Annotated in this window: 37 protein-coding genes, 1 other RNA gene and 1 pseudogene; 28 read left to right on the top strand and 11 right to left on the bottom strand. The window is 53.2% G+C overall.

Features of this window, described 5'->3' with window-relative positions:
• Positions 1 to 92, top strand: a transfer-messenger RNA (tmRNA) gene (ssrA, locus tag ABDW13_RS17575); the annotation flags it as partial.
• 167 nt (positions 93 to 259) lie between these two features.
• Positions 260 to 1,114 carry a PA4780 family RIO1-like protein kinase gene (locus ABDW13_RS17580; RefSeq protein ID WP_343553853.1) on the top strand — a complete coding sequence of 285 codons (855 nt, stop codon included), beginning with the start codon at positions 260 to 262 and terminating at the stop codon, positions 1,112 to 1,114.
• Here the strand turns inward: ABDW13_RS17580 and ABDW13_RS17585 are convergent.
• A complete protein-coding gene (locus tag ABDW13_RS17585) occupies positions 1,081 to 1,998 on the bottom strand; it encodes a LysR family transcriptional regulator (protein WP_343553854.1) in 918 nt (305 codons plus the stop codon). The genes ABDW13_RS17580 and ABDW13_RS17585 overlap by 34 nt on opposite strands.
• Before the next feature lie 108 nt (positions 1,999 to 2,106).
• On the opposite strand from ABDW13_RS17585, the gene ABDW13_RS17590 reads away from it, so the two are divergent.
• Together ABDW13_RS17590 and ABDW13_RS17595 are read left to right on the top strand one after the other, a co-directional pair.
• Positions 2,107 to 3,420: a serine hydrolase gene (locus tag ABDW13_RS17590; RefSeq protein ID WP_343553855.1), complete on the top strand. Its 1,314-nt coding sequence runs from the start codon at positions 2,107 to 2,109 to the stop codon at positions 3,418 to 3,420.
• A 180-nt stretch (positions 3,421 to 3,600) separates the two neighbouring features.
• Positions 3,601 to 3,957: a hypothetical protein gene (locus ABDW13_RS17595; protein ID WP_343553856.1), complete on the top strand. Its 357-nt coding sequence runs from the start codon at positions 3,601 to 3,603 to the stop codon at positions 3,955 to 3,957.
• A gap of 167 nt (positions 3,958 to 4,124) precedes the next feature.
• Here ABDW13_RS17595 and mgtA read toward each other — a convergent pair whose 3' ends face one another.
• The gene (gene mgtA / locus ABDW13_RS17600; RefSeq protein WP_343553857.1) at positions 4,125 to 6,848 is read right to left on the bottom strand and encodes a magnesium-translocating P-type ATPase; all 2,724 of its coding nucleotides are present in this window, start codon (positions 6,846 to 6,848) and stop codon (positions 4,125 to 4,127) included.
• A 735-nt stretch (positions 6,849 to 7,583) separates the two neighbouring features.
• Here mgtA and ABDW13_RS17605 point away from each other — a divergent pair.
• Genes ABDW13_RS17605 through ABDW13_RS17625 form a run of 5 tightly spaced genes read left to right on the top strand, consistent with a single transcriptional unit; the run spans position 7,584 to position 12,539 of the window.
• Entirely contained in the window at positions 7,584 to 9,152 is a 1,569-nt protein-coding gene (locus tag ABDW13_RS17605; RefSeq protein ID WP_343553858.1) for an ABC transporter substrate-binding protein, read from the top strand.
• A complete protein-coding gene (locus ABDW13_RS17610; RefSeq protein WP_343553859.1) occupies positions 9,152 to 10,204 on the top strand; it encodes an ABC transporter permease in 1,053 nt (350 codons plus the stop codon). Before ABDW13_RS17605 ends, ABDW13_RS17610 begins: the two co-directional genes overlap by 1 nt.
• Positions 10,201 to 11,058: an ABC transporter permease gene (locus ABDW13_RS17615; RefSeq protein ID WP_343553860.1), complete on the top strand. Its 858-nt coding sequence runs from the start codon at positions 10,201 to 10,203 to the stop codon at positions 11,056 to 11,058. Before ABDW13_RS17610 ends, ABDW13_RS17615 begins: the two co-directional genes overlap by 4 nt.
• Positions 11,048 to 11,881, top strand: a complete 834-nt coding sequence (locus ABDW13_RS17620; RefSeq protein WP_343553861.1) for an ABC transporter ATP-binding protein — start codon at positions 11,048 to 11,050, stop codon at positions 11,879 to 11,881. The genes ABDW13_RS17615 and ABDW13_RS17620 overlap by 11 nt, the downstream gene beginning before the upstream one ends.
• Complete coding sequence (locus ABDW13_RS17625) at positions 11,874 to 12,539, top strand: ABC transporter ATP-binding protein (protein WP_343553862.1); 666 nt, start codon at positions 11,874 to 11,876, stop codon at positions 12,537 to 12,539. The genes ABDW13_RS17620 and ABDW13_RS17625 overlap by 8 nt, the downstream gene beginning before the upstream one ends.
• Before the next feature lie 35 nt (positions 12,540 to 12,574).
• On the opposite strand, the gene ABDW13_RS17630 is transcribed toward ABDW13_RS17625, so the two are convergent.
• The 3 genes from ABDW13_RS17630 to ABDW13_RS17640 are packed head-to-tail and all read right to left on the bottom strand — an operon-like array spanning position 12,575 to position 15,173.
• Positions 12,575 to 13,360, bottom strand: a complete 786-nt coding sequence (locus ABDW13_RS17630) for an ABC transporter ATP-binding protein (protein ID WP_343553863.1) — start codon at positions 13,358 to 13,360, stop codon at positions 12,575 to 12,577.
• Positions 13,360 to 14,205 (bottom strand): ABC transporter permease, encoded by an 846-nt coding sequence (locus ABDW13_RS17635; protein ID WP_343553864.1) that lies wholly within the window; start codon positions 14,203 to 14,205, stop codon positions 13,360 to 13,362. Before ABDW13_RS17635 ends, ABDW13_RS17630 begins: the two co-directional genes overlap by 1 nt.
• Before the next feature lie 20 nt (positions 14,206 to 14,225).
• Positions 14,226 to 15,173 (bottom strand): ABC transporter substrate-binding protein, encoded by a 948-nt coding sequence (locus ABDW13_RS17640; protein ID WP_343553889.1) that lies wholly within the window; start codon positions 15,171 to 15,173, stop codon positions 14,226 to 14,228.
• A 242-nt stretch (positions 15,174 to 15,415) separates the two neighbouring features.
• Here ABDW13_RS17640 and speG point away from each other — a divergent pair, with 242 nt between their 5' ends.
• On the top strand, positions 15,416 to 15,961 hold the full coding sequence (speG, locus tag ABDW13_RS17645) for a spermidine N1-acetyltransferase (RefSeq protein WP_343553865.1): 546 nt from the start codon (positions 15,416 to 15,418) through the stop codon (positions 15,959 to 15,961).
• A 36-nt stretch (positions 15,962 to 15,997) separates the two neighbouring features.
• On the opposite strand, the gene ABDW13_RS17650 is transcribed toward speG, so the two are convergent.
• The 4 genes from ABDW13_RS17650 to ABDW13_RS17665 form a co-directional block, all read right to left on the bottom strand.
• On the bottom strand, positions 15,998 to 16,417 hold the full coding sequence (locus tag ABDW13_RS17650; RefSeq protein WP_343553866.1) for a hypothetical protein: 420 nt from the start codon (positions 16,415 to 16,417) through the stop codon (positions 15,998 to 16,000).
• A gap of 85 nt (positions 16,418 to 16,502) precedes the next feature.
• The gene (gene mmuM / locus ABDW13_RS17655) at positions 16,503 to 17,438 is read right to left on the bottom strand and encodes a homocysteine S-methyltransferase (RefSeq protein WP_343553867.1); all 936 of its coding nucleotides are present in this window, start codon (positions 17,436 to 17,438) and stop codon (positions 16,503 to 16,505) included.
• A complete protein-coding gene (gene mmuP, locus ABDW13_RS17660) occupies positions 17,428 to 18,843 on the bottom strand; it encodes an S-methylmethionine permease (RefSeq protein WP_343553868.1) in 1,416 nt (471 codons plus the stop codon). The genes mmuM and mmuP overlap by 11 nt, the downstream gene beginning before the upstream one ends.
• A gap of 133 nt (positions 18,844 to 18,976) precedes the next feature.
• The gene (locus ABDW13_RS17665) at positions 18,977 to 19,315 is read right to left on the bottom strand and encodes a DUF2002 family protein (protein ID WP_343553869.1); all 339 of its coding nucleotides are present in this window, start codon (positions 19,313 to 19,315) and stop codon (positions 18,977 to 18,979) included.
• Positions 19,316 to 19,465: 150 nt separating this feature from the next.
• Here ABDW13_RS17665 and ABDW13_RS17670 point away from each other — a divergent pair, with 150 nt between their 5' ends.
• The 11 genes from ABDW13_RS17670 to emrB all read left to right on the top strand — a co-directional run bounded on the left by ABDW13_RS17670 (position 19,466) and on the right by emrB (position 32,046).
• Positions 19,466 to 19,786, top strand: coding sequence for a DUF883 family protein (locus ABDW13_RS17670; protein ID WP_343553870.1), 321 nt, complete (start codon positions 19,466 to 19,468; stop codon positions 19,784 to 19,786).
• Between the two features lie 459 nt (positions 19,787 to 20,245).
• A complete protein-coding gene (gene nrdH / locus ABDW13_RS17675) occupies positions 20,246 to 20,488 on the top strand; it encodes a glutaredoxin-like protein NrdH (protein WP_343553871.1) in 243 nt (80 codons plus the stop codon).
• 4 nt (positions 20,489 to 20,492) lie between these two features.
• Entirely contained in the window at positions 20,493 to 20,897 is a 405-nt protein-coding gene (nrdI, locus tag ABDW13_RS17680; RefSeq protein WP_343553872.1) for a class Ib ribonucleoside-diphosphate reductase assembly flavoprotein NrdI, read from the top strand.
• Positions 20,876 to 23,014 carry a class 1b ribonucleoside-diphosphate reductase subunit alpha gene (nrdE, locus tag ABDW13_RS17685; protein ID WP_343553873.1) on the top strand — a complete coding sequence of 713 codons (2,139 nt, stop codon included), beginning with the start codon at positions 20,876 to 20,878 and terminating at the stop codon, positions 23,012 to 23,014. The genes nrdI and nrdE overlap by 22 nt, the downstream gene beginning before the upstream one ends.
• Positions 23,015 to 23,022: 8 nt before the next feature.
• Positions 23,023 to 23,982, top strand: coding sequence for a class 1b ribonucleoside-diphosphate reductase subunit beta (nrdF, locus tag ABDW13_RS17690; RefSeq protein WP_343553874.1), 960 nt, complete (start codon positions 23,023 to 23,025; stop codon positions 23,980 to 23,982).
• Positions 23,983 to 24,475: 493 nt separating this feature from the next.
• A complete protein-coding gene (proV, locus tag ABDW13_RS17695) occupies positions 24,476 to 25,666 on the top strand; it encodes a glycine betaine/L-proline ABC transporter ATP-binding protein ProV (RefSeq protein WP_343553875.1) in 1,191 nt (396 codons plus the stop codon).
• A gap of 2 nt (positions 25,667 to 25,668) precedes the next feature.
• Positions 25,669 to 26,853, top strand: coding sequence for a glycine betaine/L-proline ABC transporter permease ProW (gene proW, locus ABDW13_RS17700; RefSeq protein WP_343553876.1), 1,185 nt, complete (start codon positions 25,669 to 25,671; stop codon positions 26,851 to 26,853).
• 62 nt (positions 26,854 to 26,915) lie between these two features.
• Complete coding sequence (gene proX, locus ABDW13_RS17705; RefSeq protein WP_343553877.1) at positions 26,916 to 27,911, top strand: glycine betaine/L-proline ABC transporter substrate-binding protein ProX; 996 nt, start codon at positions 26,916 to 26,918, stop codon at positions 27,909 to 27,911.
• A 729-nt stretch (positions 27,912 to 28,640) separates the two neighbouring features.
• Positions 28,641 to 29,171, top strand: coding sequence for a transcriptional repressor MprA (gene mprA / locus ABDW13_RS17710; protein ID WP_343553878.1), 531 nt, complete (start codon positions 28,641 to 28,643; stop codon positions 29,169 to 29,171).
• Positions 29,172 to 29,320: 149 nt separating this feature from the next.
• Positions 29,321 to 30,493, top strand: a complete 1,173-nt coding sequence (gene emrA / locus ABDW13_RS17715) for a multidrug efflux MFS transporter periplasmic adaptor subunit EmrA (RefSeq protein WP_343553879.1) — start codon at positions 29,321 to 29,323, stop codon at positions 30,491 to 30,493.
• Between the two features lie 14 nt (positions 30,494 to 30,507).
• Complete coding sequence (emrB, locus tag ABDW13_RS17720) at positions 30,508 to 32,046, top strand: multidrug efflux MFS transporter permease subunit EmrB (RefSeq protein WP_343553880.1); 1,539 nt, start codon at positions 30,508 to 30,510, stop codon at positions 32,044 to 32,046.
• A 37-nt stretch (positions 32,047 to 32,083) separates the two neighbouring features.
• Here emrB and ABDW13_RS17725 read toward each other — a convergent pair whose 3' ends face one another.
• Positions 32,084 to 33,229 (bottom strand): tRNA/rRNA methyltransferase, encoded by a 1,146-nt coding sequence (locus tag ABDW13_RS17725; RefSeq protein ID WP_343553881.1) that lies wholly within the window; start codon positions 33,227 to 33,229, stop codon positions 32,084 to 32,086.
• A 156-nt stretch (positions 33,230 to 33,385) separates the two neighbouring features.
• Here ABDW13_RS17725 and trxC point away from each other — a divergent pair, with 156 nt between their 5' ends.
• The 7 genes and pseudogenes from trxC to ABDW13_RS17760 all read left to right on the top strand — a co-directional run bounded on the left by trxC (position 33,386) and on the right by ABDW13_RS17760 (position 39,938).
• Positions 33,386 to 33,805 carry a thioredoxin TrxC gene (gene trxC, locus ABDW13_RS17730; RefSeq protein WP_343553882.1) on the top strand — a complete coding sequence of 140 codons (420 nt, stop codon included), beginning with the start codon at positions 33,386 to 33,388 and terminating at the stop codon, positions 33,803 to 33,805.
• Positions 33,806 to 33,893: 88 nt separating this feature from the next.
• Positions 33,894 to 34,586 (top strand): tRNA-uridine aminocarboxypropyltransferase, encoded by a 693-nt coding sequence (locus tag ABDW13_RS17735; protein ID WP_343553883.1) that lies wholly within the window; start codon positions 33,894 to 33,896, stop codon positions 34,584 to 34,586.
• 83 nt (positions 34,587 to 34,669) lie between these two features.
• Positions 34,670 to 35,440: a YaeF family permuted papain-like enzyme gene (locus ABDW13_RS17740; RefSeq protein WP_343553884.1), complete on the top strand. Its 771-nt coding sequence runs from the start codon at positions 34,670 to 34,672 to the stop codon at positions 35,438 to 35,440.
• A gap of 43 nt (positions 35,441 to 35,483) precedes the next feature.
• Complete coding sequence (locus ABDW13_RS17745) at positions 35,484 to 38,141, top strand: bifunctional acetate--CoA ligase family protein/GNAT family N-acetyltransferase (RefSeq protein WP_343553885.1); 2,658 nt, start codon at positions 35,484 to 35,486, stop codon at positions 38,139 to 38,141.
• A 91-nt stretch (positions 38,142 to 38,232) separates the two neighbouring features.
• Positions 38,233 to 38,268, top strand: a pseudogene (locus ABDW13_RS17750) (hypothetical protein).
• Entirely contained in the window at positions 38,258 to 39,613 is a 1,356-nt protein-coding gene (gene pssA, locus ABDW13_RS17755) for a CDP-diacylglycerol--serine O-phosphatidyltransferase (protein ID WP_343553886.1), read from the top strand. Before ABDW13_RS17750 ends, pssA begins: the two are co-directional and overlap by 11 nt.
• Before the next feature lie 4 nt (positions 39,614 to 39,617).
• A complete protein-coding gene (locus ABDW13_RS17760) occupies positions 39,618 to 39,938 on the top strand; it encodes a YfiM family lipoprotein (protein WP_343553887.1) in 321 nt (106 codons plus the stop codon).
• Here the strand turns inward: ABDW13_RS17760 and ABDW13_RS17765 are convergent, their stop codons facing one another.
• Positions 39,939 to 41,243 carry an MFS family transporter gene (locus ABDW13_RS17765; protein ID WP_343553888.1) on the bottom strand — a complete coding sequence of 435 codons (1,305 nt, stop codon included), beginning with the start codon at positions 41,241 to 41,243 and terminating at the stop codon, positions 39,939 to 39,941.
• Positions 41,244 to 41,498: the final 255 nt, after the last annotated feature.

A 41,498-nucleotide genomic window follows, 5' to 3' on the forward strand; every position in this document is an offset into this window, starting at 1 on the left:
CAGCTGGCCGGCGAATGTAAAGACTGACTAAGCATGTAGTGCCGACGGTGTAGTAATTTCGGACGCGGGTTCAACTCCCGCCAGCTCCACCAAAATTCTTGACCGGTGATTACCAGAGTCATCATGTTAAGTCCTGAAAGCCCGCACGGTGAAAGCCTTGCGGGTTTTTTTGTATATGTCACTCTTTGAGGCGAACCGCGTGAATCCAGCGATAGAAAAGTTTGGCGGCTCCTCTGGCTGAAATAAGGTATAAAGCCGCATGAAGATTCCAAACAGAATTCAACCGCTGGTCGATGATGGCCTGATCGACGAAGTGCTGCAGCGCCTGAAAAGCGGCAAAGAAGCTGACGTTTACACCGTACTGAGCGGTGGCAATGTGCAGTGCGCCAAAGTGTATAAAGCAGCTTCGCAACGCAGCTTCAAGCAGGCGGTGCAGTATCAGGAAGGCCGTAAGGTGCGCAATTCGCGTAACTCGCGCGCCATGCAAAAAGGCTCGAAATTCGGCCGTAAACAGCAAGAAGAATCGTGGCACACCGCCGAAGTGGATGCGTTGTTCCGCCTGGCTAACGCAGGTGTTCGCGTTCCACAACCCTATCTTTGCATTGATGGCGTGCTGTTGATGGAGTTGGTCACCGATGGCGCAGGCGCTGTTGCCCCGCGACTCAGCGATGTGACCTTGACTGAAGAGAACGCCGTTACCGATTTCCACACCATGATCCGCAACATCGTGCGCATGCTATGTGCTGGGATTGTGCATGGCGATTTGTCGGAGTTTAACGTGCTGCTGGATGCGCAAGGACCGGTAATTATCGACTTGCCACAAGCCGTTGATGCCGCAGCGAACAATCACGCTGAATCGATGTTTGAACGCGACGTGAATAACATCACCGAGTATTACGGCCAGTTCGCGCCGCAACTACTGCAAACACGTTACGCCAAAGAGATTTGGGCGCTCTACGAAGACGGGAAATTAACCCCAGAAACGCCGTTAACCGGTTTGTTTGTTGAAGTGTTGCACGATGTCGATATGGACTCGCTGCTGGATGAAATCATCACCGCTGAGGATGAGTATTACGAACGTCAGCGCGCGGCGAAAGAGCGCGATGACGAGTAAGTACTGCGCCAAATCTCCAGCAAGCTGGCAATGAAAGCTTCGGCAAGCGCCTGTTTATTGCGGCCCGGATTCCACAACGTCACCAACGTGATGTTTAATCCTTGATTGCCCACTTCCGTATCCAGCGCTTGCACATTACGCCAGCGCTGAGCCTGAAAATGCGTGGGGAGAAATCCCCAACCCACACCACTTTCTAACTGATGTTGCAAAATGGCGCGATCGTTCACAAACAGCGATTTCCCCGATATTTGCAGACGCCGACTCACCTGCTCATCGTTAACGTGGTGCATCACCAGTTGCGGCACCAAAGACAGATTCAGCAACGTTACCGGCTGAGGATGATCGCGAAACAGTGATTTGGCGGCATAAAAATTGAGTTCGACATTACCCAGCGCCTGCCACTCCATCTCATTGCCTAGTGTACGATGCTGCGCCTGACAAATCGCGATATCGGCCAATCCATTTTTTAAAGCGGCTTCAGCTTGGTCGCGCGTCGCACTCCAGGCACTAAAACGAATGTTTTTCTGCGCCATTTCACTGATCACTGCCTGTAGGAATGCGAGCGGTACGAACGGATCGTAAACCAGTACCAACTCCTCTTCGATAGCCACGGGCAATCCACGCGCGTAGGACTCAAACGCCTGCGCCTGCCGCATGAAAAGATGCGCCTGACGATGCAATTGCTGGCCTTGTTGGGTGAGCAATAATTTGCGTCCTTCGCGTACGAAAAGCGTGTAGCCGAGCGCATCTTCAAGGTAATCCAGCAGATCGCGAATCGTGGTGCGATCTTTCCCCAGTAGCACAGCGGCTTTGGCGATGGTGCCGGTTTCCACAATAGTGGTAAAGGCTTCAATTTGCGAGAATGAGTAACGTAAAGCAGGCACAATCCACTCCAAAATAATCAGGGGATTTTCCCCTATTGAGTGATTTTATCAGGGGAAGTAACGTTCTTATACTGCTGCGCATTCACTCCTGAAGATGCAGAGACAATAATGAACCAACATCTGTTAAAACCACTGCTGATTGCCGCGACACTGAGCACCATCGCCTTCACCACATCAACTTTCGCGGCAGACCTGATCGATTGTGGCGGCGTTAAACTGGAATCTTGCCCGCAGCCTTTTGATAAAAAACTGCCGGATACACACAAAATGCTGAGCTGGAATCAAGCCGATCGCGTGGTGGGATTCCGCAATGATTACCGTAACTATGCTGGCGATGTGTTCCGCCATGGCAAAGCCGCACCTTTGCCTAAAGCCAGCAAAACGCTCACCTCAGCCTCTTACACGTTCAATGGCAACAACTATTCATTGCCTGATTATCTCAAACGAGAAAATGTCAGCGGTATGTTGGTGCTGAAAAACGGCCAAATCGCCTATAAATATTTAGCCGCAGGTAATACGGATAAGACGTTGTGGACGTCTCGCTCGGTAGGGAAATCCGTGGTCTCAACGCTGGTTGGCATCGCCATCAAACAAGGCAAGATTCATTCTCTCAACGACCTCGTCACCGATTACGAACCCGATCTCAAAGGCAGCGCCTGGGATGGCGTGACCTTGAAGCAGTTGATCCAGCACACTTCTGGCGTGGCCTGGAACGAAGATTACGCCAATCCTAACTCTGACTTTGCGCATCTTACGCAGTGTGAAGCGCGTGCTGGCACCTACGATTGTGTGCGCGACATCATCAAGCACTTACATCGCGCACATCCGGCAGGCACAACCTGGTCATACTCATCAGGCGGCGCCTGGCTACTCGGCGATGTGTTAGAAAAAGCCACCGGCATGCCGCTTGCCACTTACCTGGAAAAAACCATTTGGCAACCTTACGGCATGGCCAGTGATGGCGTCTGGCATGCCTATGAAAAAGGACAGCACGACGTAGGCGCGCACGGCTTTAACGCTACGCTGGAAGATTGGGGACGCTTCGGCTTATTCATTATGAACAACGGCCGCTTAGCGAATGGTGAACAAACGTTGCCCGATCACTGGCTGGACGATGCCGCCAATTGGACGCAGGCGAAAAATTCAGTATCCGCCGCACATCCAGAAGGCACTTATGGTTATCAGTGGTGGAACAACGCGGTGGCCGCCAATGCGCAACACGTTTCTCCTGTTGCCGATAAATCTCTGAAAAATTCACTGTGGGCGTTAGGCATTTATGGCCAGGTGATTATGGTGAATCGTGCAGAAAATCTGGTGATTGTGCAGTGGTCTACCTGGCCGCAGGCTGAACCGAAGATGAATGCTCAGCCATTAGAAGCAGCGCTGATGTATAGTGCGATTGCGCAGCAACTGGCTGATTAACCTACTAAAGCCGCCGCAAGGTGGCTTTTTTTAAAGCAATTTCGGCTTAAAATGCTTTCTGCGGGTTAATTCCCCGGCAAAACTAGAGCTTTTTCATTCCTGGTTTATTCTTAAATCTTTCCATTCCGGCTTATGCCAGGATGATTACCTGAAACGACATATTTCATGAAAGAGGGAATTATGAAAAAGACCATTATTGCACTGTCAGCCATTCTGATGGCTTCTTCGGCTTTTGCTGCCACTACACATGCAACTGATGACACTGTCGCTAACGCGCAAGCAGGCGCGAACACCGCCAAGGAAAAACTGCATCAGGCGCAGAACGAAGGCAAAGAGCAGCAGCTCAAAGCCAAACATGCCGCTGAAGGTAAAAGCGACAGCATGACCAGCAAAGCCAGCGAAGGCACGCAAAAAGCCTGGAACAAAACCAAAGAAGGTTCTGAGAAAGGTTGGGATGCCACCAAAGAAGGCACCCAGAAAGGCTGGAATAAAACCAAAGAAGGTGCCAGCGATCTGAAAAAGAAAGTGACTGAATAACTTTCTCTGCAAAATGAAAAGGCCGCAATTGCGGCCTTTTTTAATGCTTCAAAACATCCTTTAACTCAGCGAAACACCAGCGTTAGCACCACGATCACCACTATCATCAAAATCAGGTGAAACACCACTTTGTTGAGATTCGGGTTCCGCATATCGCCTCCTTGTGTTTAAAACCACTGACCAAAGCGCTTGATGTAGAGTGTTTTCATGCCCTGCGCCACCACGCAGTAACCGAACAGCGTCGCCACCAGCCATGGGAAATAAGCCCATGGTAGCGGCACCAAGCCCACCATGCTTCCCAGCGGTGAGAACGGCAACAAAATGCCCGCGATCATCACACCCGCGGTAGTCAGCAATACTGGCAGCGCCGCGCGACTCTGAATGAACGGAATCTTTTGCGTACGCAGCATATGCACCACCAACGTTTGAGACAGTAACCCTTCAACAAACCAGCCCGACTGGAACAGCGACTGCATTTCTGGCGTATTGGCCGCAAACACATACCACATCACGGCAAAGGTGGTGATGTCGAAAATTGATGAGGTTGGCCCAATCCACAGCATGAAACGTTTGATATTCCGCGCATCCCATTTGCGTGGTTTGCGCAGGAATTCGCGATCCATTTTGTCCCACGGCAATGCGAGTTGGGACAGATCGTACATCAGGTTCTGAATCAGCAGATGAATCGCCAGCATTGGCAGGAACGGAATAAAGGCGCTCGCCACCAATACCGAAAACACGTTGCCAAAGTTAGAACTGGCGGTCATGTTGAGGTACTTGATGATATTGCCGAAGGTTTCACGGCCCTTCATCACGCCCTCTTCCAGCACCATCAAATCTTTTTCCAGCAAGATGATATCGGACGACTCTTTGGCGATATCCGCCGCGCTATCCACTGAGATCCCCACATCCGCATCACGCAGCGCTGGCGCATCATTGATGCCGTCACCGAGGAAACCGACGGTGTGGCCTTGCTGCTGCAACGCACGCAAAATGCGCGATTTCTGCAACGGTGTCAGTTTCGCAAATACCGCACTACGCGCCGCTGCCTCCGCCAGTTGCTCGTCACTCATCGCCGCGATCTGATCGCCGGTCAGAATGTGGCCGCTATCAATGCCAACCTGCTGGCAAATACGCGCCGTGACCACCGGATTGTCGCCGGTCAGCACTTTGACACTCACGCCATTGTCGCGCAGTGCGCTAATGGCTTTCGCGGCGCTCTCTTTTGGCGGATCGAGGAACGTCAGCAGTCCTTCAATGGTTAATCCCTGTTCATCCGCCACGCTCAAGGCTCGCTGTAAACCCGGTTCCGCCAGTACGCGACTCGCCACCAGCAGCACGCGGAATCCTTGTTGATTGTATTGATGTGCCAGCGCCAATAGTTCCGCACGACGCGTTTCATTCAGTGGCTGGATCAGTTTGCCTTCACGCTCGGCGGTGGCGATGCTCAACATCTCTTCCACAGCACCTTTGCAAATCAGCATTTGTTGATTCAGGCGGCGATCGCGTACCACCACAGAAACGCGGCGACGAATGAAATCAAACGGCAGCTCATCCACTTTGGCGTAGTAATCGCCCATATCGTGACTAACGCGATCTTTGCCGTAACGCAGAATCGCCCGATCCATCAGGTTCAGCGTGCCGCTCTGATAATGGCTGTTGAGCCAGCTGAGCATCAGCACACGTGAATTTTCCACACCGGCGCAATCCAGATGGTGCTCTAGAATAATGTTGTCTTGCGTCAGCGTGCCGGTTTTGTCGGTGCACAGAATATCCATCGCGCCAAGGTTTTGAATCGCATTCAGGCGTTTGACGATCACTTTACGCCGCGACATGGCAATCGCGCCCTTCGCCAGATTCGAGCTCACAATCATCGGCAGCATTTCCGGGGTTAAACCCACCGCTACCGCCAGCGCAAACAGTGTGGCATCCAGCCAATCACCTTTGGTTAAACCATTAATCAGCAGCACTACTGGCACCATGACCAGCATGAAGCGGATCAGCAGCCAGCTCACGCTATTTACGCCGCGATCAAAAGCAGTTTGTGAGCGGTTACCCACAATCGATTTGGCCAGGCTACCAAAATAGGTTTCGCCGCCTGTCGCCACCACCACCGCTTTGGCGCTGCCGCTGGAAACGTTGGTGCCCATCAGGCACACGCTACCTAATTCCAGCAGCGATGTGCCCTGCTCGCTGGCCCCGCTGCTTTTGCTGGTGACATTGCCGGTGACGTCATATTTCTCCACCGGCAAAGATTCACCGGTTAAAATCGCCTGGCTGATAAACAGATCGCGTGAATCCAGCAGACGCACATCCGCCGGCACCAAATCGCCCGCAGAAAGGTAAATGATGTCGCCCGGTACCAGCGTGGCGATATCGACTTCCATTTTCATCGGTGCAGATTGCGCTGATTCCCGGCGCAGCACAGTCGCAGTAGTGCGCACCATCGATTTCAGCGCCTGCGCCGCTTTGTTAGTGCGGAACTCCTGCCAGAAGCGCAGCAAACCGCTGAGCGTTACCATCGTCACAATGATGATGACACCGGTCAGATCGGTCTCCTCGCCATGACGCAGCGGCAGCCAGAAATCGGTGAAAAAGCTCACCAATGCCAGCGCCATCAACACATAGATGAAAGGATTGTTGAAAGCTTGCAGCAGTTGCAGCAGCGCCGGTGGCGCTTTGTCGTGCTCCACCTGATTGCGGCCATACACCGCTAAACGCGCTTCCGCTTCACGCTCATGCAAGCCCAGCGCATCGCTGCGCAGACGCACTAGGGTTTCGTCAGCAGTAAAACCGGCTTCATCTTCAATCAGATAGCGCGGCGTTTTTTGGCGTGGCTGGCGAGTGGTATTCCAGGCTTTTTTTTCCTGGTTGAGTTTCATGTCAGTCATGGTGACATTCCTCTATTTTACGGCAATAAAAATCCCTGCATGCTGAGCACACAAATTAAATAAACGGCAAAACGTAGTTAAATTAAAAATAACCTGTCGGGAATTTCCATATCACCTCCCGGAAATTAAAGACGAAAGAAGTCGCTCGTAAAATAACGAGAAATAAATAATAACGATGGAAAACACCGCGCCGTCAGAAGGCGGAAAGCGATCTAACGCGCAGAGCAAATCAGCACGCTGAAGTTCAGCGCGCGCATCGAGGCGGAGGGAAAAGTGTGTTAAAAATCATGTGCATGATGAAATTCCCACGAGCATCAGCCCGTTACAATAGGTTTGTGAGGGAACAATCATCAGAAAGAGGAGGATTGCTGCCCGCCGTATTGGCAAGCAGCGACAAAAAAGTTCGCGCGTCAGCTTGCCTTGTGTTGCCAACTAAAAGGGTGACTGTCCAACTGAACTCTCCTGCTTTGAAATTGCCGCCATTATATTCCTGGCAAAAGCGAAGTAAAGTTAATTATCCGTTACTAACTACTTATTTAATTTTCGTTGGGATTGAGTTTAATTAACCGTCTAATCCAGCAATCAGGTCACCCTAAATGGCGCCCCCGCGATGTAAGGCCTTATAACCTAAGCACACCACTTAGATCATTAATGCATATGCATAGCCTGAAATTGACTATTCTTCACCGCAGCGCTCTCGTAAACTCGCGTAACTTTTTAAGGCAAGGGAACACCATGAAAAAAATTATTCCAACTATGCTGGCACTTTCGCTGGCAGCCGCCTTCTCTGTGCAGGCCGCAACGCCGAAAGACACGCTGGTGATTGCTCAATCAACGGATGATGCGGATAGCTTCGATCCCGCGCAGGGCTTTGAACTGACCACGGTGCAAGCGTTCACTAACATTTACCAACGTCTGGTGCAGTCCGATCCCACCAACCCGATTGACCTCAAGCCAACGCTGGCGACTTCATGGCAAGCTGGCAGCGATAATCGCAGCCTGACGTTTGAACTGCGCAAAGGGGCGCAATTCGCCAGCGGCAATCCGCTGCGTCCAGAAGATGTGATCTTCTCGCTGGGTCGCGTGGTGAAGCTGAACCTCGATCCTTCCTTTATTCTGACGCAGCTTGGCTGGAATAAAGACAACGTCGATAGCTTCCTGAAGAAAGTCGATGACAATCACGTACAGATTAGCTGGAGCGCCAACGTTAGCCCGGCGTATGTGCTGAGCCTACTGTCTGCGCCGGTCTCGTCGATTATTGATGAGAAAACCGCGCAGGCGAATGCTAAAAACAACGATTTCGGCCACGCGTGGCTGGCCACTAACTCAGCGGGTAGCGGCCCGTATCAGATTCGCAAAGTGGTACTGCATGAAGCCGTGCTGCTGACGGCAAACCCAACGTCGCCTGCTGGCGCGCCGAAGCTGAAAAATATCCTGATTAAAAACGTTCCGGAACCGGCGGCGCGTCGTCTGCTGCTGGAACAAGGCGATGTGGATATCGCGCGTAACCTCGGTGCAGATCAGATTGCCTCACTGAAAGGCAAAGCGGGCGTGAAGACGGAAGCGATTCCGATGGCTTCGCTCTATTACATCCAGTTCAACATTGGTGAAAATCCAGTGCTGAAAAATCCGGCCTTGTGGGAAGCCGCACGTTACCTGTTCGATTACAAAGGCATCGCCAACGATCTGCTGAAAGGCCAGTTCGATGTGCATCAAACCTTCCTGCCGAAAGGTTTCCTCGGTGCCATCAACGACACGCCATACAGTTACGATCCAGAAAAAGCCAAAGCGATTCTGAAGAAAGCCGGTTTGACCAACGTCAGCTTCAAACTCTCCACCAGCAATCAGCCGCCTTATCTCGATATCGCTCAGGCGCTGCAAGGCAGCTTCGCCAAAGGTGGCGTGAAAGTGGAAGTGCAACCGGGCTTAAGCTCAGAAGTCTCTACCCGCGTGAAAGCCCACAAATACGAAGCGACACTCAACGCCTGGGGCGCGGACTATTTCGATCCCAACACCAACGCCGCTTCGTTCGCTTACAACCCGGAAGATGGCAGCAAAACCGTGGCGTACCGTTCTGACTGGCATATTCCTGAGTTGAACAAACAAACGCTGGCGGCGACGGCTGAAAGCGATCCTAAAAAACGCGTTGAGCTGTATCAGGCGATGCAACAAGAAGTGTTAAAAAACTCGCCATATGTGATTGGTTTGCAGGCGAAAAACCTGATTGCGCTGCGCGACAATCTGCAAGGCTATGTGCAGGGTATCAACCCGGACATGGTGTATTACTCGCAGGTTTCTAAGTAATGGCAGCATCAGATTCATCGGCCGGGTTCGCCCGGCCACTGTGGCAACGTTTTAGCCACCTCGTCACCAGCCTGCTGTCGCTGCTGGTAACGCTAGTCGGTTTGTTAGCGTTTACTTTCATGTTGTCGCACCTATCGCCTGTCGATCCGGTGCAACAAATTGCGGGCGATCACGCCAGCGAAGCCACCTATGCGCAAGTGCGCCACGATCTTGGCCTTGATCAGCCGGTGCTGGTGCAGTTTTGGCGCTACATCAGCCATTTGGCGCGCGGCGATCTCGGTTTATCGCATCTGACTAACCAACCGGTGAGCGCCGATCTAATGCGCACCTTCCCCGCCACCATTGAACTCGCCACCTGCGCGATGATTTTTGCCGCCGTATTTGGCATTGCCTTAGCGCTGCTGGCCGCATGGAAACCCGGCAGCCTCATTGATAACGTGGCACGTTTTGTCTCGCTGCTTGGCTATTCGGTGCCAGTATTCTGGCTCGGATTGCTGGGTTTATTGCTGTTTTACGCCGTGCTGCACTGGTCGGCAGGACCGGGCCAGCTCGATGACATCTGGGTGTATACGCTGGAGCCTAAAACCGTCTTTGTGCTGATTGATAGCTGGCTGTCCGGTGATGCTGAAATGTTCCGCAATGCTATCGCCCACTTGTGGCTGCCGGTGGTGATTCTTGGCTTGCTGGCGATGGCTGGGATTACACGTCTGCTGCGTGCGGCGCTACTCGAAGAGAGCAATAAAGAGTATGTGGTGCTAGCGCGCGCCAAAGGGGCCAGCCGTGGTCGTATTCTGCTGCGTCATATTTTCCCCAACGTGCTAGGCACGCTGATTACCGTCATCGCCCTCTCCTACGCCACGCTGCTGGAAGGTTCGGTATTGACCGAAACGGTGTTTGCCTGGCCGGGCGTCGGTCGTTACATGACCAACGCGCTGTTTTCCTCTGATGTACCGGCGATTCTTGGCTCAACCTTGCTGATTGGCAGCTGCTTCATTCTGCTCAACGCGCTGGCTGATGCTTTGACCTGGTTAACCGATCCGAGAACCCGATGACCCAACAACTCTCTGAACTGGAAACGCTGCGCCCACGTCGCCGTCGCGCACGCGTGACCTCGCTCACCATCGGCCTGACGTTGGTGTGTATTGTGGTGGCGATGGCGTTATTTGCGCCATTGCTGGCCCCGTTTGATCCCAATGCGCAGGTGATTGCCCAGCGTTTGCAGGCTCCTTCGGCCTTGCATTGGTTTGGTACCGATGGCTTTGGTCGCGATTTGCTGTCGCGCGTGATTTACGGCGCGCGTCCGACGCTGCTGCTGGTCGCGCTGATTTTGATTTTGACCATTCCGGTGGGATTGCTGATTGGCATTACCGCGGGCTACGTCGGCGGCTGGACTGAGCGTGTGCTGATGCGCATTACCGATATCTTCCTGTCGTTGCCGAATCTGGTGATCGCGCTGGCGCTGGTCGCCATGCTGGGTCCGGGTTTGATGAATGGCGCGCTGGCATTGGCGCTCACCAGTTGGCCGCCGTTTGCCCGCCAGGCGCGCGCGGAAACCCTGGCGCTGCGCCGCAGTGATTACCTCGCCGCCGCACGTATGCAAGGCATCACCGGATTACGTTTGATGTTCGGCCACATTCTGCCGCTGTGTATGCCAACGGCGGTGGTGCGCGCTGCGCTCAGCCTCGGCGGCATTATTTTGTCGGCGGCCGGTCTGGGCTTCCTCGGCATGGGCGTGCAACCGCCAACCGCGGAATGGGGTTCGATGGTGGCAGAAGGCAGTAAAGTGATCTTCGACCAATGGTGGGTCGCCGCGGCACCCGGCGGCGCCATTCTGTTCGCCAGCCTGGCGTTTAACCTGACAGGCGATGGCCTGCGTGACCGACTGGATACTCGCCATGCCAAATGATCTGTTAGTCGATGTGCAAGGCCTGACCATTCGCAGCGATGATGCGCTGCTGGTCGATAATATTGGCTTCCAAATTGGCCGAGAGCGCGTGGCGTTGGTCGGTGAATCGGGATCGGGCAAATCGCTCACCGCCCGCACGCTGATGGGCTTGCTGTCACCTTCGTTGCAGGTGCAGGCCGATCGTTTACAGGTGATCGGCAATGATGCGCTGCATCTGCGTGAACGTGACTGGATTCAACTGCGCGGCAGCAAAGTGGCGATGGTGATGCAGGATCCGAAATACGCCCTCAATCCCACGCGCACCATTGGCTGGCAGGTGGAAGAACCGCTGGTGCTGCATCACAAATTGAGCCGTGCCGAGCGCAAAGAAAAAGTGTGCGAGATGCTGGATGCGGTTGGTTTGCCCGATCCGCGTCAGCTGATGAAACGCTATCCGCATCAGCTTTCCGGCGGCATGGGTCAACGCGTGATGCTGGCGATCGCCCTGATTACCGATCCAGAACTGCTGATCGCCGATGAACCGACGTCAGCACTCGATCACGCGATGCGCGATCAGGTACTGGCGCTGATTCGTCATTTGGTCGAGCAACGCAACATGGGCTTGCTGCTGATCAGCCACGATCTGCAACAGGTTTCTGAACACTGCGAACGTGTAATGGTGATGTATCAAGGCCGCGTGCTGGATACGCTGCCCGCTGCTGAATTGTCCAACGCCAGCCACCCTTACACCCGCACGCTGTGGTCTTGCCGTCCGAGCAAAGCCACGCACGGCGAACGCTTGCCGGTGCTGGATCGTGCCGCGCTGGAGAAAAGTCATGATTGAGTTAACCAACTTGAGCGTGTCGCACAAGCAAGGATACGAGCTGCGCACGGTGGTGCATGACGTCTCGCTACAGGTCAACGCCGGTGAGTGTTTTGGCCTGGTTGGCCCATCCGGCTGCGGCAAATCGTCGCTGCTGTGGGTGCTGGCGGGATTGAATGCGCATTGGAGTGGCAAGATGGCGTTGGCGGGAACCACGGTTCAGCCTGGCAAAGCGTTTACCGGACAGTTGCGGCAGGACGTGCAGATGGTGTTTCAGGATCCTTATGCATCGCTGCATCCGCGTCATCGGCTGCGTCGCACGCTGGCAGAACCATTGAAAATGCTGAAACGCGATAATATCGACGATCGCATTGATGCCGGATTCCGCCATGTTGGGCTTGATCCGGCCTTAGCGGATCGCTATCCACACCAGCTTTCTGGCGGTCAACGTCAGCGCGTAGCGATTGTGCGGGCCTTGCTGCTGCAACCCAAGATCCTGCTGCTGGATGAGCCGACTTCCGCGCTGGATATGTCAGTGCAGGCTGAGATCCTCAACCTGCTCAACGATCTCAAGCAGAATGATGGGTTAACCATGGTGCTGGTTAGTCACGATCCCGATGTGATCGATCACATGTGCGATCGCGCGGCACGCATGGCGCAAGGAAGGATTGTTAGCTGATTTCGTCAGGTCGCCAATTTTTGGCGACCTGTTAATTAGTGCGCCATTGCCTGCATCGTTTCACTGCGAATCGATTCGGTGACTTCCGCTTTCAGCATCATAAATTCTGGCGATGTTTTGATGGTGTAATCGCGTCCGGCATTAAAATTCACCGCCACTTCCTGTTTGATGCGTCCCGGGCGGGCGCTGAAAATCGCCACCTTATTCGCCATGAAAATCGCTTCATCAATATCGTGCGTCACGAATAATACGGTTTTGCGCGATTGCTCCCACACCGACAGCAACAGCTCCTGCATCATCACTCGCGTCTGGTTATCCAGCGCGCCAAAAGGTTCGTCCATCAGCAACACTTTGGGATCGTTGGCTAACGCACGGGCAATTGCGGTGCGCTGCTGCATGCCGCCGGAAAGCTGGCGCGGATAGTGCTGAGCAAAGCCGCGCAGGCCAACCTGATGAATATAGTAGTCGCTGCGCTCTTTCTGCTGTGCCGCACTCAAGCCGCGCTCCTGTAAACCAAAACGGATGTTCTCTTCCACCGTCAGCCATGGAAACAGCGTGTAGCTCTGAAATACCATGCCACGATCGGCGCCCGGCCCTTCCACGCTTTTGCCATCCAACCAGATCTCGCCGCGCGTCGGCGTGTCCAGCCCGGCGATGATGCGTAGCAGCGTAGATTTGCCGCAGCCCGAAGGCCCCAGAATCGTGATGAAGTCGTTCTCTTCCACCTGATAATCAATCGGCTGCAATGCCTGAGTTTGCTCGCCTTTCGGCCCGGTGAAGATGCGCTCGACGCCGCGCACGTTGAGTTTGCTGTGTTTCATCACAAAGTACTCCATGCAAACAAGCGCCGATTGAGCACTTTAAATAAGTAATCCGAGATCAGCCCAATGCAGCCGATCACGATGATACCGAAAATGATCTGCCCGGTATTCAGCAACGCCTGACTATCAACGATCATATGACCAATGCCGCTTTCCGAGCCGATCAACTCAGCGACGATCACATAGGTCCACGCCCAACCCAGCACCAAACGCAGCAACTCGGCAATGCCCGGCGCGGCTCCGGGAATCAGCACGCGCCGCACGATTGAACGATTGCTGCAACCCAGCGTGTAAGCCGCTTCAACCAGATCGCGCCGTGCGCCGCTTACGGTCACCGCCACCATCAACACAATCTGGAAGAAGGAGCCAATGAAGATCACCAGGATCTTCTGGGTTTCGCCAATGCCCGCCCACAGAATCAGCAGCGGGACAAACGCCGAAGCCGGTAAATAACGGCAGAAGGAGACAAAGGGTTCGAGAAACGCTTCCCAGGTTTTATATGCGCCCATCATGATGCCGAGCGGCACGCCAATGATTGCCGCTAACACGAAGCCCGACAGCACGCGCATCACCGTCATGCCGATGTCCAGCGAGAAGTTGTACTCGGTGAACAGCAGCACGCCTTGCTGCAACATGGTGAGCGGATCGGCGAGGAAGGTCGGCGACACCATGCCGCTCAGCGTCACCAGCGTCCACAGCGCGATAAACAGCACGAAGAACGCCACGCCAAGCCCAATGCGCAGGCGCAGCGAAATGGCTTTCAGTGGCACCATCAGCGGATTGTGCCAACGCTGTGGCGCATCCGGCAGTGCTGCTGGCGGTGAAACCGGTTGGCTTTTACTCATCTCCATCTCCTTTCTCCCGCTTACTGCACGAAGCTGGCGTCGTACAGGCTCTTCACGTCAGGCATTTTCTTGATTACGCCCGCGCGTAGCAGCAATTTGCCGGCTTCATCGCTGAAGGTTTCAATCTCGCCACTGAAGAACTTTTTGTTCTCTTCCGGTCCCGCCCAACGCAAATAACTGGCCGATTCGGCAAACTCTTTGCCGGTGGATTTCACCGCTGCGCCCATGATTTCATTGGACTTATCCGGCTGCTGTTTGATCATCTCCAGCGCATCGTAATAGCTGGCCACCAGCGCTTTCGCCGCCTCAGGATGATCTTTCAGGAAGGTTGGCGTGCAACCTAAGGTGTCCATCACAGTGGGATAATCCAGCGTGGTGGCGAGGATTTTGCCGGCCTTCGGCTGATTACGGATCACCGAAAGATAAGGTTCGTAGGTCACCGCCGCATCGTTTTGACCGGCAGCAAAGGATTGTGCCGCCGCTTGTGGCGCCATGGTTGCCAGACGCACGTCTTTCATCGTCATGCCGTTTTTATCCAGCATCCACGCCAGCAGGAAGTACGGTGAAGTACCCGGCGCATCCACTGCCACGGTTTTGCCTTTCAGATCTTTGATGCTGGTGATGTCGCTGCGCGTTGCCAGGCCATCTGCGCCATACGATTTATCCAACTGGACAATCTGCTTGATCGGCACACCGGCGGCGTTCCATGAAATATAGGTTTCCACGGTAGTCGCAGCGCATTGAATGGTGCCGGAAGCCACCGCTAAATGGCGACTGCTTTGCGGAATCATCTTCACATCGACATCCAAGCCGTGCTTTTTGAAGATGCCCGCTTTGTCCGCCAGCGTCAGCGGGGCGAAACCGGTCCAGCCGGAAATACCGATGGCAACTTTGGTGTCTGCGGCCTGCGCCTGCAATACGCTGGTAATCAACGCAGCGACGGTTACAACTTTAATGACCTGTTTCATTGGCTTGCCCATGTTCCACTCCTGTCAAAAGGTGATGAAAAACAACGGTTGTATAGTCTTATCTATACAAGCCAAGCAATGCGTGTGCCAGAACAGCAAAGCCTGATGCAGCCAGCGAATCCTGCGCTAATGCGCACCAGCAAGGTGCAGCGCGGCGGCTTGCTCACCCACACTGGTGCGTAAAACAGGTTTAATTGAATGGCGCTATACTCGCGCCATCATCTCAACGGAAGGAGCAGCTTATGACAGTTAAATTACGGCCACTGGAGCGCGAAGATCTGCATTTTGTTCATCAACTGGATAACAACGCCAGCGTGATGCGTTACTGGTTTGAAGAGCCATACGAAGCGTTTGTCGAGCTATCCGATCTCTACGACAAGCACATTCACGATCAAACCGAACGCCGTTTTGTGGTGGAGCATGAAGGTCAGAAAGCCGGTTTAGTGGAGTTGGTGGAGATTAACCATGTGCATCGCCGCGCCGAATTTCAGATCATCATCGCGCCGTCGCATCAGGGCAAAGGCTTAGCCACCAAGGCGGCAAAGTTAGCCATGGATTATGGTTTTTCGGTGCTGAATCTCTACAAGTTGTATTTGATTGTCGATGAGGAGAACGCGAAGGCGGTGCATATCTACACCAAGTTAGGCTTTGAGGTGGAAGGTGTGCTGAAGCACGAATTTTTCATTAACGGTGAATATCGCAACACCGTACGCATGTGCATTTTCCAGCAGCAATATCTGGCGCAGCATAAAAGCGCCAATACGATGGTGAAACCCACCGCGCAGTAATAGCAAGGTCGCCAACATCAATGGCGACCCATTTATTTAACCGCGAGCGCCTACCACGTTTAACTTCGGCTGCGGATGCTCAGGTTTGAGATCGTACATGCCGCCGTAGAACGGATCGACCAACAACCAGCCGGGAAAGCCCAACAGCGGAATGTTGCCGAGCAGATACCACAAGTTGGCATTGGCTTCGATCGGCAATGTCACTGGCACATAACCCGGCGCTTCCAGCATCACCTGATAGTGTTTTTTGCCAAAATAGTTACCGGTCGATTTGGCTAACTCAACGGTTTGCGGCGTGTAGCCCTGCGCTACCGCGCGGCCGGTTTCATCCTGCACGGTGAAACGCGCACCTTGCGGCAATGAGTCGATTTTTACCGGTTGAGTTTGCGTGCCGACGATAGAGGCGCAGCCGCTTAATAGCAGCGCACAGGCAGGAAAAAGGTGTCGCAGGTTCATAGCAGGTCCGCGTTAGCATCAGATTAAGGCAGTCTAAACTGCCTTTGCGTGATTAATCGCGCTAGTACTGATGTTTTTCTGCGCTTTATTGCGGTTTACAACATGCCGCAATCGCTGCGATATCCTGCGGAGTGGTGCGACAGCAGCCACCAATCAAGCGCGCGCCCGCCTGCTGCCATTCGGCGAATTTATCATGCAGCGTGCAACCCGATGGCGCCGAATGCCAGGTTTTGCTGCTGGCATCGTACTGTTCACCGGAATTGGGATAGACCAGCAGCGGCTTGTCGCACAGCGCCTGCAAGGTACGCAACGCGGGCGTCACGCTTTCCAGTGCCACACAGTTGAGGCCGATCGCCACCACTTGCGATGCGGCATTGACCAGCTCTGCTACTTTGCTCAACGGCGTGCCATCGCTGATGTGCTGTGCATCGCGCAAGGTGAAAGAGAACCACGCGCTGCTGGCAGGAAACTCCGCCAATAAACTCACTAACGCCTGCGCCTCGGCAAACGAAGGCAGCGTTTCGCACGCCAGCACATCAACGCCTGCCTCGACTAAAGCCTGCACGCGCGGACGATGGAAGGCTTTCATCTCTTCTTCCGGCAACGCGTAATCGCCACGATATTCCGCGCCGTTCGCCAGATACGCGCCATAAGGTCCCACGGAACCGGCCACCAGCAACCCCGCAACGCTGGATGATGCCGCGCGATAATCGTCACGCGCACGCTGCGCCAGCTTCACGCTTTGTTTGATCAGTTCCAACGCCTGCGCGCCATCCAAACCACGAGCGGCAAAGCCCTGCGGCGTGGCTTGATAGCTGGCGGTGATCGCCACATGCGCGCCTGCGGCATAATAATCGTGATGCACCTGATAGATCAGCTCAGGATTTTCCATCAGCACTTTGGCGGACCACAGCGCATCGGCCAGATTGCAGCCGCGCGCTTCCAGTTCGGTGGCCAGTGCGCCATCAATAATCAAGGTGTCAGTTTGGTTTAGTGCCTGAGCGATAGGATTACGCGACATCATTGGCCTCCTCAGCCTTTTGCGATGACTTTCCTCGTTGCGACACATGGTATGCGGCATAGCAGAACAGCACAAATGGAATGCCGCACCACAACGCGATGCGCTGCGAGGCATCAAATGCCAGGCCCACGCAGGCCAATAAGCACAATAGGAAGCCGAGAATCGGCGTCAGCGGATAAAGCGGTGCGCGATAGGCAAGCTGCTTGACGTTACCGCCAGCCTGAACAAAGCGACGGCGAAACACGTAGTGCGAAGCGCAAATACTCAGCCACACCGCCACCACCGCAAATCCGGAGATGGCCGACAGCGCCACAAACACCGTGTCCGGCGCAATCACGCTCGAGAACAGCGCCAGCAGGCCGCCAATCATGCTCACAGTCAGGGCCAGCGTCGGAATACCGCGACGGTTCACCTGCGCAAAGCAGCGCGGCAAAGTATTCTCATTCGCCAGCGACCACAACATGCGGCCTGATGCATACAATCCAGAGTTAGCAGCAGAAAGAATCGCGGTGAGGATCACGAAGTTGAAGATATCCGCCGCGTACGGGATGCCGATCTTCTCAAACACCAGTACAAACGGGCTTTTCACGATGCCCGCTTGATCCATCGGGATCAGCGCCGCCAGCACAAAAACCGTGCCGATAAAGAAGATGATCAAACGTGCCACCGTGGTGCGAATCGCCAGCGGCAGCGCTTTTTGCGGCTGTTCGGTTTCCCCGGCGGCAATGCCGATCAATTCCGTTCCCGAAAAAGCAAAGTTGACTGCCACCATGGTCATCAGAATCGGCAAAGTGCCGTGCGGCAACCAGCCAGAAGCGGTGAGATTGTGCAATCCTGGCGCGGCGCTGCCATCTTTCATCGGGATAAAACCAAACATCGCCGCAGCGCCAAGAATGATAAAGGCGATGATGGTGATCACTTTGATAATCGAAAACCAGAATTCACCTTCAGCAAAGAAGCGCGTCGAGACAATGTTGAGCAAATAGATGGCAATGCAGAAGACTAAGCACCACATCCAGACCGGCACGTTGGGGAACCAATACTGCATGCAGAATCCCGCGGCGGTCAGGCTCGATCCCAGCGCGACAGTCCAGGTAAGCCAATACAGCCAGGCCACGGTATAACCGGTGGCGGGACTTAAATAACGCGCGGCATACACATGGAAAGCGCCGGTTTCTGGCATCGCCACAGCCAACTCGCCGAGACACACCATCACCAGCCACACCACCAGCGCACCAATCAGATAGGCCAGTAAGGTGCCGGCAGCGCCCGTGGTTGAGATGATATAGCCGGTGTTGAAGAACAGGCCGGTGCCGATCACCCCGCCCAGCGATAGCATCACCAAATGGCGAACTTTCATGGTGCGCTGAAAATTTTGTTGCGGGGACGTTTCCTGAGTTTGCATATCTTTGTATCCGTATGGACGTCTGAACATCTATATGGACACAGGGTTATACGCGTCAGCGTGGGGATTTGCAACGTGGTAGAAAGTAAGGATTAACGAAAGGTTTGCGGCCCCGCGAACACGGGGCGCAGCATTAGCCGCCGAAGACGCCTTGCAGATAGCGCTCAAGCGCTACACGTGAACTAAAGCCGTGCGGAATACCGTAATGCTCTTGTGAATCGCCCATTAGATAGAGCGGAAACTGCGTGTAGTGATCGCAGGTTTTCATTTCTGACGCTGGCTCAGCAAAGTGATGACTCTTCTCTTTCAGCGTCGGATGGATGATCAATGCGGTACGTCCCATGCGTGCTTCGCGATTGACGTAAACGTAGTTGTCGCCGCGGCGATAACCATAAGTTTTTGGCGTTTGGGTATCCATTTCGAAGCCCACTTTCTCAAGTACGCGCGCTACCTCATCTGGTCGTAAATACATGCTTGCTCCTCTCTTCTCACAGCCCCGCAACCTTACAACAGCAAGACAGCGCGGAGCATTCGGAATTTTCCCTAAAGCCTGGCACATCCCTGCGTTTAATCACGCTTCGTCTACACTGAGTATTACGTTTTAAATCAAAGGGAGCTAAAAATGTTTAATCGAAGCGCTAAAAACGATGACATTGATATCAATCAGGATGTAAACGAACTGGCAGATTCGCTAGAAGCGTTACTTAAATCTTATGGCAGCGAAGCCAAAGATGAGGTTGATAGTGCACGCAGCCAGGCGCAGGCGCTGCTGAAGCAGACGCGGGCGAAACTGAGCGGCGGTCAGAGTCGCGTATCGCAAGCGGCACGTGATGCAGGTACCCATGTTGATGCGTATGTGCATGACAAGCCGTGGCACGGCGTCGGTGTCGGCGCGGCCGTTGGTTTAGTGCTGGGCGCGCTGCTGGTGTCTTCACGCCGCTAATCCTCGTAGTGCATGCAATAAGCCTCGCCTGGTGCGGGGCTTTTTTGTGGGCGAGGGATAGTGCGCGCTGTCCCTCACCCTAACCCTCTCCCACAAGCGGGCGAGGGAATGTTTAGGTGGCGTTCAACTGTGACACCTATGCTCGATCGGCCCCTTCTCCTGCTTGCGGGAGAAGGCTGGGATGAGGGCCAGATCGCACAAAACTCAACCATCTCTCGCCCTACTCATCCTTTACAAAAAAAATTTTCGGCCTGGAGAGCGCATGATCTCTGGCGTTAGCGATTATCTGAAGATCAAAATAACAAAACCCTATATCTGGTGGGCTTGACCCATTTAATCACTACATCTAGTATTCAACCCATCACACGCAACCAGATGTCGTCAAGGACGAAGCTCGATGCAAACAGGAATTTGCTTCGTATCTCGCAATCTGACCGCAATAAAAGGGAAATACGAATCATGCGCATTATTATTTACACCAAAGACAACTGTGTCCAGTGCAACGCAACAAAAAATGCAATGGATCGCAAAGGCATCGATTACGATTTAATCAATCTTGATAGCCAACCCGAAGCTATCGACAGCCTCAAATCCCTCGGCTATCGCCAGGTGCCCGTGGTGATGACGCACGACGATCACTGGAGCGGCTTCCGTCCCGATAAAATCGCCGGCCTGCGCCAACTCGCTGCCGTCGGGGGATAAGACGATGTTTCCACTGGTCTATTTCTCTAGCCAGTCGGAAAACACGCACCGATTCATCACGCGTTTGGGGCTGCCTGCCCGCCGCATTCCGGTTGATGGCACGCAGCGCCTGCAAATCGAACAGCCCTATATTTTGGTGGTGCCGAGCTACGGCGGCGGCAGTTCACGCGGTGCAGTGCCCAAACAAGTGATTCAATTCCTCAATGATGATGCCAACCGACGCGGAATTCGCGGCGTGATTGCTGCCGGTAACCGTAACTTCGGTGAAGTCTATTGCCTGGCGGGCGACATCATTGCGCAGAAATGTCAGGTTCCCTATCTCTACCGCTTTGAGCTGATGGGAACCCCCGACGATATCGCTAATGTAAAAGCGGGAGTGACCCAATTTTGGCAACGACAGACACCCTAAACAGCACGGCGCTGGATTACCACGCGCTCAACGCAATGCTGAACCTGTATGACGCCGATGGCCGCATCCAGTTCGGCAAAGATCACGAAGCCACGCGCCAGTTCTTCCTGCAACACGTGCAACCCAACACGGTGCAATTTGCTGATGCCGGCGCGCGCCTGCGCTATCTGGTGGCCGAAGGCTATTACGAAGCTGAAGTGTTGAATCAGTATGCATTCGAGTTCCTGTGCCAGTTGCACGATGAAGCGGCAGCGGCGGGTTTCCGTTTTCACACCTTCCTCGGCGCGTGGAAGTTCTACACCAGCTACACGTTAAAAACCTTCGACGGCAAACGCTATCTAGAAACCTTTGAACAGCGCGCCTGCATGGTGGCGCTGACATTGGCACGCGGCAATGAAACCTTGGCGCGCGAGCTGCTGGCAGAAATGCTCAGCGGTCGCTTCCAGCCCGCAACGCCAACTTTCCTCAACTGCGGCAAACAGCAACGCGGCGAGTTAGTTTCCTGCTTCCTGTTGCGCATCGAAGACAATATGGAATCGATTGGTCGTGCAGTGAATTCGGCGCTGCAACTGTCGAAACGCGGTGGCGGCGTGGCGTTTCTGCTCTCCAACCTGCGTGAATCTGGTGCGCCGATTAAGCGCATTGAGAACCAATCTTCCGGCGTAATTCCGGTGATGAAGATGCTGGAAGACGCATTTTCTTACGCCAACCAGCTAGGTGCTCGTCAAGGCGCGGGCGCGGTGTGGCTCAATGCCCATCATCCGGATATTTTCCGTTTCCTGGATACCAAACGCGAAAACGCTGACGAGAAGATTCGTATCAAAACGCTGTCGCTCGGCGTGGTGATCCCGGATATCACTTTCCAGTTAGCGAAAGAGAACCGCGATATGGCGTTGTTCTCGCCGTACGATGTGGAACGCATTTATGGCAAGGCGTTTGGTGACATCAGCATTAGCGAGCATTACGACGAAATGCTGGCCGACGATCGCATCACCAAAACCTACATTAAGCCGCGCGATTTCTTCCAGACGCTGGCCGAGATTCAATTCGAGTCGGGTTATCCGTACATCATGTTTGAAGACAGCGTGAACCGCAGCAATCCGATTGCCGGCCGCATCAACATGAGCAATTTGTGTTCTGAGATTTTGCAGGTCAACAGCGCCAGCGAGTTCCATGACGATCTCAGCTATCGCCGCGTGGGCAAAGATATCTCCTGCAACCTTGGTTCGCTTAACATCGCGCATGCGATGGATTCACGTAATCTGGCGCAAACGGTGGAAACCGCGGTGCGTGCCCTGACCGCGGTTTCCGAAATGAGCGAAATTAATTCGGTGCCGTCTGTGGCTGAAGGTAACCGCCGCTCACACGCCATTGGCCTGGGACAGATGAACCTGCACGGTTATCTGGCGCGCGAAGGCATGGCGTACGGTTCGGCAGAAGCGTTGGATTTCACCAATCTCTACTTCTATTGCGTCACCTATTACGCGGTGCGCACCTCAAATCTGCTGGCGCAGGAACATCAGCAAAGCTTTGATGGTTTCGCCCAGTCAAAATACGCTAGCGGCCAATACTTTGATAAGTATGTTGATCAAGCCTGGCAACCACGTACCGCGCGCGTGGCGCAACTGTTTGCCGATGCCGGCATTGCCTTGCCGACGCAGGCCGATTGGCAAGCATTGCGTGAAGCGGTAATGCAGCACGGTTTATACAATCAAAACCTGCAAGCGATTCCGCCAACCGGTTCGATTTCCTATATCAACCACGCCACTTCGAGTATTCACCCGATTGTGTCGCGCATTGAGATTCGTAAAGAGGGCAAAACTGGCCGCGTCTATTATCCGGCGCCGTTTATGACCAATGACAATCTCGATCTCTATCAGGATGCTTACTCGATTGGCCCGGAAGCGATTATTGATACCTACGCCGAAGCCACGCAGCACGTCGATCAAGGCTTGTCGCTGACGCTGTTCTTCCGCGATGACGTCACCACGCGCGATATCAACAAAGCGCAAATTTACGCGTGGAAGAAAGGCATCAAAACGCTCTATTACATCCGTCTGCGTCAAATGGCGCTTCAAGGTACCGAGGTGCAAGGCTGCGTCTCGTGCGCACTGTGATGAAAACTATGCAACTAAAACAAATTCAAGCGATTAACTGGAACCGCATCCAGGACGATAAAGATCTCGAAGTGTGGAACCGCCTGACCAGCAACTTTTGGCTGCCGGAAAAAGTGCCGCTCTCCAACGATCTGCCTGCCTGGCAATCGTTAGACCACCAGCAACAGCAGCTGACGATTCGCGTGTTCACCGGTTTGACGCTGCTCGATACCATTCAGAATGTGATTGGCGCGCCGGGACTGATGGAAGATGCGATTACGCCGCATGAAGAAGCGGTATTGTCGAACATCTCCTTTATGGAAGCGGTGCATGCGCGTTCATACAGTTCGATTTTCTCCACGCTGTGCAACACCGCTGATGTCGATGCGGCGTATCGCTGGAGCGAAGAGAATGAAGCGCTGCAAAACAAAGCGAAGATTGTGCTGGAGCACTATCGCGCCGAGGATCCGCTGAAGAAAAAAATCGCCAGCGTGTTCCTTGAATCGTTCCTGTTTTATTCCGGTTTCTGGCTGCCGATGTATTGGTCGAGTCGCGGCAAATTAACCAACACCGCCGATCTGATTCGCCTGATCATTCGCGACGAAGCAGTGCACGGCTATTACATCGGTTATAAGTACCAGAAAGCGCTGGAAACCGTAGATGACGCACGCCGCGAAGAGTTGCAGCAATTTGCGATTGATTTGCTGCTGGCGCTGTACGAGAACGAAGTGACCTATACCGAAGCGCTGTATGGCGAGGTTGGCTGGGCGGAAGAAGTGAAAACCTTCCTGCACTACAACGCCAACAAAGCGTTGATGAATTTGGGTTATGAAGCGTTGTTCCCGGCAGAGTTGACCAGCGTAAATCCGGCCATCTTGTCGGCATTATCGCCCAACGCCGATGAAAACCATGATTTCTTCTCAGGTTCTGGCTCATCCTACGTGATGGGGAAGGCAGTCGAAACCGAAGACGAAGACTGGAATTTCTAATACGCGTCATACTTCACGCCACAGCTGCGTTGACTGCGCCCCCTCTTCCCAGTCACATAGTTCACTATGCTCCTGGGTCGAGCGGGCTGGTCGCCTTGTTGCAACACGAACTATTTAGGGGATTAATTTGGTGATATTTGCTTTAAAACCAAATTTTATTTCCCCTTAGAACATCACTTTTCAATCACGCTATTTATCCTCATCACATCGCTTTATTTCACTTATATTTCGTTTGATCAGGGTGCTTTTTCGGCAATTCTGCGTCGTAAATTTCCTGAAGCAGCTATAAATTCACTTCTTTGAGACAAAAAATTCATCCACGCGCATCCCTTGTGAGCACTGGAATTATTGCCAATCGTTACCGCTCTGCTCCTGCCAATATTCCCATTCAGGGTTGTCAGATATTCTCACTATGCTACGGTATAGGGCGCTTAAATTTGACCAGGACCACAACAAGAAATAGTTAAACATTAACCGGGAAATTAATTACTGCATGGCAATTAAACTCGAAGTAAAGAATTTATATAAAGTATTTGGGGACAACCCCGAAAAGGCATTTAAGCTGATTGAAAAAGGGGAAAGCAAAGAGAGTATTCTGGCAAAAACCGGTCTCTCAGTCGGCGTCAAAAATGCCAGTCTGGCCATTGAAGAAGGCGAGATATTCGTCATCATGGGGCTTTCAGGTTCAGGTAAGTCCACCATGGTTCGCCTTCTCAATCGTCTGATCGAGCCCACTCGCGGCCAGGTAATCATCGACGGTGTCGATATCGCTAAAATATCGGAATCCGAACTGCGTGAAGTGCGCAGAAATAAGATCAGCATGGTATTCCAATCCTTCGCGCTAATGCCACATATGACGGTACTAAATAATGCCGCCTTCGGCATGGAATTAGCCGGTGTGCCCTTGCAGGAACGTCAGGAAAAAGCACTGGAAGCCCTACGTCAGGTTGGGCTGGATAATTACGCCCATTCGTATCCTGATGAACTTTCTGGTGGCATGCGTCAACGTGTTGGATTAGCGCGTGCATTGGCGATTAATCCCGATATTTTATTGATGGATGAAGCCTTCTCAGCACTCGATCCTCTGATTCGTACTGAAATGCAGGATGAATTAGTCAAATTGCAGGCGAAACATCAGCGCACCATCGTATTTATTTCTCACGATCTTGATGAAGCCATGCGTATTGGCGATCGCATTGCGATTATGCAAGGCGGCGAAGTGGTGCAGGTCGGTACGCCCGATGAAATTCTCAATAATCCTGCCAACGATTATGTGCGCACCTTCTTCCGTGGCGTCGATATCAGCCACGTCTTCAGCGCCAAAGATATTGCCCGTCGTAGCGCTGGCGCGTTGATTCGTAAAGCCGCCGGTTTTGGTCCGCGATCCGCCATCAAGTTGTTGCAGGATGAAGACCGCGAATTTGGTTATGTACTGGAAAAACAGAAGTTTGTTGGCGTGGTGTCAACCGATTCTCTGAAAGCTGCATTGGCAGCCGGAGAAGGTCTCGACAGCGCGCTACTTGAGGTTCCTGCGGCGGTAACTGCCGATACCTCGCTGAACGATCTGCTGTCGCATGTGGCGCAAGCCCCGTGCGCCGTGCCGGTGGTCGGCGAAGAGAATCAGTACGTCGGTATCATTTCGAAAAGCATGCTATTGCGCGCTTTAGATCGTGAAGGAGCCTAATTATGAGTGAACAAACAGCCAATCCGTGGGAAAGCGCCAGCCAAACCACACCCGCCGCCGACACCAACGCCGCCGCCAGCAGTAGCGATCCGTGGTCGAGTGGCGACAGTGCCAGCAGCGCAGCACCAACCGACAGCGGTTCAGGCGGTGCTGATGCGTGGGGTGATCCAACAGCCGCTAGCAGCGGCGGTCACGATGCCGCCAGCAGTGCGGCGAGCAGTGGCAGCGACTGGTTAAGCAGTGCACCCGCTCCTGCACCGGAACATTTCAACATCATGGATCCGTTCCATAAAACCTGGATTCCGCTGGATAGCTGGGTCACCGAAGGCATCGATTGGGTGGTCAGCCATTTCCGCCCGCTGTTCCAGGGCATTCGCGTGCCGGTGGATTACATCCTCAGCGCTTTCCAGCAGTTGTTGCTGGGCATGCCTGCGCCGGTGGCGATTGTAGTATTTGCGCTGATCGCCTGGCAGATTGCCAGCCCGGCAATGGGCATCGCCACCTTGATCTCGTTGATTGCGATTGGCGCGATTGGTGCCTGGTCGCAGGCGATGGTCACGCTGGCGCTGGTGCTGACCGCCCTGCTGTTCTGTATCGTCATTGGCTTGCCGCTGGGAATCTGGCTGGCACGCAGTGAACGTGCCGCACGCATTATCCGTCCGTTACTGGATGCGATGCAGACCACGCCAGCGTTCGTCTATTTGGTGCCGATCGTCATGCTGTTTGGTATCGGCAACGTGCCAGGTGTGGTGGTGACTATCATCTTTGCGTTGCCGCCGATTGTACGCCTGACGATTCTCGGCATTAAGCAAGTGCCCGCCGACTTGATCGAAGCCAGCGAATCCTTTGGTGCCAGCCCACGTCAGATGCTGTTCAAAGTGCAATTGCCGCTGGCGATGCCAACCATTATGGCGGGTGTCAACCAGACACTGATGCTGGCGCTGTCGATGGTGGTGATCGCCTCGATGATCGCCGTCGGTGGTCTGGGCCAGATGGTGCTGCGCGGCATTGGTCGCCTTGATATGGGCCTCGCCACCGTCGGCGGCGTGGGCATCGTGATCCTCGCCATTATCCTTGATCGTCTGACGCAATCCATGGGCCGCGATAGCCGCAGCCGTGGTAGCCGCCATTGGTACAGCACCGGTCCACTTGGCCTGCTGCTGCGCCCTTTCAGTAAAAAAGCCTGATTTATTGGGCGGCCCGCTGTGGCCGCCCGTCTCCGACGTAACACGTAAAATAAGGAATGACTATGCGCAAGACAGCTCTATTCGCCGCCGTCCTGACGACGTTCGCCGCGACGCACGTGTCCGCCGCCGACCTGCCCGGTAAAGGCATCACCGTTAAGCCCGCTCAAAGCACCATTTCTGAAGAGACGTTTCAGACGCTGCTGGTCAGCCGCGCGTTAGAGAAGCTCGGCTATACCGTTGAGAAGCCAAGTGAAGTGGATTACAACGTGGCTTACACCACCATTGCTGCGGGTGATGCGACCTTTATCGCCACCAACTGGAAGCCGCTGCACGATGATATGTATGCCGCTGCTGGTGGCGATGCGAAATTCTATCGCCAGGGCACTTACGTGACCGGTGCTGCGCAAGGTTATTTGATCGATAAGAAAACCGCCGAGCAATACCACATCACCAATATCGAGCAGATGAAAGATCCGAAGATTGCCAAACTGTTTGATACCAATGGCGATGGCAAAGCTGACTTGACCGGTTGTACGCCAGGTTGGGGCTGTGAAGCGGTGATTAATCACCAGATTGACGCCTTTAAACTCAGTAACAGCGTGGAGCACAACCAGGGCAACTATTCGGCGATGATTGCCGATACCATCACCCGCTTTAAGCAAGGCAAACCGATTTTCTATTACACCTGGACACCATATTGGGTCAGTGATGTATTGAAACCGGGCAAAGACGTGGTGTGGTTGCAGGTACCATTCTCATCAATGCCTGGCGCGCAGAGCAAGGTCGATACCAAATTGCCTAATGGCAAAAACTACGGTTTCCCGGTCAATACCATGCACATTGTGGCGAACAAAGCCTGGGCGGAGAAAAACCCGGCTGCCGCGAAACTGTTTGCTGAGATGAAGCTGCCACTGGCGGATATCAATGCCGAAAACGCGGCGATGCATGAAGGTCATGCTTCTGAAGCGGATATCAACGGTCACGTGGATGGCTGGATTAAAGGTCACCAGGCTGAGTTTGATAAGTGGGTGCAAGATGCCCAAGCCGCAGCGAAATAGTTAAATAATACACGCCACTCTTTCAGGTCGGCATGCTTGTCGACCTGCTTTCGAAACACATTATTCCGTCCCGTACAAGCAACCATCCCTGCCAATTTAAGCGCAGCGTACGCTATAGCGCACTGGTACGTCCTGTTAATTAACACATCAATGTAATAATTTTTTGGGTTACTATTACCCACATATGATTATTTCCCTCATTCTCACGCCATGAATGCTGTCAACCTGGGCAACGTGTTTAGCCTAACTCAGCTGATGCCCGCAGCGGCAGATTTGATGACCTTCCAATCTTGCGATCGAATTCCGTCATTTTTCCTGGTACGGCGCCATGACACACTTTGTTAAAGGGATGTTAATTAACACATTGATTTTAGTGCTTAACCTACATAGCGAAAGTGTTTAGAAATCGTAAAGATGAGACCAATTTGTTGAGCAATACTGTTCATTGATGATTGGGTTTGTTATGGTTAGCAGCGCAGTTATTCACCACAGTTATTTTTTCTCGCGAAATTATTTATCGCTAAAAAGGTTTCGCAGAGCGCATTGATGATAGCGTCCATTTTCACCTGCTGGCGCGCTATCAGGGCAAACCGCCCAAGGTTAAGGAACAACCTGGAATGTCAGATGTTGACAATGTGATCGTGCGAACAATCACTAGCGGAAAATATGACTACGCTTAATCTGTCACCATCATTACTATACCAGTTGCAACTAAGAGGTTTTTTTAAAATGGAAAGTTCGTTTTCCCCGATTGAACAGATGCTAAACATCCGTGCTAACCGCCATAAAGATTTTCCGTTGCAGGAGATCATTCTGACCCGCCTGTGCATGCACATGCAGGGAAAACTGCTGGATAATCGCAACAAAATGTTGAAGGCGCAGGGAATTAACGAGACCTTATTCATGGCGCTGATCACGCTGGATGCGCAAGAAAATCAAAGCATTCAGCCATCAGAATTGAGTTCAGCGCTGGGTTCCTCACGTACCAATGCCACACGTATCGCCGATGAGCTGGAGAAGCGCGGTTGGATTGAGCGTCGTGAAAGCGAAAACGATCGCCGTTGCCTGCATCTGCATTTGACCGAAAAAGGTAACGAATTCTTACGTCAGCTGCTGCCACCACAGCATCAGAGCCTGCAATATTTGTGGTCTTCGCTTTCAACTAACGAACAAGATCAGCTTGAAGCGATTACCCGTAAGTTGCTTAACCGCCTTGATAAAATGGACGAAGATCAGGTTATCGCTTCCCTGTCGCGCTAATAGCAAGAAGTGCGACACAATCACCTTCCGAAATCGCTATTTTAATCCCCTTTTGTCCGGCCAGCGCTCTAAGTGCTGGCTTTTTCGACTCGGGCAACCGTGTTGAAGGATCAGCACATCCCGACTAAATGGAAAACGTGGAGAACAACATGAGTGCGACAGCGGAAGCTCAAAGCCCGCAACAGCCAGCAAATAAAAAGAAGAAGCGCAAAGGTGTGCTTATCCTGCTGGCTATCGTGTTTGTATTAATTGGCGTGGCGTACCTGGCTTACTGGTATTTGGTACTGCGTCACTTCCAGGAAACCGATGATGCGTACGTTGCAGGTAACCAGGTGCAGGTGATGGCACAGGTTTCCGGCAGCGTGAATAAAGTGTGGTTTGATAACACCGATGTGGTGAAAAAAGGCGATGTACTGGTTTCGCTGGATAAAACTGATGCGGAGCAAGCGTTTGAAAAAGCGCAGACCGCGTTGGCCACCAGCGTGCGTCAAACCCATCAATTAATGATTAATGGCAAGCAGTATCAAGCCACTATCAAACTTCAGCAAACTGCGCTGGATCAGGCCGAATCAGACCTGAAACGCCGCGAGCCGCTGGGTGCATCCAATCTGATTGGTCGAGAAGAGCTGCAACACTCGCGTGATGCGGTGGCGACAGCGAAAGCGCAGTTGGATGTCGCGGTGCAACAATACAATGCTAATCAGGCAATGATTCTGAATACCTCGCTGGAAAATCAGCCTGCGGTACAACAGAGTGCTGCTGAATTGCGTGATGCTTGGCTGGCCTTGCAGCGTACCGAAATTCGTAGCCCGATTGATGGCTTCATTTCGCGTCGTAGCGTGCAGGTTGGTTCGCAAATCACCACCAGCACGCCGCTGCTGGCCGTGGTTCCCGCCAACAATTTGTGGGTGGATGCCAACTTTAAAGAGACGCAGCTTGCTGGCGTGCGTATTGGACAATCAGCCACGGTGATCAGCGATATTTACGGCAATGATGTTGAATATCACGGCAAAGTTGTTGGTCTGGATATGGGCACCGGTAGCGCCTTCTCGCTGCTGCCTGCACAGAACGCCACCGGTAACTGGATCAAAGTGGTTCAGCGTCTCCCAGTGCGTATCGAGTTGGATCCGCAGCAAGTGGCGCAACATCCGCTGCGCATTGGTCTCTCCACCTTGGTGAAAATCGACACGCAGAATAAAGATGGCGCAACGCTGGCAAGCGTGGTGCGTTCGCAAGCTGCGTATGAAAGTAACGCTTTGGCAATCGACCTCGCGCCGGTTAACCAGCTGATTACTGACATCGTTCGTGCCAACGCTGAATAACGCCGCGGGAGGCTGTGATGGCACAAAAACCGCTTGAAGGTGCGCCGTTAGTCCTGATGACCATCGCCCTGTCGTTGGCGACGTTTATGCAGGTCCTTGACTCCACCATCGCTAACGTGGCGATTCCGACCATCGCCGGTAACCTTGGCGCCTCGAACTCGCAGGGCACATGGGTGATTACCTCGTTCGGGGTGGCGAATGCCATCTCGATCCCAATCACCGGCTGGTTGGCGAAACGCATTGGCGAAGTGAAGCTGTTTACGTGGTCCACCATTCTGTTTGTGCTCGCGTCATGGGCTTGCGGCATGTCCGAAAGCCTGGAAATGCTGATCTTCTTCCGTGTGATTCAGGGTGTGGTTGCCGGCCCGCTGATTCCGCTGTCGCAAAGTTTGCTGCTGAATAACTATCCACCCGCAAAACGCAGCGTAGCGCTGTCACTGTGGGCGATGACGGTGATCGTCGCACCGATCTGCGGCCCGATTCTCGGCGGCTGGATCAGCGATAACTATCACTGGGGCTGGATTTTCTTCATCAACGTGCCGATCGGTTTGGTGGTGGTGCTGTTAACGTTGCAAACGCTGCGTGGACGCGAAACCAAAACCGAAATCCGCCCGATCGATATGGTTGGCTTGGTGCTGCTGGTAGTCGGTATCGGATCGTTGCAGGTGATGCTCGACCGCGGTAAAGAGCTCGACTGGTTCAGCTCAACCGAGATTGTGGTGCTGATGGTGGTCGCGGTGGTGGCGCTGCTGGTGTTGTTGGTGTGGGAACTCACCGACGATCACCCGATAGTCGATCTCTCGCTGTTTAAGATGCGCAACTTCACTATTGGCTGTTTGTCGATAAGCCTGGCGTACATGCTTTACTTCGGCTCGATAGTGTTACTGCCGCAGCTGTTGCAGGAGGTTTATGGCTACACCGCCACCTGGGCCGGATTGGCGTCGGCGCCGGTAGGCATTCTGCCAGTCATCCTGTCGCCGATCATTGGCCGCTTCGCCCACAAGCTGGATATGCGCAAGCTGGTAACCTTCAGCTTTATCATGTACGCCGTGTGTTTCTATTGGCGCGCTTATACTTTTGAACCGGGCATGGACTTTGGTGCGTCGGCGTGGCCGCAATTTATTCAGGGCTTCGCGGTGGCATGCTTCTTCATGCCATTGACCACCATTACGCTGTCGGGCTTACCGCCAGAACGCATGGCGGCAGCATCGAGCTTGTCGAACTTCGTGCGTACGTTAGCGGGCTCCATTGGTACGTCGATCACCACCACCATGTGGACCGATCGCGAATCCATGCATCACAGCTATTTGTCGGAGTCGGTGAACCCGTTCAACGTCAATTCACAGCAGATGTACGACCAACTGCAAAGTCTGGGCATGACGCAACAACAGGCGTCGGCGTATATCGCGCAGCAAATTACTAATCAGGGCCTGATCATCTCAGCGAATGAGATCTTCTGGGCATCGGCGGGAGTGTTCTTATTGCTGCTGGTGCTGGTGTGGTTTGCGCGTCCGCCATTTGGTGCGGGCAGTGGCGGCGGTGGCGCTCACTAAACGGTGAAAATAAAAACGGGCCTTGCGGCCCGTTTTTTTATGCGTTCTGACGCCACCATTCGGCAAGCAGAATGCCGGTTGCGACCGATACGTTGAGGCTTTCAACGTTGCCGGTGCCACCAATCGACAGGCTGATATCACCTTGCTGGAACGCGCTGTCTGACAGACCTTCGCTCTCCTGGCCCAGCACCAGCACCATTTTGGCCGGCAGCTCGGCTTTCGCCAGTGGCGTGCCTTCGTGGCTTGACGTAGTCACAATGGTGTAACCCGCTTTACGGAAGGCTTCGAGGCCATCGGCAAAATTCTCGCCGCTGATCGCTTGCACGTGCTCAGCACCCCCTTCAGCGGTACGCACAGCGGCGCCCGATTCCAGCAATGAAGCATCATTTACCAGCAAACCTTTCACGCCGAAGTGCGCGCAGCTACGCATGATGCCGCCGAGGTTATGCGGGTTGCTGACATCTTCCAGCGCCAGCACGCAATCTTTGGTTGGTGCTTTGCTCAGCCACTCGGTAACCGGCATGCCCATACGTTTCTTGATGATGAAGCAAACGCCGCCATGATGCTCAGTACCAGAAGCTTTGGTCAGCTCGGCATCATCCACGACGTGATAGGCTTTGCGGTTAGCCGCTAACCAACGTAAGGTTTCACGGAAACGCGGCGTGACACTCTGGATAAACCAGGCGCGCACGATGCTTTCTGGACGGCTCAGGAACAGCGCTTTACAGGCGTTTTCACCGTAAACGCGCGTCTCTTCCTGGCGCTGACGGCGAATTTGTTCAGGATCGATCACCGGCTTGTTGCTTGCCGCATCATCCAGTTGGCTCTCATCCGTTACCGGCGGGCGAGAAACGGTGCGCCACGGCGAATCGCCGAAGCTGCGATTATCATCCGCGCGATCGTCACGACGGCCAAAACTGCGACCACGTTCAGTATTGCTCGCACCGCGTGGTGCAGAGCTGCGGCCCCCCGCTTCGCTACGCGCACCACGTGGAGCACCGCTACGGCCACTGCCTTCTTCATTATTACGTGCAGTGCGAGGACCAGAGCGACGATTATCTTCCTGGCGCGCAGCAGGACGGCCGCCTTTACCGGTACGAGGATTAGGCTTCTGACCGCCATCCTCATCACGTACGTACATCACTTTTACCTTGCCGCTTTTGCCTTTAAATTCGTCGTTCATCTGTTCCTCCTGCATTGAGAGCGCGAAGATTACCTGATGTGTCGGAGCTTAGCTATCATCTATTGAACCTATTGGGTAATCCAGATTGAGCATAGCACTCAACCTTTTCATAATGTCCGGCAATCATGAGATTTACAGGTCCGGATTGAGGTAAATATGAATACAGTTTGTGCCTCGTGTCAGGCAACCAACCGCGTGCCCGAAGCGCGTATTGCCGATGGCGCGAAATGTGGACGCTGCGGCGGCGAGCTTTTCAATGGCGAAGTGGCTAACGCAACAGCCGCGACGTTGGATAAATTTTTGCAGGACGACTTGCCGGTGGTGATCGACTTCTGGGCGCCGTGGTGCGGCCCGTGCGTTAACTTTGCGCCGGTGTTTAAAGACGTCGCCGACGAACGCCGTGGCAAAGTGCGTTTTGTGAAAGTGAACACCGAAGCCGAACCGGCGCTGAGTTCGCGTTTTCGCATTCGCAGCATTCCAACCATTATGCTGTTTAAGAATGGCGAGATGGTCGACATGTTGAACGGTGCGATGCCGAAAGCGCCTTTCAACGAATGGCTCGACGAATCCCTGTAAGCCGTTAGGCCAGCCGCGTGTTGGCCCTCCTTATTACCTTTCCCGGCTAATTCCATTACACTGGCGTTTTTTCCCTGCCTGCGAATCTATGTCTGAAAATGCCGTTCTGCGCTTACGTGCGCAACGTTTAGCGCGCGCCACGCGCCCGTTTCTTGCGCGCGGTAATCGCGTGTTGCGCTGCCAACGCTGCTTGCTGCCGCAGAAGAACTGTCTGTGCGCCACCATGCAACCGCAAGATGCGCGTAGCCGTTTTTGTTTGGTAATGTTTGATACCGAACCGATGAAACCGAGCAATACTGGTAGATTGATCGCCGATGTGCTGCCAGACACGCTGGCGTTTGGCTGGTCGCGTACTGAACCTGATGAAGCGTTGCTCGCAGCAGTGAAAAACAGTGATTACCAACCGCTGGTTGTGTTCCCTGGTTCGTATGCAGATGCTGATCGTCAAGTGCTCACCACCCCGCCTCTCAGCGGCAAACCGCCACTGTTTATCATGCTCGATGGCACATGGACCGAAGCGCGCAAGATGTTTCGCAAAAGTCCGTGGCTCGATGCATTTCCGGTGATGTCACTGGATGTCTCGACGCCTTCGCGCTACACGCTGCGTGAAGCCCACGGCGTAGGCCAACATTGCACTGCTGAAGTCGCAGCCGCGCTGCTGGAACAAGCCGGCGATATTGCCGCCGCCGCTGAACTGCAACGCTACTTCGAACGCTTCCGTCATGCTTATTTGGCAGGGAAACCGCATCATCCAGTGCACAGACTGGAAAATGTGCTTTAAGGGTTTCGCTCTTTTTTAAGCCGCCAGTTTGATTTATAGTCGCGCATCGCCACGGAGTTGGCCTTAATTGCAAAGGATGCATGATGAAAATTTTCTGGCTGCTTATGCTGCTACTTGCCGGTTGCAGTACCGGCTCCAAACCCGATCACTCTTTTCCACCGCAACTGCAATCTGCCAGTACGCGCCCCACCATGTTGATTTCCGCTGACGCGTTGTTGCCCGGTGATTTGTTACTTTCTTCTGCGACCTCGCCGCAATCCTGGGGCATTCGTCTATTTACACTCACGGGCGTGAGCCATGCCGCCATTTATCTCGGTGATCACCAAGTCGCAGAAGCGGTTGGCAGCGGCGTCAAAATTATTCCTCTTAACCACGCTATAGATGAAAGCAATAATCTGCTGGTGCTGCGCGTACCAGGAATGACAAGTGATCAGATGCTGCGTTTACGTGAATTTGCCAATATGCAGCAAGGCAAAAAATATAATTTTAAAGGCATCGTGATGTTTATGCCCTTTATGGTGTCTCGTCGCGTGTGTGAATTGCCGCTGGTTAATGAAGGATTGCGCAGCGCCTGTCTCACCGCGCTGGCTCGGGTACAACTGGCTGATGTTGACGATCCACAAGCTAACAGCTTCTTCTGCTCCGAGTTCGTGCTGGCTGGTTATCGTCATGCGGGAATTGAATTACTGCAAGGTCAAGCAAATTGGATCAGTCCAGCGGATCTGCTTCATCTGCGCGAAGGCGATATCTCGGCATGGCAAACACAACAAAATATGCAGTATGTCGGTCATTTAAAACGCTGGGATTTAAAAGAGATCCTCAGCCTGCGATCGGCGAATCGGCACGCGCAGTAAAAAGCGTTTACAATCATGCCAATCTTGATAGCAGGAGCGGATGATGAGCCAACGCGGACTGGAAGCGCTGTTACGACCTAAATCAATTGCGGTGATTGGTGCGTCAATTACGCCCGGACGCGCCGGTTACTTTATGATGCGTAACCTGCTGGCAGGCGGATTTAGCGGCCCAGTTTTGCCGGTAACGCCAAAGTATAAAGCTGTGAGTGGCGTGCTTGCCTGGCCGAATATCGCCAGCCTTCCCTTCGCGCCCGATCTCGCCATCATTTGCACCCACGCCAAACGCAATCTCGAACTGTTACAGCAACTGGGTGAAAAAGGCTGTAAGGCGTGCATTATCCTATCTGCGCCCGCCAGCCAATTGGAAGAGTTGAAAGCCTGCGCCAGCCAATGGCAAATTCGCCTGCTCGGCCCGAATAGTTTAGGCTTGCTGGCACCGTGGCAAGGACTGAATGCCAGCTTTTCGCCGGTGCCGATTGCCAAAGGACGCATTGCCTTTATTTCGCAATCAGCGGCGGTTTCCAACACCATTCTTGATTGGGCGCAGCAGCGGAATCTCGGTTTTTCGTGGTTTATCGCGCTGGGTGACAGCCTTGATATTGATGTTGATGATTTGCTGGACTTTCTTGCGCGTGACGGAAAAACCAGCGCCATTCTGCTGTATCTCGAACATCTCAGTGATGCCCGCCGCTTTGTCTCAGCCTCGCGAAGCGCATCACGTAATAAACCGATCCTGGTGATTAAAAGCGGCCGCAGCCATCAGGCACAAGCGATGATCGGCAGCCACAGCGGGCTGGATGCCGCCTGGGATGCGGCAATCCAACGTGCAGGTCTATTGCGCGTGCAGGATACGCATGAGTTGTTTTCCGCAGTGGAATCGCTGAGCCACATGCGCCCGCTGCGCGGTGATCGCTTGATGATCATTAGCAATGGCGCGGCACCTGCGGCGCTGGCGCTTGATGAGTTGTATGCGCGTAACGGAAAACTGGCCACGCTGAGTGAGGAAACCTTGCAGGCGCTAGAAAGATGGCTGCCGGAGGGCGTGGGCCGCGGCAATCCGCTCGATTTGAAAGATGACGCGACGCCAGCACGTTATGTCGCCTGCATCGAACAGTTGCTCAATAGCCATGAACTTGATGCCTTGATGATCATCCACGCGCCAAGTGCCGTTTCCCCAGCCAGTGAAACCGCCGAGCAGATTATTGCGGCAGTGGCTAAACATCCACGTGGCAAACAAATCACCTTGCTCACCAACTGGTGCGGCGAATACTCATCGCAGGCAGCAAGGCGCGCATTTACTCAGGCCGGCATTCCTACGTGGCGCACGCCAGAAGGTACCGTAACCGCGTTTATGCATCAGGTGGAATATCGTCGCAATCAGAAGCAGTTACGTGAAACGCCAGCGCTGCCGCTCGGCTTAACCCAGAACAGCGCGCAAGCACATCAGTTGATTCAGCAAGCTTTGGATAGAGGCATCATCACGTTAGATACCCACGAAGTGCAGCCGGTGTTGCAAGCTTACGGATTAGCGACCTTACCGACGTGGATCGCCAACGACAGTGCAGCAGCGGCCAGCATCGCCGATCAAATTGGCTATCCGGTTGCGCTGAAATTGCGCTCACCGGATATTCCACATAAATCCGAAGTACAAGGTGTGATGTTGTATCTGCGCAGTGCCGCTGAAGTGGAACAGGCGGCTGAGGCCATTTTTGATCGTGTACGTGAAACCCATCCGCAGGCACACATTGATGGCCTGCTGGTGCAAAGCATGGCGAATCGTGCCGGTGCACAGGAATTACGCGTGGTGGTTGAGCAAGATCCGCTGTTTGGCCCGATTATTCTGTTGGGTGAAGGCGGTGTGGAGTGGCAGCCAGACAAACAAGCCGCTGTGGCTTTGCCGCCGCTGAACATGACGCTGGCACGCTATCTGGTGATTCAGGCGATGAAAAGTGGCAAGGTGCGCAGTCGTAGCGCGTTACGACCGCTGGATATTACCGGGCTGAGCCAGTTATTGGTGCAGGTTTCGAATCTGGTAGTGGATTGCCCTGAAATCCAGCGTTTGGATATCCATCCACTGCTGGCTTCAGCCAATGAATTTACCCTGTTGGACGTCACATTGCAGCTGGCGCCTTTCCATGGCGATAACGAAACTCGCCTCGCGATTCGCCCTTACCCGCATCATCTGGAAGAACAAGTCGAGTTGAAAGATGGTCAACATTGCCTGTTTCGTCCGATTTTGCCGGAAGATGAACCGCAGTTACGCGCCTTTATCGCCCAAGTCACCAAAGAAGATCTCTATTATCGCTATTTCAGTGAAATCAATGAGTTTACTCATGAAGATCTGGCTAACATGACGCAAATTGATTACGACCGCGAAATGGCGATTGTGGCTGTGCGTCAACACAACGGCGCAGATGAGATTATTGGCGTGACGCGTGCCATTTCGGACGCCGATAACATTGATGCTGAATTCTCTGTACTGGTGCGATCTGACCTGAAAGGTTTGGGTATGGGCAGACGCTTGCTGGAAAAAATGATTAGCTATACGCGCGATCATGGCCTGCAACAATTGAACGGTATCACCATGCCGCACAATACCGGCATGATCACCTTGGCGCGAAAACTCAATTTTCGTGTGAATATTCAATTGGATGATGGCATTGTAAGTCTGAACTTACCGCTCGGGGAGGCGATCAGCTAACCTGTACAGAAAAGTAAAAATCCTCCTCTGCGAGCCGGTTGATGGTATTATTTACCGTTAGGATCATGATTTGATGGCAAAAGGCCATGCAATGAACAGAGAAGAAGTGCACTGTGATGTTGTCTAAATTTAAACGCAATAAACACCAACAACACCTCGCACAGCTGCCTAAACTGTCACAATCCGTGTCGGATTTGACGACGCTTTACTCGCCTGCCGAGTTTCGCGAAACCCTGCTGACGAAGATAGCGGCGGCAGAGAAGCGCATCTGCATTACGGCACTGTATCTGGAAAATGATGACGGCGGCCGGGGAGTTATGCAGGCGCTCTATGCTGCGCGTCAGGCACGTCCGGAGCTGGATGTTTGCATCCTGGTTGACTGGCATCGTGCGCAGCGTGGTCGTATCGGCGCAGCGCGCGGCGTGACCAATGCCGATTGGTATTGTGAAATGGCAGCTCAATATCCTGACATCGCCATTCCGGTTTACGGCATTCCAGTTAATACCCGTGAAGCGCTTGGCGTGCTGCATCTGAAAGGTTTTATCATTGATGACACACTGCTTTACAGCGGTGCTAGCCTGAATGACGTCTATCTCCATCAGCATGATAAATATCGATACGATCGCTATCAGTTGATCCGTAATCCACAACTGACCGATACCATGTATGCGTGGATTTGCGAAAATCTCAAAGAATCGGATGCGGTTAATCGACTCGATCAATCCGAGCGTCCTTCTAGCCCGGAAATCAAGAACGAAACGCGCCAGTTCCGCCAGGACCTGCGCAGCTTTAACTATCAATTTACCGGCAATGCAGATAACGAATCTCTGGCCGTGACGCCATTGGTTGGCTTAGGCAAACGCAGCCTGCTGAACAAAACCATCTTTCATTTGATGCCCTGCGCCGAGCGTAAACTGACGCTTTGCACGCCTTACTTTAACCTGCCAGCGATTCTGGTACGCAACCTGATTCATTTGCTGCGTCAGGGTAAAGAAGTCGAGATCATCATTGGTGATAAAACGGCGAACGACTTTTATATCCCGCCTGATCAACCATTTAAAATCATTGGTGCGCTGCCATATCTTTATGAGATCAACCTGCGCCGTTTCCTTAGCCGCCTGCAGTATTACGTGAACAACGGCCAATTGACCGTGCGTTTGTGGAAAGATGGCGAAAACAGTTATCACCTCAAAGGCATTTGGGTCGATGACGAATGGATGATGATCACCGGCAACAACCTCAATCCACGCGCATGGCGGCTTGATCTGGAAAATGCAGTGCTGATTCACGATCCGCTCAATCAGTTGGCTGAGCAGCGCGAAAAAGAGCTGGCGCTGATTCGTGAGCATACTTCCGTGGTGCAGCATTTTCGCGAACTGGAAAGCATCTCAGATTATCCAGCCAAGGTGCGTAAGCTGATTCGTCGCCTGCGCCGCATTCGTATTGACCGTTTGATTAGCCGTCTGCTGTAAGCCAATGCGTGCGCTCATCCTCTGCGTGGTTTTATTGTGTAGCGGATGTGCACATGTGGCGCAAGATAGCTGGACCGGCAAAGATAAAGCGGAACACTTTTTCTCCTCTGCTGCGTTGGCGACTGCCGGTAGTGAGATTTCACAGCATCAGCATCAAAGCCGTGGGCAAAATCTGCGTTTTGGCTTCCTGTTCTCACTGAGTTTTGGTGTTGGGAAGGAGTTGTATGACAGCCGCTCGGCTGGGAGCGGCTGGAGTTGGAAAGATCTTAGTTGGGATGTTGCTGGTGCTGCTAGCGGTATTGCGCTCTGGAACCTAAGTCAGTAATTACAATGCGATACCTTTTCCTTTACGATGCAGCATTAATGAAACCAGAAACGCTAAAGCGCCCATAGCCGAAACGTACCAGAAGAAGCTGCTTTCAATGCCTTCCTTTTTGAGCAGCAATGCCACGTACTCCGCTGAACCACCAAAAATCGCATTCGCCACTGCATACGACAATCCAACGCCTAATGCGCGTACTTCCGGTGGAAACATCTCTGCTTTCAAAATGCCACTTATCGCGGTGTAGAAACTGGTAATCAGCAGCGCCAGCATGATCAGCGCAAACGCCAGCCAACTGCTCTGTACGTTTTGCAGCAGCATAAGAATTGGCACAGTACAAATTGCCGCGCCAGCACCAAAAATCATCATTGATGCACGACGGCCAATTTTGTCTGATAACGCGCCAATAACAGGCTGAATCAACATGAATACCAGCAAAGCCCCGGTCATCAATCCACTGGCGCTACGTGCATCCATGCCTGCAGTGTTAACCAGATATTTCTGCATGTAGGTGGTGAAGGTGTAGAAACTGAGCGAACCGCCGGCGGTGAAACCTAGCACCATCAGAAAAGCACGTGAATGGTTGCGCAAAAGCCCAATAATGCTGCCGGCATCGCGGTGTTCACGATGCTTTTTATCAGAGGTTTCATTGAGCGAGCGACGTAGCCACAATGCGACAACAGCCAATATAGCTCCGAGGAAGAATGGGATGCGCCAGCCCCAACTGCGAAGTTCTTCATCGCTGAGGATTTGCTGTAACACAACCACAGTCAGCACCGCTAACAATTGCCCACCAATCAGCGTTACATACTGGAATGATGCATAGAAACCTTTCCGCCCTTCTAATGCCACCTCACTCATATAAGTGGCACTGGTGCCGTATTCACCGCCAACCGATAATCCCTGGAACATGCGAGCCAGCAACAGAATAACGGGTGCAGCTAAACCTATTTCCCCGTAGCCGGGCAAGCAAGCGATCACTAATGATCCCAGGCACATCATGCAGACGGAGATTAACATCGACGTTTTGCGCCCATGGCGATCAGCGATGTAACCAAATAGCCAGCCGCCAATTGGTCGCATTAAAAATCCCGCAGCAAATACGCCAGCAGTTTGCAGCAATTGTGTGGTGGTATCGCCACTTGGGAAGAAGATATGAGCAAAATAGAGTGAGAAGAAGGAGTAGACGTAGAAATCGAACCATTCAACCAGGTTGCCAGACGATGCACCAACGATCGCCCAGATGCGTTGTTTAGTGTCAGCGGTGGGTTCTGGCTGTGTTGCTTTTTGTTGTAGTGAATCTGTCATGCTTACCTCTTTTCCATGCTAATAATTAGCGCCAAAGGATTGAGTAAAGCATCAATTTGCTACTTGCGGGAATTCTGGCTAATCCTGACTGACAAATTGTGACTGAAGAGGAATTTTTCGTTGGGATTGTTGCTGTTTTTCGCAAAAGCTCAGTGTTTTAGTGGTTGAAGGCAGAGGAAATTAGCTGATTTTTGCTGTGTTTTTCTAATATTCAGACGTAAAAAAGCCCTGAACTTTCGTTCAGGGCTTCTTCAC

The sequence above is a fragment of the Pantoea sp. genome, assembly GCF_039594315.1.
Classification (GTDB): domain Bacteria; phylum Pseudomonadota; class Gammaproteobacteria; order Enterobacterales; family Enterobacteriaceae; genus Pantoea.

What these genes read in the sequence shown, in the direction of transcription:
- ABDW13_RS17580 (WP_343553853.1), top strand. Translation starts at nt 260, where the DNA reads ATGAAGATTCCAAACAGAATTCAACCGCTGGTCGATGATGGCCTGATC.
- ABDW13_RS17590 (WP_343553855.1), top strand. Translation starts at nt 2,107, where the DNA reads ATGAACCAACATCTGTTAAAACCACTGCTGATTGCCGCGACACTGAGC.
- ABDW13_RS17595 (WP_343553856.1), top strand. Translation starts at nt 3,601, where the DNA reads ATGAAAAAGACCATTATTGCACTGTCAGCCATTCTGATGGCTTCTTCG.
- mgtA (WP_343553857.1), bottom strand. Translation starts at nt 6,848, where the DNA reads ATGACTGACATGAAACTCAACCAGGAAAAAAAAGCCTGGAATACCACT.
- ABDW13_RS17605 (WP_343553858.1), top strand. Translation starts at nt 7,584, where the DNA reads ATGAAAAAAATTATTCCAACTATGCTGGCACTTTCGCTGGCAGCCGCC.
- ABDW13_RS17610 (WP_343553859.1), top strand. Translation starts at nt 9,152, where the DNA reads ATGGCAGCATCAGATTCATCGGCCGGGTTCGCCCGGCCACTGTGGCAA.
- ABDW13_RS17615 (WP_343553860.1), top strand. Translation starts at nt 10,201, where the DNA reads ATGACCCAACAACTCTCTGAACTGGAAACGCTGCGCCCACGTCGCCGT.
- ABDW13_RS17620 (WP_343553861.1), top strand. Translation starts at nt 11,048, where the DNA reads ATGCCAAATGATCTGTTAGTCGATGTGCAAGGCCTGACCATTCGCAGC.
- ABDW13_RS17625 (WP_343553862.1), top strand. Translation starts at nt 11,874, where the DNA reads ATGATTGAGTTAACCAACTTGAGCGTGTCGCACAAGCAAGGATACGAG.
- ABDW13_RS17630 (WP_343553863.1), bottom strand. Translation starts at nt 13,360, where the DNA reads ATGAAACACAGCAAACTCAACGTGCGCGGCGTCGAGCGCATCTTCACC.
- ABDW13_RS17635 (WP_343553864.1), bottom strand. Translation starts at nt 14,205, where the DNA reads ATGAGTAAAAGCCAACCGGTTTCACCGCCAGCAGCACTGCCGGATGCG.
- ABDW13_RS17640 (WP_343553889.1), bottom strand. Translation starts at nt 15,173, where the DNA reads ATGAAACAGGTCATTAAAGTTGTAACCGTCGCTGCGTTGATTACCAGC.
- speG (WP_343553865.1), top strand. Translation starts at nt 15,416, where the DNA reads ATGACAGTTAAATTACGGCCACTGGAGCGCGAAGATCTGCATTTTGTT.
- ABDW13_RS17650 (WP_343553866.1), bottom strand. Translation starts at nt 16,417, where the DNA reads ATGAACCTGCGACACCTTTTTCCTGCCTGTGCGCTGCTATTAAGCGGC.
- mmuM (WP_343553867.1), bottom strand. Translation starts at nt 17,438, where the DNA reads ATGTCGCGTAATCCTATCGCTCAGGCACTAAACCAAACTGACACCTTG.
- mmuP (WP_343553868.1), bottom strand. Translation starts at nt 18,843, where the DNA reads ATGCAAACTCAGGAAACGTCCCCGCAACAAAATTTTCAGCGCACCATG.
- ABDW13_RS17665 (WP_343553869.1), bottom strand. Translation starts at nt 19,315, where the DNA reads ATGTATTTACGACCAGATGAGGTAGCGCGCGTACTTGAGAAAGTGGGC.
- ABDW13_RS17670 (WP_343553870.1), top strand. Translation starts at nt 19,466, where the DNA reads ATGTTTAATCGAAGCGCTAAAAACGATGACATTGATATCAATCAGGAT.
- nrdH (WP_343553871.1), top strand. Translation starts at nt 20,246, where the DNA reads ATGCGCATTATTATTTACACCAAAGACAACTGTGTCCAGTGCAACGCA.
- nrdI (WP_343553872.1), top strand. Translation starts at nt 20,493, where the DNA reads ATGTTTCCACTGGTCTATTTCTCTAGCCAGTCGGAAAACACGCACCGA.
- nrdF (WP_343553874.1), top strand. Translation starts at nt 23,023, where the DNA reads ATGCAACTAAAACAAATTCAAGCGATTAACTGGAACCGCATCCAGGAC.
- proV (WP_343553875.1), top strand. Translation starts at nt 24,476, where the DNA reads ATGGCAATTAAACTCGAAGTAAAGAATTTATATAAAGTATTTGGGGAC.
- proW (WP_343553876.1), top strand. Translation starts at nt 25,669, where the DNA reads ATGAGTGAACAAACAGCCAATCCGTGGGAAAGCGCCAGCCAAACCACA.
- proX (WP_343553877.1), top strand. Translation starts at nt 26,916, where the DNA reads ATGCGCAAGACAGCTCTATTCGCCGCCGTCCTGACGACGTTCGCCGCG.
- mprA (WP_343553878.1), top strand. Translation starts at nt 28,641, where the DNA reads ATGGAAAGTTCGTTTTCCCCGATTGAACAGATGCTAAACATCCGTGCT.
- emrA (WP_343553879.1), top strand. Translation starts at nt 29,321, where the DNA reads ATGAGTGCGACAGCGGAAGCTCAAAGCCCGCAACAGCCAGCAAATAAA.
- ABDW13_RS17725 (WP_343553881.1), bottom strand. Translation starts at nt 33,229, where the DNA reads ATGAACGACGAATTTAAAGGCAAAAGCGGCAAGGTAAAAGTGATGTAC.
- trxC (WP_343553882.1), top strand. Translation starts at nt 33,386, where the DNA reads ATGAATACAGTTTGTGCCTCGTGTCAGGCAACCAACCGCGTGCCCGAA.
- ABDW13_RS17735 (WP_343553883.1), top strand. Translation starts at nt 33,894, where the DNA reads ATGTCTGAAAATGCCGTTCTGCGCTTACGTGCGCAACGTTTAGCGCGC.
- ABDW13_RS17740 (WP_343553884.1), top strand. Translation starts at nt 34,670, where the DNA reads ATGAAAATTTTCTGGCTGCTTATGCTGCTACTTGCCGGTTGCAGTACC.
- ABDW13_RS17745 (WP_343553885.1), top strand. Translation starts at nt 35,484, where the DNA reads ATGAGCCAACGCGGACTGGAAGCGCTGTTACGACCTAAATCAATTGCG.
- pssA (WP_343553886.1), top strand. Translation starts at nt 38,258, where the DNA reads ATGTTGTCTAAATTTAAACGCAATAAACACCAACAACACCTCGCACAG.
- ABDW13_RS17760 (WP_343553887.1), top strand. Translation starts at nt 39,618, where the DNA reads ATGCGTGCGCTCATCCTCTGCGTGGTTTTATTGTGTAGCGGATGTGCA.
- ABDW13_RS17765 (WP_343553888.1), bottom strand. Translation starts at nt 41,243, where the DNA reads ATGACAGATTCACTACAACAAAAAGCAACACAGCCAGAACCCACCGCT.